Genomic DNA, 57,028 nt, shown 5'->3' with positions numbered 1-57,028 from the left:
TTCGGCCGGCAATCTTGCCGCCGCTCTTCGGCTTCCAGTCATATTCCGTGGTTTCCGGCTTCGCCTCTTTCTTGGCGAGCTCGGCAACCAAAAGCTCGAAACGGCGGTCGCTCTCTTCCGCCATGAAACTTCCCGAGGCAATGAGCTTGGCAAGCCGCGCGGCTGTCATCCCATTCCAGTCCTGGGCAAGCGCCATCCACCTGCGTCGCCCGATGCCGGGTGCGGCTCCGACCGACCTGACGATCTCGGCGGGAATGGCTTTTGCGACGGATATCAGCTTCGATAGCTCCGTCTTATCCGTCGACAGCGCTTTCATGATGACCGGACGCTCAAAACCCTTGAGCTCGAGATTGAGGGCAAAGACTGCGCGCTCGATATAAGAAAGGTTCCGACGCGCCGAATTCTCAATGCCCTGCGCGATGACGACATCGGTATCGTCGAGCTTGCGGACGATCGCCTGCACCTTGAGCCCAAGCAGCTTGACCGCCTGCAGCCGGCGATGGCCGTAGGCGATCTGGTAGCGGTCCTCATCATTGGGATGGCGGCGAACGAGGATCGGCACTTCCTGGCCGCTCTCGGCAATCGACTGCACCAGCTCGTCTTCCATATCGAGCGGCTGGTCGGCAAGGCGGTCGCGGACGAAGGAGGAATCGATCAGATCAGGATCGAGTTCGACGATGCGTTCACCGGAGAGCAAGGCCTCCTGCATCGCCCTGCTCTCTTCCTCCATGCGGCCAAGGGTCAGCGCCATCGTCCGAACCGGCCCGGCCGATCCGCGCGAAGATGGCTCCTCGTAGTTGGCCGCGGCCAACTCCTGCGCCGTATCGTCGAAAAGACCTTTCAGACGATCGCGTCTGCTCATGCTCGACCCCAGGCTTTGTGAATACCGGCGAGAACCTCGCTGTTGGCGGCATTGACCGATTCCAACGCCCGGTCATAGGTCGAGCGGCGCACCTGCCCCTTCTCGATCTCGTAGAGCGTCTGCTTGGTCAGACCGACATCGGCGATCGCCGTCGATTTGAGAATGGTCGCCGTCAACACGTCATCACTGAAGAGGCTGCGCAGCAGCGCAACGATCTGCGACTGCGGCGCATCGAAAGGTTCGTGACGAGTGACGACATATTTGATGAAATCGTGCTGCAGGTCGCCGCCGGCCTTGCGCACGACGGAAAGCAGATCCGAAGTCATCAGCAGGAACTGCGACATGGAAGCGACATCAACCATCTGCGGATGGATGGTGATGAGCAGCGATGTCGCGGCGCAGACGGCGCCAAGCGTCAGATAGCCAAGCTGCGGCGGGCAGTCGATCACCACGATGTCGTAATCCGCCTCGACCTCGGCAATGGCGATGCCAACGCGACGGAAGAACAGCTCGCCAGGTCGCTGCCGGTCGTTCAGTGCCCGTGGCGTCTCATGCTCGAACTCCATCAGTTCGAGATTGCCCGGCACCAGATCCAAACCGTCAAAATAGGTCTTGCGAACGATCTCCTTCAGCGGCTTGCGGCCCGCATCGTAACGGATTGCGCCATAGAGCGTGTCGCCCTCGGAAAGATCGAATTCGGGCTGAACGCCGAGCATGGAAGAGAGCGAAGCCTGCGGATCGAGATCGATCGCAAGCACCCGGTAACCCGCCAGCGCCAGATACTGCGCCAGATAGAGCGTCGTCGTTGTTTTGGCCGAGCCGCCCTTGAAATTGGTGACGGCGACCGTCTGCAGCTTTTCGCCAGGGCGACGCCACGGCTGATAGGAAAGCGCGTCTTTCGGCTTGAGCTTCGCCATATACTGGCGCAATTCGTTAATCTGGCCGAGCGTGTAGGAACGCCGGCCATTCTGGGCAAGATCCGGCTGCGGTCCCTTGCCATCCAGTGAAAGCTGGCGAAGATAGCCGTCCGAGACTCCGATCATCTGGGCGGCCTCGCCGGAGGAGAATGTTCGTAGCGTCTTTTGCGAGAGCGGCGGAAACAGCTTGTCGCGGAGGAGCTTCAGTTGCCGCGAAAGCTGGTTCGCATGCCGCTCGATCCGTACATCTGTCGTCGATACGCTAATGTTGTCCAAAACACCCAATCCTTTTCGATGCGCTTTTCTGTCAACATAGCGTCAAAAAGCGTATCGAAAGTGACACGATTCGGGATTTGCAGCAACAACAGGGCTCCGGTGCCACCCACAGGCCCGGTTGGCCGCGGCCAACTCCCTGTTCTGCCCTTGCGGCGAGCTGGCTTTTTCGGCAAGACCGCCAGGACTCAACGGGGGAGTATCCGCTTGAAGCATATCCATATCATCGGCATCGGCACGGGCAACCCGGAGCACCTGACCATACAGGCGATCAACGCGATGAACGCGGCCGACGTGGTCTTCCTGCCGGTCAAGGGCACCGGCAAGGAAGAGCTCGCCGAAATCCGGCGGGATATCTGCGAACGCTATACCACACGGCCGGCCGGCAGGATTTCAGAGTTCGCGGTGCCGCAAAGGCAGACGGCAGACAAGACCTATGTGCAGAGCGTCGACGCCTGGCATGGCGAGATTGCCCGCATCTATGGAGAACTGATCTCCGGTCTCCCGGATGATGGCAGCGGCGCCTTTCTGGTCTGGGGCGATCCCAGTCTCTACGACAGCACGATCCGCATCATCGAACGCGTCCGCCGGGAAGGCCGCCTGGATTTCGATTACAGCGTCATTCCCGGCATCACCAGCATCCAGGCGCTGGCGGCCAGCCACAGGATCCCGGTCAACCTCGTCGGCAAACCGATCGAGATCACGACAGGGCGCAGGCTGGCGCAGGGCGGACTTCTGGCCGACAGCACCGTCGTCATGCTTGACGGCGAACAGGCTTTTGCCAAGATCGATGATCCCGACGCCGAGATCTTCTGGGGCGCCTATCTCGGTACCAAGGACGAGATCGTCAGATCAGGGCGACTTGGCGACATCGCCACCGACATTCTGACGCTCAGGGCCGAGGCCAGGCAGCGGCACGGCTGGATCATGGACATCTATCTCCTGCGCAAGGGACGGGATTTCGACGAATAGCCAGTCCGAAACCTTCCAGCATGCTTTGCCGGCCCGGCTGCGATCATGTAAGAAGTGGCCAGAGGATCGAGGATGAGCATTAGGGCCGCAAAGGCGAGCGACAGGACGGGCGAGGCGGATCTTCACGGTCGCCCGGCGGCGAAGATGCGTAGGCGCGGCGCCTGCCCCGCCCTTGCCGCACCCATGCAGACCGGCGATGGTTTGCTGGTACGGCTGCGGCCGGTCGGCGGCGCGTTGACGCTGTCGCAGTTCGCAAACCTTGCCCGCTCCGCCGCAGCACATGGAAATGGCATTCTCGAAATCACCGCCCGCGGCAATCTGCAGATCCGCGGTCTTCGGGCTGAGACCGTCGGACAGGTCGCTGCCGATATCGATGCCGCCGGAATCACCGTGCCGGACGGGCCGGTGATCGAGACATCGCCGCTGCACGGCATCGACCCGGAAGAGATAAGCGATCCGGCCGCAATGGAAATGGCCTTGCGCAGCACGCTCCGCGATCAGCTTGCCTCACCGCAGCTCGCGCCGAAGCTCTCGCTCGTCGTCGACGGTGGCGGATCCTTCGGCTTGTCAGCACTGTCCGCCGATATTCGTGTCGTCGCGCAATCCCACACAGATTGGCTTGTCGCGATCAATGGCGACGGTGAAACTGCAATGCCGATCGCGATCGGTCCTCCGGAGGCGGCGATATCGACCGTCGGCGAAATTCTGAGCCTGTTGGCGATCCTCGGGCAGGGCAGGCGGGCGAGAGGTATCGATCCAGCGCTTCTGCGGGCGCGTTTTCCCGCGATGGATGGCATTCAGCTCAATCCGTCCCGCGCAGCAGGGATGCCGCTTGCCGGCTCACACCGGCTCGCCGACGGCAAAATCATACTCGGCGTCAGGCCGGAATTCGGGCAGATGAGAGCGTCAGATCTGATCGCTTTGCTTGACCTGGCCAAGGCCCGCGGCGCAACAGCCATCCGACTTGCGCCCGGTCGCGGTTTCTTCCTCATCGGGCTTTCCGCCGATACAGTGCCGGCTATGCAGGTGGCCGCCGGCGGACATGGCTTCAGCACCCAGCCCGGCGAGAATACCGAGTATATTGCCGCCTGTGCCGGCGCCGGCGCCTGCGGCTCCGCTTTCTACGAGACGCGAACTCTGGCGCGCCGCCTCATTGCCGCGACACCTGCCCTTTTCGACGGTTCGCTGACGCTGCATCTATCCGGCTGCGCCAAGGGCTGCGCTCATGCCCGGCCGGCGTTGACCCTGACGGGCTCGGCGGAAGGTTATGGCCTCATCCTCAATGGGCTTGCTGCGGATCAGCCGGACGAACGGATCGCTGGCGGTCGGATCGATTTCGCTATAGAGAGGCTCGCCCGGTCCATCGAAGACAACAAAGACGCTGGCGAATCGACCGCCGCCTGCCTTACACGGCTTGGCGCAACCGGCGTTTCGAAGGCGCTGCGACAGGAATAGGAATGCCAGACTACGATTATATCCGCAGCGGCGATGCGATCTACGAGCGTTCCTTTGCCATTATCCGTGCCGAGGCCGATCTTTCGCGCTTCACCGACGATCAAGCCGAAATCGCCGTGCGCATGATCCATGCCTGCGGGCTGGTCGAGGCGGCGGAGCATTTCCTTTTTTCCGCCGATTTCGTCAGCGCGGCGCGCGACGCGCTGAAGGGCGGGGCGCCGATCTTCTGCGACGCGGAAATGGTATCTCAGGGCGTCACCCGGGCGCGGCTGCCGGCGCTGAACGAGGTGATCTGCACGCTGCGCGATCCCGCGACACCGGAGCTTGCGCGCGAGACCGGCAATACGCGCTCGGCCGCCGCCATGCATCTCTGGCTCGATCGGCTCGGCGGCAGCGTTGTCGCGATCGGCAATGCACCGACCGCCCTCTTCCATCTGCTCGAACTCCTGCGCGACGGCGCCCCGAAACCCGCGGCGATCCTCGGCATGCCCGTGGGCTTCGTCGGCGCCGCCGAATCCAAGGATACGCTGGCGGATAATTCCTACGGCGTACCCTTTGCCATCGTCCGCGGCCGGCTCGGCGGCAGCGCCATGACGGCAGCCGCCATCAATGCATTGGCGAGGCCAGGCCTATGACCAGAAGCAGCCGTCTCATCGGCGTCGGCACGGGTCCCGGCGACCCGGAGCTCCTGACCCTCAAGGCCGTCCGCGCCATCGAAGGCGCTGATGTGATCGCCTATTTCGCCAAGCAGGGCAGGGGCGGCAACGGCAAAGCGATCGTCGAACCGCTGCTGAAATCCGGGGTGACGCTGCTGCCGCTCTTTTATCCGGTAACGACCGAAATCGATAAGAACGACGAACGCTATCAGAGGCTGATCACCCAATTCTACGACCAGTCTGCCAAAGCTGTTGCCGGGCATCTCGATGCCGGGCTGACTGTCGCCGTTCTCAGCGAAGGTGATCCGCTCTTCTACGGCTCCTATATGCACCTGCATGTCAGGCTTTCCAAACGCTACCCGACGGAAGTGATCCCAGGCATCAGCGCCATGTCGGGCTGCTGGTCGCTGGCGGGCATGCCGATCGTCCAGGGCGACGACGTGCTTACCGTACTGCCCGGTACGATGACCGAGATCGAGCTGACGCGCCGCCTTGCCGATACGCAAGCCGCCGTCATCATGAAGGTCGGCCGTAATCTGCCGAAGATCCGCCGGGCACTGGCGGCCGCCGGCCGGCTTGCGGACGCCGTCTATGTCGAGCGCGGCACCATGGCGAATGCGGCGATGGAAAAGCTTGCCGACAGGACCGACGGCGATGCACCGTATTTTTCGATCGTGCTGGTGCCGGGCTGGGAGGGCAGCCGATGAGCGGCAGGCTTTTCGTGATCGGCACCGGTCCCGGCAACCCCGAGCAGATGACGCCGGAAGCTTTGGCCGCTGTCGATGCGGCGACGGATTTCTTCGGCTACGGACCTTATCTCGACAGGCTGCAGCTCCGCCACGATCAGCTGCGGCATGCTTCGGACAATCGCGAGGAGCTCGACAGGGCAGGGGCAGCACTCGCCATGGCAGCCGACGGCGCCAAGGTCTGCGTCGTCTCCGGCGGCGACCCCGGCGTCTTCGCCATGGCCGCCGCGGTCTGCGAAGCGATCGAGAACGGGCCGGCCGCATGGCGCGCGGTCGATCTCATCATCCTGCCCGGCATCACGGCGATGCTGGCCGTGGCGGCAAGAGCAGGCGCTCCGCTTGGCCACGACTTCTGCGCCATATCGCTGTCTGACAATCTAAAGCCTTGGAATATAATAGAAACCCGGCTTGTATTGGCGGCAAAGGCAGGTTTTGTCATCGCGCTCTACAATCCGATCAGCCGGGCGCGGCCCTGGCAGCTCGGCGAAGCCTTCCAGCTGTTGCGCGACCATCTGCCTGCAGCAACGCCGGTTATTTTCGGGCGGGCGGCCGGGCGGCCCGACGAACGTATCGCCGTCCAGCAGCTGTCGCAGGCAGATGCGTCGATTGCCGATATGGCGACCTGCATCATCATCGGCTCCGCCGAGACACGCATCGTCACGCGGCCAGGCCGGCTGGACCTCGTCTATACGCCGCGTTTCATGGCGGGAGGGAATAGGTGATTGATCGCCGCCAGCGCCGCCTCGACAGTGTCGACCGCCTTGACGATCGAGGCCGGCGCGCGCGTCACCATCATCACCTCGATGCCGAGCAGGCGGGCTGCCTCGATCTTCGCATAGGTGGCGGCACCGCCGCTATTCTTGGCGACGATGACGTCGATGTCGTGCTGCCTCAGAAGATCGCATTCACCGTCCAGCGTGAACGGACCACGCTCGAGGATGTACTCGACATTATCAAGCACAAGCGGCGGTTCGACGGGATCGACGCTGCGAACGAGGTAGTGATGCTGCGGCGCGGCTTCCGCATGATGCGCGCCCTGCCGGCCCGTCGCCAGGAAGACATGGCGGGGGGAGGGGCCGAGCGCTTCGATGGCAGCCGGAATGCTCCGCACGTCCCGCCAGCGATCGCCGGCCATGCGATGCCATTCGGGACGGCGCAGAGCGATGGCGGCGATGGCGGTGGTCTCAGCCGCAAAAGCGGCATTGGCCGAAATGCGCTCGGCGAAGGCGTGCGTGGCGTCGATCAACAGGTCATATCCGCCGGCCTTCAGGAAATCGGCAAGTGCGGCAGCGCCGCCGAAACCGCCGATGCGAACCGGAACCGGCTGCGTGGCCGGTTTTTCGGTGCGGCCGGCAAGCGACAACAAAACATCGCAATCATCCCGCGCCGCGAGCGCCTCGGCCAGCAGCCGCGCCTCGCTGGTGCCGCCGAGGATCAAGATGCGGGGTCTTCCCATGTCTGATGTCGCTCCTGCGTCGGGCCAGCGCTGGCTGACTATTATCGGCATCGGCGAAGATGGTCCAGAAGGGCTGGGCGAGGAGGCGAGGAGGCTGATCGCGACCGCACCTGCCGTCTTCGGCGGCGCGCGACATCATGCACTTGCTGCCTCGCTGATCACAGGCGAAAAGCTTTCCTGGCAGAGCCCGTTCGAGCGCTCGGTCGAAGCCGTCCTTGAAAGGCGCGGCACGCCGGTTGTCGTGCTCGCCTCCGGCGATCCGTTTCTCTACGGCGTCGGCGCAACGCTCTCCCGCCATGTGGCGGCGGAAGAGATGCGCACCATCCCCGCACCCTCGGCCTTCAGCCTTGCCGCGTCCCGCCTTGGCTGGCCGCTGCAGGACGTCGCGACGATTTCGCTGCATGGAAGGCCGATCGATCTGATCCGGCCGCATCTGCACCCCGGGTGGCGCATCATCGCGCTGACCTCGGACGAGAAGGGACCCGGCGAACTGGCTGCCCTGCTGGCTGCTGCTGGCTTCGGTCAGTCGCAGCTTACCGTGCTCGAGGCGCTTGGCGGCGCTCGGGAACGGCAAAGAAGTGCTGTGGCGACGGATTTCGACCTCCTTGACATCAATCCCTTGAATGTTTGCGCAGTCGATGTTGCGGCAGGGGAGGGAGCTCGCATTCTGCCTTTTGCCGCCGGGCTCGAGGATGAGCTGTTCGAACATGATGGGCAGATCACCAAGCGTGAAATCCGGGCGATGACGCTTTCGGCGCTTGGCCCCCGTCATGGCGAACTGCTCTGGGATATCGGCGCGGGCTCGGGATCGATCGGCATCGAATGGATGCTGGCCGATCCGTCGCTGAAGGCGATCGCCGTCGAGCAGTCGCCGGAGCGGGCCGCACGTGTCGCCCGCAACGCGTCCGCTTTCGGCGTGCCGCATCTCGCCGTCGTCGAAGGTGCAGCGCCTGATGCGCTGAAGGGCCTGCCGCAACCGGATGTGATCTTCCTCGGCGGTGGCGGCAGTGAGCAGGGTGTTATCGACACTGCGATTGCCGCGCTGAAGCGGGGAGGGCGGCTCGTTGCCAACGCCGTGACGCTGGAAATGGAGGCGGTGCTGCTCGCCGAACATGCCAAACGCGGCGGCTTCCTCACGCGGATCGAAATATCGCGCGCCCAGCCTATTGGCGGCATGAGCGGCTGGCGGCCGGCCATGCCGGTGACGCAGTGGCGCTGGACAAAAGGATGACGAGATGACGGTGCATTTCATCGGCGCGGGGCCAGGTGCTGCGGATCTGATCACGGTGCGTGGGCGCGATCTCATCGCCCGGTGCCCGGTCTGCCTTTATGCCGGCTCGATCGTCTCGCCCGAACTGCTGCAATATTGTCCGCCGGACGCACGCATCATCGATACGGCGCCGATGTCGCTCGATGAGATCGAGGCAGAATATCTTCGCGCTGCTGCGGCCGGCCAGGATGTCGCCCGCCTGCATTCCGGCGATCTCTCGGTCTGGAGTGCGGTGGCCGAACAGGTGCGCCGGCTTCAAAAGCACGGCATCGACTATACGATGACACCTGGTGTTCCGGCCTTTGCCGCCGCAGCCGCAGCCCTCGGGCGCGAGCTGACCATCCCGGCCGTGGCGCAAAGCCTGGTGCTGACCCGCGTTTCCGGCCGCGCGTCACCGATGCCCAACGACGAGACACTGGCGAAGTTCGGCACGACGGGCGCCACGCTAGCGATCCATCTGGCAATCCACGCACTGAAACAAGTGGTGGAGGAATTGACGCCGCTTTACGGCGTCGACTGCTCTGTCGCAATCGTCGTCAAGGCCTCCTGGCCGGACGAACGCATCCTGCGCGGCACGCTTGCCGATATCGAAGCAAAGGTTGCGGCCGAACCCATCGAACGCACGGCGATCATCTTCGTCGGCCCCTCGCTGGCAGTGGAGGATTTCCGCGAAAGCTCGCTCTACGATCCGGCCTATCAGCGCCGGTTCAGAGGCAGGGAATAGCTTCAGGCGACCGGGCGGATATCCGTCCTGGAAAAATCATTGCCTTTGAAAAGAAGGGGCTCGTGACGAGCGACAGCGAGCGCATAGGAAAAACAATCGCCGAAATTCAAGGCGGCGGGATGGCGGCCTTTGCCGTAACGTCGCCAGGCATGCCGTGCAGTCTCGGCGAGTCCGGCACCGACGGGAACAATCTCGGCATCGATTCTGTCGAGAAACAAATCAAGTTCATGGCCACCCGTCTCGCCATATCGCGTTTCAATAACCATGGAAGCCTCGAAGACCGCGGCGGCGGACACCAACCGCACCGGATCGCCGGCAATTCTATCGAGGAATTCCGCAGCCTCCGGCTCCCTGAACAGAACGGCAAGGATCGCGGAGGTATCGATCACCATCAGGTCGGCAATCCATTCTCGTCATAGCCGAGAATGTCGTCGGCGCTGCGATTGTCGAGGATCGGCAGCGCCTGGATCCGGTTCTGGATTGCCTCGACGTCGCGCAGCAGTTCCTCCTTGCGTGGACGACTGCTGACCCGCCGCAAACGCTCCTCAAGCGCGCGCCGGGTCGCCATTGTAATGTTTTCACCAGTCTTTTCCGCAAGCTCGCGGGCGAGCTTTTCGGTAACAGGATCTTTGATGTTGAGAGCCATGAGGATACCTAGATACCTAGTCGGTACATTCGTACCTAATCCGGCTCTCTCTTTCAATTCAAACCCGTGTGCTGAGATAATCCATGCTGGCGCGAAGCGCACCGGCCGGGTCCTTGACCGCATGAACTTCCGCTGCGAAGGGCTCGAAGGAGAACGGGCCGGCATAGCCCGCCTGCAGTAATGCCTTGATCTGCCCGGCATTATCGAGCCGGTCGTCGCCGTCCACGAGCACGCGATGGGAATCGCGCATATCGGCAACGGAAACGGAAGGATCGCTGACGCCGGAGATGTGCACGAGGCCGGCCAGCTCAGGGAAGGTCGCCGCTTCGCCGGCAAGGTGATGGTGGAAGGTGTCGTGGACAAGCCTGAAGGTCGATTCCGCGCCGAGCTCCCTGATTGCCTCGGCCGCCTCGGTCTTCGAGCGCAGCGAGCAGATCTCGAAACCGAGCGGCTCGACGAGACCGATAATGCCGGCTTTCTCGAGCATCGGCTTCAGCGCGGCCAGAGACTGGCGCAGATTGACCTGCCGTTCGCCATCGGCGCAGCCGGTGCCGTCGTTCTTCGGCACGAGCACGAGCGCCTTGGCGCCCGACGCGCTGGCATAATCGATCAGTTCCTGCGCTTCGGCCGCCCTTGTCGCGTTCCACTCGTTGAAGCGCTGCAGGGCATTGATCGAGATGATCGTTAGCCCATGGCGGGCGGCAGCCTCCTTGATCGCTTCGGGCTTGGTGCCGTCAAGGATGGCATTGCCGGAAAGGTCGTTGCGGATCTCGACGGCATCGATGCCGAGCGATCTGGCCAGTGCGAAAAAGTCGTCGATGGCGAGCGACGGTGCGGCCATGTGGTTGAGCGCAAAACGGATCGACGTCATGATTGATATCTCCTCCTGATCTCCGCGTCACGGCGGAGCAGTCCTCGTGAATGGGTCAGCGAATTTCTATCGGAATTAACGTCGCAATCCATCCGTCATTGCCGGCGCTCGCTTTCATTGCTGAGAGAATTTCCAACGAAATGATGGAATTCCATCATTGTTTAGATGTTCTCAGAAATATGAATATCGAAAGGCAGGAAGAGCTGCCCGGGAACCGCCGTTTCGCCGTTTTCGATGGCGCTGGTCATCAGCACCATCAGCTCCTTGCAGAGGGCGGGCAGGGGGGTCCCGATCGCCATGGCGACGATATCGTCGGCAAGACCGGCTTTGCTGTCGGGAGTCAACTCGTTGACCACGAGCACGATCTTGCCGCCGACGCCTTCTTCGCGGAACGCCGAGATCGCCCCCTCCATGCCACCGCCGCAGACATAGAGGCCGACGAGATCGGAATGTTTCTGCAGCAGCGTCAACGTCGCCTCATGGGTGATTTCGGCAGTCTCGAGATTGATCAGCGTGTCGACGACATCGAACTCCGGCGCATTCTCGCGAAAATAGGAGCGGAAGCCGATTTCCCGCAGCTCATGGCCGTGAAAGCGGTGGCTGCCGACGAAACAGGCGACCTTGCCGGGCTTCTTCGCCGTGCGCGCGATCGTCCAGGCGGCGGTGCGCCCGACCTTGCGGTTGTTGACGCCGACATAGGCGTCGCGCACGCCGGTGGCGAGATCGGAGAGCAGCGAAAACACCGGAATGCCGCGCTCCTTCAGCTCTTCGACCGCCGTCGTCACCGCCGGATAATCCGGGCCGACCAGAGCAACGGCCTGGTTGCGGGCGCCGAGCGTCTTGATCTTTTCGACGATCGCAGCCGGTGTCGCGGCTGACGGAAAGTCGATCTGCGTCTGGATGCGCGCCGTCGTCAGCGCCCGCGCTGCGGTTTCGATCTCACGCACGAAGCTCTGATAGAAAGGCTGCATCGGCTTCTGCAGCAGGAAGGCGAGCTTGTATTGCGGCAGATCCTCGAAGACGCGCTGCTTGATCAGGCCGACAGCGTGATAGCCGATCGACTGTGCCGCATCATAGACCCGCCGCGCCGTTTCCTCGCGCACGCGGTGGCGAGCGTTGAGAACGCGATCGACGGTGGCGACGCTGACGCCGGAGGCGCGGGCGAGATCGGATATGGTGGGACGGCGCATCGGCGTTCCTGATGGATTCAATCATGAATGCAAGCCATTCATGACGTATTTTGATAGATTATATCAAACCTGCATTGAGCGCTTTTCAAAGTCAACCTATTCTCCCAGGCAAGGGCACGGGAGGCGGATAATGGCGACCCAGACAAAGCAGCGTGACTACGACCTTCTCGGCGAAAGCGGCCGCACCGCCGTCGAGACGGGGCTCGCGGCAGCCGAATGGTATCACACCGATATTCCGCGCAAGGAGATGAAGGCGCTGATGCAGCGCTCCGATGCGCCGGCGATCCGCGACACGGTCATCTGGCTTGGCAGCATGGTGGTCCTCGCAGGGCTCGGCATTTATTTCTGGGGCTCGTGGATCGCGCTGCCCTTCTTCCTCGCCTATGGCGTGCTCTACGGCTCGGCCTCCGACAGCCGCTGGCACGAATGCGGTCACGGTACCGCCTTCAAGACGCGCTGGATGAACGATGTCGTCTACCAGATTGCCTGCTTCATGATCATGCGCAATCCGGTGACCTGGCGCTGGAGCCATGCGCGCCATCACACCGATACGGTGATCGTCGGTCGCGATCCAGAGATCGCCGTCATGCGGCCGCCCGATCTCTTCCGGCTGGTGCTTAATTTCTTCGGCATCCTCGACGCCTGGCATGCGGTCGTCGACATGCTGCGCAATGCCTTCGGCGGCGTCAGCGCGGCGGAAAAAACTTTCATCCCCGAGATGGAGCAGCCAAAGGCAATCCGCATCGCCCGCATCTGGCTGGCGATCTATCTGGCGACGATCGCCGCCGCGATCGCCATGGGTTCGATCCTGCCGCTGATACTGATCGGCCTGCCGCGCCTCTATGGCGCCTGGCACCATGTGCTGACCGGTCTGCTGCAGCATGGCGGCCTTGCAGACAATGTGACCGACCACAGGCTGAACAGCCGCACGGTCTATATGAATCCGATCAGCCGCTTCATCTACTGGAACATGAACTACCACGTCGAACATCACATGTTTCCGATGGTGCCTTACCACGCGCTGCCCCAGTTGCACGCGATGATCAAGCACGACCTGCCGGCGCCGAACCCATCGATCTGGTCCGGCTATCGCGAGATGATCCCGGCCTTCCTGCGCCAGCTGCGCAACGAGGATTATTTCCTGAAGCGCGAACTGCCGGCGACCGCGCGGCCCTATCGCGAGGAATTCCACAACGAGCTGGCCCCGGCGGCGCAATAAAGACAATCGAGGGAGGACAAGATGAGCGGAAATTGGATCCAGGTCTGCGACAAGGATGAGATCGACGAGGAGGATGTCATCCGCTTCGATCACGAAGGGCGCACCTTCGCGGTCTATCGCAGCCCGGACGACGAATTCTTCGCGACCGACGGGCTCTGCACACATGAACATATCCATCTCGCCGACGGGCTTGTCATGGATGAGATCATCGAATGTCCGAAGCATAACGGCCGCTTCAACTACAAGACGGGCGAAGCCAAGGGCGCGCCGGTCTGCGTCAATCTCAAGACCTATCCGGTCAAAATCGAAGACGGCGCCGTCTTCATCTCGCTCTGAGGGAGGCCGGCATGGTTCATTACGTCATCCTGGGCGCGGGCGAATGCGGTGCGCGCGCCGCCTTCGCCTTACGGGAAAAGGGCTTTGCCGGCGAGATAACGCTGGTTGGCGCCGAGCCGCTTCCGCCCTATGAACGGCCGCCGCTTTCGAAGGCCGGCTCCACCGATGCAAGCGATCCGAAATTTATCGCCGCGGCGGAAAAATACGTCGAAAACGGTATCCGGTTGCTGACCGGCGTAGAGGCAAGGGATTTCAATACCGCATCCAGGATCGTCACCCTTTCGGACGGTACGGCGCTTTCCTACGACAAGCTTCTGCTTGCGACGGGTGCGGCCCCGCGTTCTTTCCCCGGCGCGCCGGAGGGCAGCCGGCATATTCGTTCGCTGAGGACCCATCACGATGCGGCGGCGCTGCGGGATGCAATGAAGCCGGGACGGCATATCGCCATCATCGGCGGCGGGTTCATCGGATTGGAACTTGCGGCAACGGCGCGGCTGCTCGGTGCCGACGTCACCGTCATCGAGGGGCTGGAACGCGTGCTGAAGCGTGGCGTGCCGGAGGAGATCGCCGATCTGCTCACGGAGCGCCACCGCGCAGAAGGCGTCGATATCCGCTGCGGCGTGTCTATCGAGACGCTGACTGCGGAAAACGGCAAAGCCCTGATCAGATTGTCGACCGGCGAGGTGATCAAAGCCGATCTCGTCCTCGTCGGCATTGGTGCACGGCCGAATGTCGAGATCGCCGAAAGAGCGGGCCTCACCATCGACAATGGCATTGCCGTCGACACCCATCTCCGGACCTCCGCACCTGATGTTTTCGCGGCCGGCGATTGCTGCTCCTTTCCGCTGTCGATCTATGGCGGCCGGCGGGTGCGGCTCGAATCCTGGCGCAATGCCCAGGAGCAGGGCACATTGGCCGCGGCCAACATGCTCGGCCTCGACGAAGCCGTATCGGCCGTGCCGTGGTTCTGGTCGGATCAATACGACATGACGCTGCAGATATCAGGCCTTGCCGAAGGGGCTGCCACGCATCAGCGCCGCGAGCTCGGCGCAGGCGCTTTCATTCTCTTCCATCTCGACGCCAGCGGACGATTGATCGCTGCTAGCGGCATCGGACCAGGCAATGCGGTAGCGCGCGATATCAGGCTCGCCGAAATGCTGATCGCAGCACGCGCCTATCCGAACCCGGCAGCACTCGCAGCCAGCGACATCAAGCTGAAATCACTGTTGGCCGCCTGAGCCGCCCGATATTTTCAAAGGAATTGATGATGAAAAAACATAGACGCGCAACCGTCGCCGATCTGCTTTCGGAAAAGGGCAAGCGCCAGCTCACCATGCTGCGCGTCACCTCGCTGGAGGAGGCGGAAGCCGCCGAAAAGGCGGGGATCGACATGGTCTCCGTGCCGCCCTCGCTGCTCGGGCCGGTCTTTCGCGAGATCGCCCCCACGCCCTTTGCCATTCCGGGGCTCGAATATGGCGACCATGTTTCGGCCGAGGACTATCTGCGTGCCGCCTTCGCGGCATTGAAGGCGGGCGGCGATGCGGTCTATTGCGCCGCAAGCCTGCAGACGATCCGGCGCATGCGCGACGAGGGCATCCCGGTCTGTGGCCATCTCGGACTGATCCCTTCGAAGGCGACCTGGACCGGCGGCTTCCGCGCCGTCGGCAAGACGGCGGCGAGTGCGGCCGAGATCTGGCGGCAGACCAAGGCGCTGGAAGAGGCCGGCGCCTTCGCCGCCGAAATCGAAGTCGTGCCGGGGGATATCGCTGCCGCCATCAGCAGCAACACCTCGATGCTGATGATCTCCATGGGTGCCGGCAGCGGCTGCGACGCCCAATATCTCTTCGCTGACGACGTGCTCGGCGCCAATCGCGACCACTATCCCCGCCATGCCAAGATCTATCGTGACTTTGCCGCCGAACACGACCGGCTGCAGCGCGAGCGCATCGCCGCCTTCACCGAATTTGCCGAGGATGTCAGGACCGGCACCTATCCGGAAAAGCGCCATCTCGTCGGTATCGACGCCGCGGAACTGGAAATCTTCCTGCAGCGGCTAAAAAGCGAGACGGGCAATAGCTGAGGGCAAACGAGTTCTATTGCCTCGATGATGTGGGAAGCGCCGTAAAGGCGCTTCCTCTCCATTGGCTTCCGTCCCGGCCTGTGTCAGGAATTATCCGTTCGATTCATTCGGAACGGAGTATTCGGTCCCCTGTGACGATCGGCTTTGCGCATGCGGAATTGATTGCGGTGCTCGTCGCGGTGACGGGGGACGAGCCGCGCGTGATGACCATCCGCTCCGGCAATGCGCTGCCGTCGGGGCCTTTCGAAATGGGTCATCGCACCCTGCAATCTGGCCTGCGCGAATGGGTGCAGGAGCAGACGGAACATCCCGTCGGCTATCTCGAACAGCTCTATACCTTCGCCGACCGCGACCGGAACAACGACATCCCAGGCGGGCGGACGATCTCGATCAGCTATCTCGGCCTCGTCAACGAGCAGTCGGGCGCCGGCCGGCCGGGATGGCACGGTTGGTACGAATATTTCCCCTGGGAAGACCACCGGCAGGGCCGGCCAGCCGTGCTTGGCGAGATCATGGCGCGTCTGAGGAGCTGGGCCGATGCCGATCCGGGAAGACGCGACCATCGCCATCGCCGCGCGGATTTCACCTTCGGCCTCGACGGCGGCGGCTGGAACGAGGATCTGGCGCTGCAGCGCTATGAACTGCTTTACGAGGCGGGGCTCGTCTCGGAAGCCGGATGCGGGGCGGAGGCCAATCTCGGCCGCGCGATGTTTGCCGATCACCGCCGCATTCTCGCAACCGGAATCGCCCGGCTGCGCGCCAAGATCAAATACCGCCCCGTCGTCTTCGAGCTGATGCCGGAGAGCTTCACCCTGCTGAGGCTCCAGCGCACCATCGAGGCCTTGGCGGGGCTGACGCTGCACAAGCAGAACTTCCGCCGCCTCATCGAACAGCAGGAATTGGTCGAGGAAACCGGCGGCACCGAAAGCGAAACCGGCGGCCGGCCGGCCAAGCTTTTCCGCTTTCGCCACACCGTGCTCGAAGAACGGGCGCTGGCAGGAACGAAATTACCGCTCTCCCGCAATTGACATATGCTCACCGTGAGAATATCTCTTTGGCTATGATATGCTCAAAGAGAGCATAATTAGGAGCCGGTCATGAATTATCCTGTTTCCGCATCCTCGCTCTACGAGCGCGTCAGCCGTGTCATTCCCAAAGCGGAATGGATGATGTTCGAAAATGACGTCGACGCGATCCTCGAGCTCAAGCGCCGCCGCAACGCCGTCATTCTCGCGCACAACTATCAGACACCGGAGATCTTCCACGGCGTGGCCGATATTGTCGGCGACAGCCTGGCGCTCGCCCGCAAGGCGATCGAGGTCGATGCCGATGTCATCGTGCTTGCCGGCGTGCATTTCATGGCCGAGACCGCAAAGCTGCTGAACCCCGGGAAAACAGTATTGATCCCGGATCTCGGCGCCGGCTGTTCGCTGGCGGATTCGATCACGCCCGAGGATATCGCCCTGCTGCGCCAGGCCCATCCCGGCGTGCCCATCGTCACCTATGTCAATACCTCGGCCGCGGTGAAGGCTGCCTCCGACATCTGCTGCACCTCGGGCAATGCCAAGCAGGTGGTAGAATCGCTCGGCGTGCCGAAGGTGCTGATGATCCCGGACGAATATCTGGCGCGTAACGTCGCCCGCGAGACTGATGTCGAGATCATCGCCTGGCATGGCCATTGCGAGGTGCATGAACTCTTCACCGCCGAGGACGTGCGCCAGCTGCGCGAAAACCATCCCGGCGTAACCGTGCTCGCCCATCCCGAATGCCCGCCAGAGGTGGTGGCCGAAGCCGATTTCGCCGGCTCCACCGCTGTCATGTCGGATTATGTCGGCAGGCAGAAGCCGGCGCGCGTCGTGCTGCTCACCGAATGCTCGATGAGCGACAATGTCGCCGTGCACCATCCCGATGTCGAGTTCATTCGCCCCTGCAATCTCTGCCCGCATATGAAGCGGATCACGCTGGCCAACATCCGCGCCGCCCTCGAGGAAAACCGCCACGAAGTGACGGTCGATCCGGCAATTGCCGTGGCTGCGCGCCGCGCCGTCGAGAGGATGCTGGCGATATGACCGAGCTTCTCGACCATCTTGCCGGACGCACGGTGATCGTCGGCAGCGGCCTTGCCGGGCTGATGACCGCGCTGACCCTGGCGCCGGAACCCTGCGTCATCGTCACCCGCGCCGCACTCGGCGCGGAGACGTCGAGTGCCTGGGCACAAGGCGGCATCGCCGCCAGCGTCGGCGCCGACGATAGCGCGGCGCTGCATCTTGCCGATACGCTTGCCGCTGGCGACTGCCTCTGCGATCCGACGATCGCCGCCGGCATCATTGCCGAAGCACCAGTTGCAATCGCCGCGCTGGAGCAGGCCGGTGTCCGTTTCGACCGGAATGCTGCGGGCGAACTTTCGCTCGGGCTGGAGGCCGCTCACAGCCGCCGCCGTATCGTCCATGCCGAAGGCGACGGCTCGGGTGCGGCGATCATCGCCGCGCTGATTAAGGCGGTGATGAAAACGCCGGCTATATCAGTGCTCGAAGGCTTCGAGGCGCGGCGGATTCTGATGGATGGCGAGCAAGTCACCGGTCTGCTCTGCGCGACCGAAAATGGAGCCGCCATTCTGCCGACTTCAAGGGTGGTGCTCGCCACCGGCGGCATCGGCGGGCTTTACGACGCGACCACCAATCCGATGGGCAATTTCGGCCAGGGGATCGCGCTCGCAGCAAGGGCCGGTGCAGCGCTCGCCGATATGGAATTTGTCCAGTTCCATCCGACCGCGCTCGATTCACGCCGCAGGCCGCTGGCGCTCGTCAGCGAGGCGGTGCGCGGCGAGGGGGCCTTGCTCATCAACGAACGAGGCGAACGGTTCATGGCCCGCATACCAGGGGCCGAGCTTGCACCGCGCGACGTGGTGGCGCGGGCGATCAGCGCCGAAATCGCCCGTGGCGGACGAGTCTTTCTCGATGCCCGGGATGCTCTCGGCAGCCGCTTTGCCACGCGCTTTCCTGTCATCTCGAGCCTTTGTGGCGAGGCCGGCATCGATCCGGCGAAAGACCTCATTCCGGTGCGACCCGCCGTTCACTATCACATGGGCGGCGTGGCCACGGATGCAAATGGCCGCAGTTCGGTTCCCGGTCTCTGGGTCGCCGGAGAGGCGGCCTCGACCGGCCTGCACGGCGCAAACCGGCTTGCCAGCAATTCGCTGCTGGAAGCGGCTGTCATGGGCGTGCGGGCGGCGCGCGACATTTCAGGCATGCCGGCGAGTGGTACCGGCACCATCTCCGCCGGGAGACTGCCGGCGCCGGCCGATGCATCGCTCGTCCGGCCGATCGTTTCGCGCCATCTCGGCGTGCTGCGCAATGCCGGCGCCATTCAGGGGGCGATCGCCGCACTGCTGCCGCTTGCCGAAGGCAACGGCCCGGCCGCCGATCCGGCCATCGTCGCGCTGCTGATCGCCGTCTTTGCCAGCCTGCGCATCGAATCGCGCGGCGCCCATGCCCGCACCGATTTTCCGCTGAAGCTCGCCAACGCCAACCGGCGCCAGATGCACCTTTCCGACGTTCTGGAGATCGCCCGCGCGACCCCGCCCTATGCCCTTGCAAGGAGTGCCTGAGATGAGCCTCGTTGCCCTTCCGCGCCTGATCGTCGAGCCGCTGGTGCGGGCTGCGCTTCTCGAAGATCTCGGTCTTGCCGGCGATATCACCTCGGCATCGGTCATCCCCCGGGATCACCGCTCGACGGTGGTGATGGCTGCGCGTCAGCCGGGCGTGATCGCCGGCCTCGATGCCGCCGAACTCGCTTTCGCTCTCGTCGATCCCGAGATCGTCATGCGCCGCCATCTCCAGGATGGCGACGCGGTAAAGCCTGGCGACGTGATCGCCACCATCGAAGGCCCGTCGCGCGGCCTGCTGAGTGCCGAGCGCACCGCGCTGAATTTCCTCGGTCACCTCTCTGGCATCGCCACAGTGACGGCAGGGATCGCCTCCGCCATCAGGGGCACCAAGGCTTCCGTCGCCTGCACGCGCAAAACGACGCCGGGGCTCAGGGCGCTGGAGAAATATGCCGTGCGGGCCGGCGGCGGTATGAATCACCGCTTCGCGCTTTATGACGCCGTGCTGATCAAGGATAATCATGTCGCCATCGCCGGTGGCGTCGCTGAAGCGATCCGCCGGGCGCGGGCCGGCGTCGGCCATATGGTGAAGATCGAGGTCGAAGTGGACACCCTCGATCAGCTGCATGAGGCGATGGAGCCCGGCGTCGACGCCGTTCTACTCGACAATATGACGCCGGATCAGCTGCGCGAGGCCGTCGCTATCGTCGCCGGCCGAGCCATCACCGAGGCATCCGGCCGGGTCACGCCGATAACGGCTGCCGCAATCGCTGCTTCCGGTGTCGACCTCATTTCCGTCGGCTGGCTGACGCACAGCGCGCCGGTGCTGGATATCGGGCTCGATTTCGTCGAAGCCGAGACCGCGACGGAAACAAGCCCGAAACGGATTGCACAGGTGCTGTGATCTATTTCACGGCGGAAATAACCTGCCGCCACAACACGCAAACCGCATCCTCACGAAAGTGTTGGCAAAGCATTGCCTCTCCGTGTGGCGCGAGAATATGCAAATATTCGATGAAACTTCTTCTTTTTAAAGCAAAGCCGCTATGCGCCGGCCTCTTATGGCTCTAACATGGTTTGGACTGGCCGGTGCGCTTGTGCGCCTTGGCTTTCAGGGGTGAGAACCGAGATGCGACGGACATCCGGCAGATGCTGACGAACAGGCTGTGCCTGCTCGGAAGACCGCGATTGCTGGCGGCGGGGAGGGAACTCCCCTTGCCGGAGAAGTCTTATTTTCTCCTCGCCATGCTCGCCGCCGAACCCAATTTCGAACTCGACCGCGAAACCGTCAGGCGACAGCTCTGGCAATCGGAACTGCCGGAAAAACGGGCCGGCAGCCTGCGCCAACTGCTGGCGCGCATCGAACAGAGCGTTCCCGCCGGCCTTCCACAGCTGCTTGCCCCGACCCGAACCCATATCGGCCTTGCCGATGGCTGGGAGGTCGATGTTCATATCCTGAAACAGAAAGGGCCACTCGCACCCGAAGACGGCGGCCTGCTGAACGGCGAATTGCTCGAAGGCGTCAAATCGCCGACGCAGGGCGCCGAGGACTGGCTGACCTTTGAGCGCCAGCGTGTCGACGACTTGCGCTCCGCTCATCTCACCCGGCTGGTCGAGACATCGGAAGACAGATCTGATGAAGAGCAGGTCACGCTTGCCAGGCGCCTGCTGGAACTCGACCCTGCCAGCGAGACGGCCTACCGCGCCTTGATGCGCACCTATGTCAGGATGAACGATCCGGCAGCGGCGCGTCAGGCCTATCTGAAGTGCAAGAGCCAGCTGAAGGACGACTTCGACACCGAGCCGGAAGAAAGCACAACCGCTCTTGCCCGCGAACTTAACCTGGTGCCGGCAGCACAGGCAACGTCGGGACATTCTCAGTCGGCGCTTAACCTTTCCGTCAGTCCGCTTGGCCAGCCGCGTATCATCATCCTGCCGCCGGAAAGCATTTTCACCGATCCGCTGATGGAGCGCGTCGGCAGGGCGCTTCTCGAAGACGTCACCATCGGTCTCAGCCAGCAGCGCGGCTTCAAGGTGATCGCGGCGCATACCAGCCTGGAGATCCTCAGCCGTTCGATCGATCCGTCGCGTGCCGTGCCCGGTCCGCTCGACCTCAGCTTCGACTACGCGGTCTACGTCACCATCCAGGGCCGCGACGAGGATGTCTTTGCGACTTGCCGGCTGACGCGGACGACGACATCGGAGGTGATCTGGGCCATCGAACTTCCGCTGGTCATGCAGAAGATCAGCGAATCCTTCGCGCATCTGACGCGGCGGATCGTTTCCTCGCTCGCCGACACGATCGAGCGTCACGAACTGGCGATGCCGATCGGCGACGCGCCGCCGTCCGCCTACCGCCTCTACCTGGAAGGCAAGCGGCTGATCGCCCATACCGATCTGCAGCATCTGCGCCAGGCGCGCAAATGGTTCAAATCCTCGCTCAATCGTTATGAGCATTTCTCTGCCGCCCATGCCGGCATGTCGCGCGCGCTCGGCATGGAATGGCTGATCCGCGGCATGCGGGACAAGGAACTGCTCGACGAGGCGAACGGCGCTGCCCGGCAGGCGCAGCAGTCCGACCCGAACAGCGGCCGGGCCTATCGCGAGCTCGGCTTTGTGGCGCTTTATCGGCGCCGCTTCGACGAAAGCCTGGAATATTTTCAGCAAGCCCAGGATCTCAATCCCAACGATGCCGACATCCTCGCCGACTATGCCGACGCGCTTTCCCATGATGGCGATTTCGATCGAGCGCTGGAGCTCAGCCGCGCTGCCTTCAAACTCAATCCGCTGCCGCCGGACTATTATTACTGGAACCTCGGCGGCATCCACTTCATGCGCGAAGAGTATGAAATGGCGATCGAGGCGCTGGAACCGGTGAAGACGAAGCAGGCGACGGCCCGCCTGCTCGCTGCCTCGCATGCCATGGCAGGCGACACAGGCAAGGCCAGGAACTACGCTAGGGTGGTGCTGGAAAACTTCCCCGATTTCCGCAGTGAGGACATCCGTCATTTCGTCCCCGATCGCGATCCCGCCTATACGGAACCGCTGATACAGGGCCTGCATCTTGCCGGCCTTCCCTGATGCACCGCCTTTTAATGAAGCCTGTAACGCTTAAATGACGCAGGCAATGTTTCTTTCCGATGGTTAACGGCAGCAAGGCGCTGCCTGACCAATCGGAGATGAAATATGAAGACGAATGCTGAAACCACCACAGCTCAGACACAGTCGCTGCGCTTCTCTGCAGCCGCCAAGGCAGCCATGAAGCAGGACGAGCTCAGCGTTTCCACCAATGCGCTCGAGAGCCTGACGCATGCGCTGAGGTTCCGCTAAGGAACAGATCGGCATGTCCGCTTTCACCGACCTTGAAACGCTTGCCGGTGACCTTAAACGATCATCGGCCGGTGTCAGCGATTATCATGACCGCGCCGTCACGCCGGCTCAAACGCTTGCAGCCATCAGGCCGCATTTGCGCGAATTCGGCATTACGCGCGTCGGTCTGTTGACGGCACTCGACGTCTTGAATATCCCCGTCGCCTTTGCAACGAGGCCGAACAGCCATACGCTCTCGGTCTTTCAGGGCAAGGGTATCGACAACGATGCCGCCATGGCCTCGGCGGCGATGGAGGCGGTCGAGACGCGGATCGCCGAAATTGCCCCCGCCGACCTGACGCAGGCGACGGTCGAGAGCATGCGGGCGGAGCGTGCCGCCATGATCGATCTCGACAATGTCGCACGCTGCGCGCCCGACGAGATCGGCAGCAGTCCTATTCCGTGGTGCTCCGGGCTCGACATTCTTTCCGGCAGCAGCGTCTTCGTGCCCTGGTGGCTCGTCGGTCTCGATCATCGCGGCGAGAGGCCGCCGGGCTTCGAGCAGTCGAGCGATGGGCTTGCCTCCGGCAACACACCGTCCGAAGCGGTCCTGCATGGGCTTTGCGAGCTGGTGGAGCGCGACGCCTGGGCCTTGACCCAGCTGAAATCGCCCGAGCGCCTGAAGGAGAGCCGCATCGACCCCGCCTCCTTCGGCGATGCGGTCATCGACGTCATGACCGACCGGATCACCCGCGCCGGCATGAAACTGCTGCTGCTCGACATGACGACGGATATCGGCGTTCCCGCTTTTCTGGCCGTCATCATGCCAGGCAATCTTTCCGACCGTGTCGACGCGCGCTGGTCGCATGTCTGCGGTGGCTGCGGCTGCCACCCCGATCCCGTGCGCGCCGCGCTGCGCGCCATCACCGAAGCGGCGCAGAGCCGGCTGACCGCGATTGCCGGCAGCCGCGACGATTTCTCGCCGCGCATCTATCAGCGGCTCGACAGGAGTGCGGCAATGCAGCAGGTGGTCGAACTCTGCGAGGGCGACGGCCGGATGCGCTCGTTCCAGGCCCGCGATCGCCGCCCGGCGACGATCCAGGACACCATCGACCATATTGCCGACCGGCTGGCGGCGAGCGGCATCGAACAGATCGTCGTCGTGCCGTTCCCGCATCGGGCCCTGCCGGTCTTCGTCGTCAGGGTGATCGTGCCGGGACTGGAGGTCGATATTTCAGGCCAATACATCCAGCTCGGCCTGCGTGCGGTCAACACCATCAGAGGAGCCGAATCATGAAGGTGCTGTTCGTCGGCCCGAGCCTTGGCAGCGATCTTGCCGCAGCAAGAGCCATGTCTCCCTGCATCGATTTCCGGCCGCCGGCCGCCGCCGGCGACATCTTGAAGGCCGTTCAGGACGGCGCCACCGCGATCGGCCTCGTCGACGGCTATTTCGGCGACCTGCCTTCGGTCTGGCACAAGGAAATACTTTACGCACTCGAACACGATGTCGCCGTTGCCGGCGGGGCCAGCATGGGGGCGTTGCGAGCAGCCGAATGCGCCCCCTTCGGCATGGTCGGGCTCGGCTCGATCTTCGAAGATTATGAGTCCGGACGGCTGCTCGACGATGAGGCCGTCGCGCTGGTGCATGCGCCGCAGGAGCTCGGCTGGCTGCCGCTTTCCGTTCCCTGGGTCGATTTCGAGCCGACGATCGATGCGCTTTACGCCAGCGGCGAGATTTCGCCCGGCGAGCGCAAGAAACTGCTGCTTGCCGGCCGTTTCCTGCACTTTTCCGAGCGCACCTATGCGAAGGTGGCCGACGAGTGCCATTTCCGCAAGCCGCGCCGCGACCACATCCTCGCCGCCATTCGCAAGAACCGCGTCGAGCGCAAACGCAACGACGCGCGACTGGTGCTGGAATGGCTGCGCCGGGACAAATTCCTCCCCGTCAACCGTGACTGGCGCTTTGCCGCGACCTCACATTGGGAGCTCTTGCACGCCGAAGTCACGCGCAATGCGGTTCCTGTAACGCTTGAATAACGGTCGCGGCGGAATGATGCAGCAGTGATGGAATCGTAGGGTTCCACGACCAAAGAGGCGGGAACGATGTTTGATCAATACAACGAGGGTACCGGCAGCGAATACGCAAGGATCTTCCGGCTGCTGTCGGCAGCCAAGGAGGAGGCTGAAAAGCTTCAGCTGCGCAATCTGATGCACCTGACGAACATGGCGCTGCTGCAGGTCGTCATCGATTGGGACGGCATAGATCCCGACAGGGAGCTTGACGTCAATCTCGAGAAGCTGCTCGGCAGCAAAGCCAAGATCGCAATGAAGGATGCCAGCGAGAATCTAATCCTGATCGATCGCCATTGACCTCATGCGGTCCGTTCGGATCACGTGAAGGACAACCGGTCTATTCGGCCGCTTCAGTATCCAACTGTTCGGTGTTGGCAATCGCCTGGACGAGCTTCAGGATCTTTTTACGAAGCGCTTCGTTCTTGATCGAAAAGAACGCCGCATTGAGAAGGACGCCTTCGCGCGAAATAACGAATTCCTCGCTCGGAGCGGGGTTGTCGTTGGCATTATCAGGGGTCGACAGGTCGTCGAAAAACGTCCGGACATCGACCTTCAGCGCGCCGGCGATTTCGACCAGCATGCTGGCGGAAACGCGGTTGGAGCCCTTTTCGTATTTCTGGATCTGCTGGAACGTTACGCCCACACGATCGCCCAGTTCCGTTTGAGAAACTTTCCTCAACAGACGCTGGATGCGGATCGTCTTTCCGACGTGAACATCGACGGAATGCGGTTCTTCTTTCATCTCATTTCCCTTCTGAAGGCAGCGGACAAGGGGTTATTCGCCATATCCGTGTCAACAACTTTTAGCCGAGATAAATAAGGCTAGCAATTGGTTGCATGTAGATAGAGTTAAGCCCGAAAATCGGGCCATTTTTGTCTCGGAATGGTACAAAAAGCATGCCGGATTGGCACGTCCAGGAGACCGGTCGCTTGATTTTGTGACGTCAGAGCGACCAGAGGCGCTGTGCATTGGCGAAAAGCAACTTCGAGCGCTCTGTCTCGCTCACGCCGGAAAGCATGGCATGGGTCGCCGCAACCCAGGTAGAGAGGCCGCCACCGAGCGTGCAGACCGGCCAGTCGCTGCCCCAGACGACGCGGTCCCAGCCGAAACTTGCGATCACATGTTCGATATAGGGCTGCAGCGTTTGCGCCGTCCATGTCTTCGCATCGGTATAGGCGACGACGCCGGAGACCTTGCAGACGACGTTCGGCCGCCGGGCAATCTCCGATATGCCGGCCTTCCATAGCTGGAAGGCATCCGAGCGGATATCCGGCACTCCGCAATGGTCGAGCACGAATTGCACATCAGGCGCAAGATCGGCGAGGGCGGTCACACGGCTCGCCTGATGCGGCAAGGTGCAAAGGTCGAAAGTCAGGCCGCTGCCGCCGATGCGCCTGATGTTTTCGCGGAACAGGGTACCTTCGGAGACATCATCAGGCACGACATGCAGCACGCGGCGGAACCCCTTGACGAAGGGATCGGCCTTTTGCCGCTCGAGATAAGCGGCAAAGCCTTCCTCTTCCGGCCGGCAGGAGACGATGGCGCCTGCAATCAGACTGCCTTCCTTTTTGGCGATCCTGGCGACGTGATCGGTCTCGGCCTGCATCGCGGTGGGATCGACGTCGACCTCCATATGCAGCACCGTGGTGATGCCGCAGCGCCCGGCCTCTGTCGCATAGGTCTCGTAGAGGAAATCATGATCGAGATCAGGCGCGCCGGAGAGCCAGGGATAGGGCAGCGCCGACCGATCGATGATATGCAGATGGGTGTCGATGAACACGCTCTTCTCCTCCAAGAGTAGGCTTCCCGCAAAGCTATCCCTGGTGAATGGTTTGTTCAAATAGAAATTCTCGGGGTCAGCGTTTGCTGTGTGAGAGGTAAGCGGGGAACGGAGAGGCCGCGGCGTGTCCTCTTCTCCCCTCGAGGGGTCGAGGGAGGGTTGATGCCGATGGCTCAACCCAGACAAAGGTGCCCGTAGGGCGGATGATGGGGCTGAGAAGCCCACGTGAAAATCGTAGCTGCGCCCATATTCCTCGCTGCCCTTGCTCCAGAAGCCCCCCACCCTCCGTCATCCTCGGGCTTGACCTGGCTTGACCCGAGGATCCACACCGGTCTCTCTATCAGCAGTGGGCGTGGATCCCAGGCTCATCAAGGCCTGGGATGACGGAGGGTGGGGGTCTGTTTCAGCAAACCCGCCGTCGAAGCAGCCGTCACATTTCCTGTTCCAACGCGGTGCCGTGTACCCGTCAGCCAGAGTTGACGACATCGGCGCCGGCAAGCAGTGAAAGCTGGGCGGCCGCCTTCTGCACCAGCGTGATCGCCTGGGTGATATCGGGAGCAGAGGGCGCATTGACGAGCGCGATGAAGGGGCAGGTGAGGGCGGCGATGCAGCGGCGGTCCGGCCCGAGAACGGGAGCGGAAAGATTGTAGACGCCTGATGTCTGGGCGCTCGCCATCATCTCGTAGCCGCGCTCGCGGATCTGGTGGAGACGATCGTAGAATTCAGGGCCGAGTTCGATGTCCGAGCGACTGCGCACATGTTCCGAGATCATCATCTCCCGCTCCTCCTCGCTGCGGAAGGCAAGCAGCACATGCCCCGAACCGGTGTCGAAGAGGCTGATATGGGCGCCGATGCGGATCGAAAATCCCCAATAGTCCGGCGCCTCCTGCTGGGCGATGACGACAGCCGCGCCGCGATCGAAGACGGCGAGATGATTGGCCTGGCGTGTGCGCTGGGCAAGATCGCGCATCAGCGGCGTGGCGTAAGAGGCGAGCCGGCGCACCGGCGCGTGCAGCTGCGCAAGGCCGAAGAGTTTCAGCGTCAGCGAGTAGCGGTCGCCATCCAGGCGGGTGACGTAACCGCGGCGCACCAAACGATCGAGCATGCGGTAGAATTCGTTGGGGCTGCGGTCGAGCCGCTTGGCGATATCAGCCTGGGTGAGACCGCTGTCGACGCCGGCGAGCAGCTCCAGGATATCGAGGCCCTTGTCGAGGGCAGGAGCACGATAGCGGTCGGACTCGTCCGTCTCCATTCCTTCCTCCTGTGAATATCATTCTGCATATACGCAGAACCGCAGCCGGAAAAGGAAAACTTCGCACTTGACCCTTGGTCAATCGTCTGTTTGTCTATAAACAGACAAATCATCACTGAAGAGCAGGACGGCGTTAGGAGGAAGACCATGCAGCGCATGGGAATGGTCATCGGCCCTGGAACTGGCGAAGGTCGTCGAAGACAAGCATCCGCATGGTCGGTCGGCGGGATCCGGCGCTGGTCTGCCTTTGCAACGGTAGCAACTCCTCCATTTAAGACAGAGAGCCGCGCGCATCTTGCCAGAACCCGGTCGAAACGCGCAAAGAGGGCGAATGGCGGACGATGATGGACAAGGCGTTCCATCACGACCGAGCTTCGCCAAAACATGAACCGCACTCCATCGTCCAGCGTAGACAATTCCAGAAAAGGCCCGTGATATGACAAACAGACTTTCCGGCAAGACCGTTCTCATCACCGCCGCCGGCCAGGGCATCGGCCGGGCGACGGCGGCAGCCTTTGCCGCGATCGGCGCCAAGGTTCACGCGACTGATATCAACACCGAGGCGCTGGCGACGCTTGCCGCCGAAACTGGCGTTTTCACCCATCAGCTGAACGTGCTCGAAGAGGATGCGGTCAAAGCTCTGGTCGTCGAAATCGGCGCCGTCGACGTGCTGTTCAACTGCGCCGGTTTCGTCCATGCCGGCTCGATCCTCGAGATGAAGGATTCCGATCTCGAATTCGCCTTCGACCTCAACGTCAAAGCGATGATCCGCACTATCCGTGCCGTGCTGCCCGGCATGATCGAGCGCAAGGACGGGGCGATCATCAACATGGCCTCCGTCGCCTCCAGCATCAAGGGCGTGCCGAACCGTTTCGCCTACGGCGTCACCAAGGCGGCGGTGATCGGGCTCACCAAAGCCGTCGCCGCCGATTACGTCGGTCAGGGCATCCGCTGCAACGCCATCTGCCCCGGCACGGTGGAAAGCCCGTCGCTGCAGGACCGCATGCGGGCGCAGGGCGATTACGACGCGGCGCGCGCCGCCTTCATCGCCCGCCAGCCGATGGGCCGGCTGGGCTCGCCGGAAGAGATCGCCGATCTCGCCGTCTATCTCGCCGGCGCGACCTACACGTCGGGCCAGGCGATCGCCATCGACGGCGGCTGGACGATCTGATCTCGGCTGACGCGGCCGGCAGTCCTGCCGGTCTTATATAATCAGCCCATACAATTATAATCGGGAGGAACAATCATGACCCGCATCACCGACCTTCGTGTCTTCGATCTCCGCTTTCCCACGTCGCAAAGCCTTGATGGATCCGATGCGATGAACCCCGACCCGGATTATTCGGCTGCCTACGTCATTCTCGATACGGATGCGCCGGGCCTTGCCGGCCACGGCCTGACCTTCACCATCGGCCGCGGCAACGACATTTGCTGCATGGCGATCGAAGCGATGCGCCATCTTATCGTCGGCGCCGACCTCACAGAAGTTCTCGCCCATCCCGGCGCCTTCTGGCGGCATCTGACCAGCGATAGCCAGCTGCGCTGGATCGGCCCGGAAAAGGGCGCCATTCATCTGGCGACCGGCGCGGTCGTCAATGCCGTCTGGGACCTGCTTGCCAAACAGGCCGGCAAACCGGTCTGGCGGCTCGTCGCCGAAATGTCGCCGGAAGAGATCGCCGATATCGTCGATTACCGTTATCTCACCGATGTGCTGACGCGCGACGAGGCGGTCGAGATCCTGAAGCGTGCCGAGGCGGGCAAGGCGGAACGCATCGCCGTCCTCGAAAAAGAGGGCTACGCCTGCTACACGACCTCGGCCGGCTGGCTCGGCTACGGCGACGAAAAGCTGCGCCGCCTTTGCCAGGAGGCGATCGATGCCGGCTTCAACCATATCAAGATGAAGGTCGGCCGCGACCTGGAAGACGATGTCCGCCGCCTCAGGATCGCCCGCGAGGTGATCGGCCCCGACCGCTACCTGATGATCGACGCCAACCAGGTTTGGGACGTCGGCCAGGCGATCGACTGGGTCAAGGCGCTCTCCTTCGCCAAGCCCTTCTTCATCGAGGAACCCACAAGCCCCGACGATGTCGCCGGCCACCGCAAGATCCGTCAGGCGATCGGCCCGGTGAAGGTCGCGACCGGCGAGATGTGCCAGAACCGCATCATGTTCAAGCAGTACATCGCCGAGGGCGCGATCGACATCGTGCAGATCGACTCCTGCCGCATGGGCGGGCTGAACGAGGTTCTCTCCGTGCTCTTGATCGCCGCCAAGTTCGACCTGCCGGTCTGGCCGCATGCCGGCGGCGTCGGGCTCTGCGAATATGTGCAGCATCTGTCGATGATCGACTACGTCGCGGTGTCGGGCACCAAAGAAGGCCGCGTCATCGAATATGTCGATCATCTGCACGAACACTTCCTCGACCCCTGCCTGATCGAGAACGCCGCCTACATGCCGCCCACCCTGCCGGGCTTCTCCATCGAGATGAAACCGGCCTCGATCAGCAACTATACGTTTCGAGGCTAAAGCATGTCGCGCAAAAATGTGCGCGGTTTTGCGATAACGACATGCGTAAAAACAAAGACTTAAAGCGCAAAGGGCGAATCTGAAAGATCGCGACGCGCTTTAGGGCATCGACATTCGCGCGCCTGGAGCACCGAGCATCAGCTTGCGGCCCACGCACTCGGCGCCCCGTCACCGCCACGAGATCAGCGACCTCGCAGACGTCCCGAGCGAGGCGCAGCGATTGATCGGGCGTTAACTGCCGCCGATACCGCGAGCACATTCATCCCGGCAGACCCGCGAGCCTCAATCCCTCGCGGAGCCGCAACACATCATGCTCGTTGTAGAGATACGAGACATCAACAAGCCAGTTCACGTAGTCGGCGGGACCTGCCGTCGCCGCTCCGCACCACCTTCTCCTAATAACATCAACGAACATTTTTCCGCATTTCTCAGCATCATCGATCCGACCGAGATGACCGTAGGACGCTGCGCGCCATGCCATGTCTCGCGGCTCTCTCTCGGGCGTGTCAAAAGTCCGCTGTTCCAGAAGGGTCGCGGCCTCACTGTATCGTTCTGCAAGGAACAGAAGACGGGATTTGTAGTAGTTATACCAACTGGGATGTAGCGGGTTCAGCCGGTACGCGACCTCGGCGCCGGCCAAGCCTTTGAGCGGTCGCCCCAGCGCTCCTTGCATCCACGCCCACAGGATCAGAATAGTGGCATCATTGGGATTCATCGACTTTGCGAGGTCGAGTTGATGCTCCGCCCTTTTGAAGTCTCGCCAGGTCAAACAAATGTAACCCAGAGTGCATTGTACCCGAGGATCGCTTGGGTCCAAGGCGAATGCCGTTTCGGCCGATCGAAGCGCCTTGATCCGGTTATCGTCACGTTCCCTTGGGATACCAAGGCCTCCTTTCGAGGCGCGGTTAAGGTAGATATAGGCGAGACCTGTATGGGCGCGTGCAAAAGTAGGGTCCGCCTTGGCAGCGCTTTCAAACAGCGCCTCGGCGCGCTCCTGTGCTCCCGGCCGGAAGTCGTCGGAGAGGCGGTTGCCCTGCAGGAAGAGATCGTAGGCTCGCACGTCTTCCGGACGGCGTCTTCGAGAGGTGAGTTCGTTGTCGTCTATGACGCGTTGCGCGACCATGGCTACGATGCTGCGCGCTATCTCTTCCTGGGTGGAGAAGATATCCTCCATGGAGGCGTCGTAACGCTCTGCCCAACGATGAGTGCCGCCTTTTGTTTCGACAAGCTGCACCGCGATCCGGATCCGATTGTCTGCTCGTCTGACGCTTCCCTCGACCACGTAATCCGCGCCGAGAATGTGACCGATCTCACGCAAGTCACCCGTCCGGCCGCCTAACGCGAACGACGAGGTTCTTGCGATCACCATGAGTTCGGTGAACCTGGCAAGCTCGATGATGATGTCTTCGGTGATTCCATCGCTGAAATACGTCTGCTCAGGGTCACCGCCCATGTTTTCAAATGGAAGGACTGCGATGGTTGGTCCAGTGGATCTTGAGACGTCGGAAACGGCAAACTTCGATCCGCTCAGCGGAAGATGGTACGCCTTGATTGGGCGCGTGATGTTCTTGAGGCGCTGCTCTCCCGCGTACTCGATCGTGGCGTCGATTTTCCCCGCGAGATGTTCGTACGCTGCGCCGGAGATTAGAACATCACCCGGCGGGCACAACTGCTCCAGTCGCGCCGCCACATTAACTCCGTCCCCTAAGATGTCGTCACCGTCTACCACGACGTCGCCGAGATTGATTCCTACGCGAAAGACGATCTTGCTCGTGGGATCGACGAGATGCTGATGGCTCGCCACGGACTTCTGCATTGCGATCGCACAAGAAACAGCCTCGACCACCGAGATGAACTCCGCGACCAGACCATCGCCCATTAGTTTGACGACACGTCCAGCATGAGCGGCGATAACCGGACGTAACGACGACGTCATCAAGCTGCCGAGAGCCGCAAGCGTTCCGTTCTCGTCCGCCTCGACTAAGCGAGAATAGCCGACGACGTCCGCGATTAGAATAGCTGCGAGCCTTCTCTGCAACGACCCCTCCAGTCTTCGCCCATCTTTTTGGACTCGCGAATTCGACATGACCATAACACATATGGCTAATCTGGGATGGAAAGGAACTCCCTCATCAGGAGAGCACGATGCGAGGATTGAAAATGTTTCAGCGCCCTCTTTCCTAAACTAAAGCATGTCTCGCTAAAGTGTGCAGCTGTTTGCGACAAAGACATTCCGAAAAAAAGATCTCTGGAGACTACTGTCAGCGGAATGCTCCAAGCTGACCGACGAGAGACTCCAAGAAAACGTCACCATAATTGACGTATCTGCCCTCAGTCGCATGTTTGTTTCCTGATTTCCATAGTCTTTCCCGCTCGGGACAGGCTTCCAATCTAACGGGACTGCTCCAATTCACTTGGAGGCGGCGAAGCTTGCTTTTTAGAGCGCCGAGGAATAGTTTTGAATTGTGAATGCGGAGGGGGCCCAGCACCAGCAGGCCAGCAAATTTTATTGAACTTAGACAATAGAATGTTTGCGATCGAGCCATGCCCAAGTTTCACCACGTCAAGAGACTGTGCGCTTATCTGCTGATCGTCGCAGCAATGCTGCTGTCGATCGGCACGGTACATGCCGCCATCACCGAGGAGAGCGGACGCCGCGTCGCCCTCGTCATCGGCAACTCGGTCTATAAGACGCTGCCCTCGCTTCCCAATCCTGCCAATGATGTCGAAGAGGTCGCGACCACGTTGCGCGCGGCCGGTTTCGACGTGACGATCGGCGTCAATGTCGACCGCATCGGGCTCGAAGATACGGTGCGCCGCTTCCTGCGTTCGACCAGCAATGCCGAGGCCGGCCTGATCTACTATTCGGGCCACGGCATCCAGGTGGGCGGCCAGAATTTCATCGTGCCGGTCGATGCGACACTGGAGACGCCCTATGACGTCGAGACGCAGACCATGCCGCTCGACCTCATCCTGAACCATCTCAAGCAGAATTCGCGGGTACAGCTGATCTTCCTCGACGCCTGCCGCAACAATCCCTTCAATGCCCAGAAATTCTGGATGGCGGAAAAACTGGAACCGGTCGGCGCCACACGCGGACTTGCGCGCATCGACAGCGATCTCGGCAGCCTGATCGCCTTTTCGACCGAACCCGGTCAGGTCGCGCTCGATGGCACCGGGGCGCTCAGCCCCTATTCCGAATCCTTCATCAAGCGGGCGAGCGAACCCAACAAGGAAATCCGCCAGGTCCTGACCGATGTGCGCCGTGATGTGATCGCCATGACCAACGGCAAGCAGGTTCCCTGGGAAAACTCCTCCCTGATGGACAGCTTCTATTTCATTCCGGCGCCGCCGCCGCCAAGCGTCGAACCGATGCAGCAGGTGAGCGTGCCGGAGGGTGCGGCCACGACCAAATTGCCGATCGCCCCGCCGCATGACGAGACCGGCTCGGCGCTGCTCGTCACCCTCAACCAGCTTCCCAAGACCGGCAAGCTCAGCTTCGACGGCAAGCCGGTCGAGCAGGGCGCGAAGATGCCTGCCGCGGCACTGACGGCGCTGACCTATGATTCATCAGGTGTTGCCGCCGGAACCGTCGGCCTGATCGGCTATACCGTCAGCGACCCTTACGGCCAGGCGACGCAGGGTGTCGTCGCGATCACCGTCTCGGCGGATGCCGGCGCCAAGCTCGCCCAGCTCGAACAGGAAAAGCAGGTGCGGCTCGCCGATGCCGACGCCTATCTGAAGACCCTGCCGCGCGACGTGGACACGACGATCGGCGTCGGCCCTGTTGAAGCCAGCCTGCCGGTCGTGCCGGCATCGGCCGCGGAGATGACCTTCAAGGTCGCGGCCCTGCCCGACAAGGGCACGCTGCGCGCCGGAGACCGGGTGATCGGGCTCGGTCACGTGCTCGAAGCAGCCGATATTCCCGCTCTTTCCTATGAGCCGCAGATCGGCACCGAAAACCAGCCTTTCGCCCTGACGCTGCAGGCCGCCAACGACGACTTGCCGCCGGCGACCGTCACTTTCAAGCCGACGCTCGACGCCTGCGACACATCAGCCGCAGCACCACTCGACCTGCAGGGCGTGACAGCAGGCAAGCTGCCGAACGAGATCGACCCCGATGATGCACTGCCCGCCTGCATGGAAGCAGTGAAGGCCTATCCCGAGGTGTCGCGCTTCGTCTATCAGCTCGGCCGTGCCCAGCTTGCCAACCGCGACGCCAAGACGGCTTTTGCGACGATCAACAAGGCGATGGATGCCGGGCATGTCCGGGCAATCTATGAACTGTCGAGCCTTTACGAGTTCGGTGCCTCCGTCCCGCGCGACGCAGCCAAGGCAAGCCAGATCGCCAAGGGTGGTGCGGCCAAGGGCGATCCCTTCGCCCTGCATAGCTACGGCAAGGCCCTCTACTACGGCCGCGGCACCAAGGCCGATCAGCAGCTGGGGTTGCGCCTGATGCTGCAGGCCGCCGATCTCGGGCATACCTATGCGATGAACGAGCTCGGCTATATCTTCCTGAACGGCGTCAACGTTCCGGCCGATCCGGAGCGGGCTATCCGATTCTACGAGGCCGGCGTCCAGCGCAACGACATCTATTCGCTGAACAATCTCGCGCTCGTCTACCGTTTCGGAAAAGGCGCTCCGGAGGATCTCCCGAAAGCGCTCGACCTTTTCACGCGGGCGGCGGAGGGCGGTCAGCCCTATGCGCCGACAAACCTCGGGCGCATGTATCGCGACGGTATCGGCGTTGCCGCGGACAAGGCGGAAGCGGTGAAGTGGCTGGAGATGGGCGCGGAACGCGGCGATTATTGGGGTGCTCTCGACCGCGCGATGCTCGCGAAGGAAGAGGGTGCGGACGCTGACAGCCTTGCGATCGCGTCCCGTTATTTCGCGCTGGCGACCGCCATCAACATGCCGGGCAGCGGCGATCCGAAGAACCAGGCGCTGGCGGAACTCAAGAGGATGCCTGGCGCCGCGAAGAAAAAAGCGGAGACAGCCTTTGCCGCCGAGCTGACCGCTCAGGAAAAAAAGGCAATTCCGAAGACCAAGTCGCTCGATGACAGGCTCGTCAAGCTCGCCAAGGCGACCTGGGTAAAACGAAATCCGAGGTACGATCTCTTCTGAAACGGCGGTCCGGGGGCGCCCTACATGAACAGCAAGCTAATCATCCGTGTCCTATTGTGCTCGACATTCATCGCAGGCTCAGGCGCAATCCTGCAGAGCTGCATCTTCGATCCTGGCGCCAGGACGCTGTTCGCCAGCGAAGAGCCGGCGGCCAGGAGCGCCACGCCGACCAGGAGAACCGCGTCCACCGTCAGAAGAGTGCCCACAACGAGCAATCAACCGGCTTTCGCTCGCTCCGAGAACAGTTCCAGTGGGAATTCCGGCGGCGGCGGCATGGGTGGCGGCTCTGGCTCTAGCGGTTCTTCTGGTTCGAGCAGTTCATCCAGCTCCAGCAGTTCATCGAGTTCCAGCGGGGGCTGGTCCGATCGCCGCCTGAAGACCGATATTCGTCGGCTCGGCACCTCGGCCGAGGGCATACCAGTCTATGCCTTCCGCTACATCTGGGGCGGCCCGCTGTTCGTCGGCACGATGGCGCAGGATCTATTGGCGATCAGGCCTGGGGCAGTTATCGAAACCGCATCGGGTTACTACATGGTCGATTACGACAAGCTCGATATTGCGATGATCTCGCTGCCGGAGGATGCGTCTTCGCTGACCGCTGAAGCAGCGATGGCGCTTGCGACTCGGGCGGCACGGAAACGCTCTCGGGGCTCCGTTCAGCCGGCAATGTAATCGAGAAGGCCGAGCGCGTGCCGATACCGCAGGACAGGGATACCGAGACCGGCAGCCCTCTTGTGAGCCAGGCGGCGACCCTTGCCGGAGTTCTTATCGGCATTTCGCTCTCGACCTATCTCCAGCTTGAGCCCGGCAAGGCAATGGCGCTTGCCGTGTTCTGCCTTCTCCTGGCGTGGATCGCCGTCGACGGCACATTCGCTGCTCGTTCGACCTGGGTATCGCGAAAGAGACGAGACGAGGCTCCCGCCATTTTCTGGCGTCGCATCGGAACGAAGCTTGTGGGCCTCGCCGCGCTGCTTGGCGTGGTCGTCATCGCCTGTTCGGTCTTTCCGTTTTTCACGCAGTCGTCGGCGGTCCGATGGATCGTCGAGGCTGGCCACACCACTATTCCCCTTTCCATCGCACTTGCCGGCGCAACCATGCTCTACGTCGCGGTCACCGATCTGGTCGCGGAGGAGCCCGACGATTATCTCAATCAGGTCGGGCGCGCGGTGTTGATGCAGGATTTTCGCGAGGAGGACGTGCTGTTCGCATTGCGCCTGCTTGCGATCAAGTGCTTCTTTCTCGTCCTGATGTTCTCGGGCGGCATGGCAGCTCTTTCCAATCTTGCCGAGAAGCCGGCCTGGGCGTTTCCGCCGCTCTCGGCGGCCTGGTTCGAAGGCCTCTTGCAGCTCGCCTTTCTTGTCGACGTCGTGCTTGCCGCCGGCGGCTATGTCGCGACTTTCAAGCTTTTCGGATGGCATGTCAGGGCAACGGAGACGACGGCACTCGGCTGGCTCGTCTGCCTCATCTGTTATGAGCCGTTCTTCCCTGCCATCTCGCATGCCTTCGTGCCCTATGGCGAGGGGCCGGGCTGGGAGACCGTGATCCAGGAAGGCTCGGCCGTCTTTATCTTCTGGAGCGTCGCGACGCTGTTCTGCACCGTCATCTATGTCTGGGCGACCGTCGCTTTCGGGCCGCGATTTTCAAATCTCACGCATCGCGGCATCATCACATCGGGCCCCTATCGCTTCATGAAGCATCCGGCCTATGTCTCGAAGAACATCGCCTGGTGGCTGGTTGCGATCCCAGGTTTCCTCGCCAGCGGCCTTGCGGAAGGGCTTGCCCGGGCCGGCATGCTGGCGATCGTCAGTCTTATCTACCTGCTGCGCGCGCGAGCGGAAGAACGCATGCTGAGCCGGGATCCTGCCTATCGGGACTATGCCGAGCGCGTCGCGGCGCACGGGCTTCTGGCGATGGCGAAGCGGCGGCTGGCGCTTACAGCGCCGCGTGTCTGAAAAGACGCGCAGAGGACTTAAACCAGAGGGAGATCGGCGGGAACGCATCCCCAATCTCCGTCGTCCTCGGCCTTGAGCCGAGGACCCATGCCGCAGCTGCTGGTGGGTGCGGTATGGATGCTCGGCTCAAGGCCGAGCATGACGGAGGACGGAGTGGCGGACCAATCACGGCGCGGACACCCGCGTAAGGAACGAGGTCCGCACCCATCAAATAGTAACGTGAGGGCCCAGTTCCACCACGCGGTGGGCCGGCAGGCGGAGGTAATCCGAGGGGTTGGCGTTGGCAAACGCGATGTAAAGCCGATCCTGCACAGCGCATGCCGGACTTGGCGTCCGATACAGCATGCGGCGGCCACTGTAATACTTTGAATTATGCAGCAGACCGGCGTGACGCTTCCGCCGTTCAGCCGTCGAGCCCCTTGAAGCGCACCGGCTGATAGCCGCGCATCAACAGGCTGCCGAGCGAATAGGTATTGCGGCAGACGCGACCCTTGCAAGCATTCGGCGAGGCCTCCATCACCTCCACCTTCTTGTCGGCCGTGAAGCGCATGAACAGCAGCACATGCGAGCCCGGCTTGTTCAACGCGTCGCCCGGCCGCATCGACCAGGGGTCGGAGAGGCGCTTGGTGATCCCGGGGATGGCCCGCGTCGTCACGTGCATCTTCAGGCCCCAGGCGTCGCTGACGAAACCGGAGCAGTCGACGCCGAGAATGTTGGATTGCGGCGCGCTCTTGGTGCAGACGTTGCCGGCGGTCTGGCCCTTTTCCACGCCGCCGATGAAATTTTCGAGCGGTGTCTTGCAGCCCCAGCAGTAGGGAACACCCTTGACCGTCTGTCCGCGCTTGCCGATCAGGTAGATCGGGCGGCGCAGCCGGTTCATGTTGACGCAGCCCGGGCCGGGATCCCTGCCATAGGCGGTTGGTGTCACCCGCCAGTTCAGCGTCTCGAAGCCGATTGCCCGCTCGATGACGTCGCTGCGCGATTTCGGCACGATCGCCACCTTCGGCGTCTTGCCGGGCTTGCCGGCATTCGGCTGCTTGGTGGGCCGAGCGACGGCAAGCTTGCGGCCGGGCTCCCGGCCGTCGAGCCGCAGCACCTGCGCCCGGCTTTCCTGCGAGCGCAGATAAAGCACATCGCCGCGCGGACCGATCGCCACGAAGCGCCTGGAGAATACCGTGCCCGGTTCGATCGGCAGGTCGTAGACCCGGTCCATCGCGCCGTTCGGCGTGAAGCGCACCACCAGCATGCCGGTGCGCTCGGGCCGGTCGGCGGGCACGAGCTCGACCAGCGCATAGGGCCTGCCTGTCGTGTCGATGTCGAGAAGTTCGACGGTGCCGATCCGCCCTTCCGAGGCGAGCTGCAGCGAAAGGAAATTCTCCTCCGAGCTGCTGCGCCGCAGCAAGATCTCCGCCTTGTCGTTTGCGGCAGCCGAGACCTCGGCAACGATATCGCCGAGCCCTCGGCTCGGCACATATTGAATGATCGGCGGGCGGGCCTCGGGCCGGCTGGTGCTGCGACCGATCTCGTCGATGATGCTGTTCAGCGGCCCCGGCGATACCGAGCCCATGGAGGCGAAGACCGAGCGGGTGTAGTCGTCGGCATCACCGCCGCCGTCGACGGCGCGCAGCGTCTGCGACCGGCCGTCGGCATCGGTGGAGCGCTCGAGCGGCACGACGCCGTCCGACCAGAGGTAAAGTTCGTTGTGGACGACGGCGAGATCCTCCGGCGTCGCATTTTCCGGCAGCGGCAGGATCTCAGGCTCGGCCTGCGAGCGTTCGGCATCGACGGCGAGCACGCGGCCGTTGTTCTGGTCGAGGATGTAAATGGTGCCGTCGTCGCCGACGGTGATCGCCGCCGGCCCGGATGCCTCCGCTTCCTCGTTGGAAGAGATGATGCCGACCGAACGCGCGCCGTCGCCGCCGCGAAGCTCGATGATCGTCGTATCTTTGGCGAAAACCGGCGAGGCGACCGCAAGTGCCGCGGCAAACAAAATATGCGACCCAAAACTACGCATTGCCTCGACCCCCAAGGACCGTCACGTCTTTCAAAAATGGTAGGCTAGATATGGCTCGTCAGCAAGTCGTTGCTTTCCAAACGATTTGGAGATCTGCGCCGGCGATAGTACAAGAACATCGTCTCGAAGATTTGTCGGCAGGAAATGCTTATGCTGGAATGGAACGGTGACGAACTGGCGCTCGACATAAGCTTGCTGGAGCAGGTTCGCGCGGCGAGAATAGGTTTCTCAGACCGCGTCTGCGCCGCCTCGGCCAGCAAGGACGACAAGCATCTGGCGCAACTGCGCTCGGAGCCGACCTATCTGATGGCCGAGTTCCTCTATTCGATGAAGGTCTTCGGCATCAGCACCGCCGAAGATATCGAACGCTTCGCCGATCTGCACAATGATTACGTGGTTTCGCTCACCCGCGATCCGGCCAAGCTGCAGCGTCTGGGGCTTTCACAGGATCGTGCGCTCGCCTCGATGTTCACCGCCGACACCAAGCCGCGACTGATCCAGAACTGGGCAGAAAAAGCCGGCGCGATCGACCAGTCCAACCTCGCCCGTTTTCTCGTCGCGGTGATGTCGAGCGAGACCTGCCGCAAGACGTTGATCGATTTCGAGACGGCGGGCTTCATGCAGCGCAAGCGCTCGCCCTACGGCACCATGGTCGTCTGGTCGACCGGAATGATCGAGGAGATTTTCGGCGAGATGCTGCGCGATCTGCGCCTTGGCCTGCAGCAATTGAAGATCCTCTGATCTCCAGCCGATTTCAACCCTCCCAATCGATTGGCACTGAGCGCCGTTGCCTTCCTTCCGGCCTCTCCCTATTGTCGCTCTGCTTGCGCTATTGCGGCGCGCATCAGGTTGATAACGGATGTGACGACGATGACGAAATCCTGGCTCATAACCTTGTCGATCAGCCTTCTGCTGGCGCTGCAGATACCGGAGCTCGCGCATTCCGGCCCGGCCGAAGACGCGCTTGCGGCGCGAAACCCCTCGCTTGCGGCGCTGCGCCAACATGACGAAAAGGCCTTTGCTGCGGCGACTGCGATCATCGCCGAACACGAACGCGCCAAGGGGCTGACGCCCGGCGAGGCGAAGCTGCCCGACGCGACCTCGCCCGGCCGCGACATGGGCTCAGGCCCCGGCAAGGAATTCACGGTCGACAATCCGGATATTCTCTGGCTCTACAATTCCTCGCCCGAAGGAATGAGCGATCTGATCTCGATTTTGAAATCAGCCGGGCAGAAACCCAAGAACTAACCATCTCCTCGCAGTTGAACGGACTATAACGGGCCCCGGATATTCCAGAGCGTGAGTCTTGCTCACGTCTTTGCCTTGGCGGATTCTTCCAGGCTCCAAATAATTTGTAACCCTCCCTCAAGCAAGACAGGCGAAGCCATCCCAATTTCGCCAGTCAGTGCTATTCTCATCTTCAACACAGTGTGAGATGTTCGAAGAGGAGGTTTTTCAATGCCGAACCGCAAAGCCATCCTGGCAGCAGCCACCTTTCTTTCGTTCTTTTCGGTGGTTCCCGCCGTCGAGGCGCAGAACGAACGCACATTAACCGAAGCGCCGGCGCAGACCGGGCCCGTCAGCATCACCTTCGATCGCGCTGAAGCCAAATACGCCATCGGCGAAGCTGTCGGCCTCTTCATCCAGTCGACCGAGAACGCCTATGTCACGGTGCTGAACGTCTCGCCGAACGGCGCGGTCGTGAAACTTTTCCCGAACAAGTACCAGACCGACGCCCTTGTCGGCGCCGGCAAGCGCGTGCAGGTGCCGGATCCGGCAAGCGGCGCCAAGCTGCAGGTTTCCGGCCCGGTCGGCCAGGAGCAGATCAAAGTCTTCTATTCCTCCAAGCCGCTCAACATCTTCGCCGATCTCGGCAGCAGCGGCGGCGGCATGTTCCGCTCGATCGACGGCGGCATGGATGCCGTTTCCCGCAGCCTTGAAGAAGCCCGCAGCCTCGGCACCAAGATCAGCAGCAAGACGCTGATGCTGACGACGGTCGATAGTCCAGCTGCCATCCCGCCCGTCGCAGCCGCCCCCGCAGCGAAACCGGTCGAGCAGGCTGCAAAACCGCCCGTTGCGCCGAAACCTGCGGCCGCTCCGAAGCCGAAACCGGTAACGAAACAGGAAGTCGCCAAGAAGCCGGAAACGGTGGTGGAAAAACCGAAGCCGGCTGCCCCGAAAAAGGTCGCGCCGAAGCCTGTCGAACAGGCCACCCAGCAGCCGCCGAAGAAATACAAGATCGTCACCAATCTGGCGCCCGGCCAGGAGCTTGCCGCCGACGAACTGGAGCTGATCGGTCCGGCCGACACCACCTCATCCACCCGGCCGACCCAATATAAACAGCCGACGCAACACAAGCAGCCGAGCCAGTCTTCGCAGACGAAGATGCCGAAACTGCCGATGCCGCAGATCAAGATGCCGCAATTCAAGCTTCCCGGCGGTTTCAGTATCAAGATGCCGCAGCTAAACCTCGGCCGTTCGGCAGAACCTGATCAAGCCGGCGAGGAGATCGAGGTAGCGAACGCCGATACGCCTGTTTGCACCACCCTTCTCGACAAGCTGAATACCGCCGTTGCCGCCAAGGATATCAGCGCTGCCGCGGCTGAGGCCGATGCGATTGCCGTCAGCGCCGATTGCGGCCAGTTCCAGGTGAATGCCCAGCGCCGCGTCGCGGCCCTCAGGCTTTCCGCTGCCCAGGAGATGATGGCCGCCAACCAGCCGGTCGCCGATTACGAGCCGCTGCTTGTCGCCGCCGACAGCCCGCAGGTGCTCTGGCAGGCCTCCGCCACGCTCGGCGAGATCTATTTCTCCGCACGCCGCTTCGCCGATGCCGCCGCCGATTACCAGCAGGCGATCGAGATCATCAAGAACGAGACCCGCACGCCGAAGGCGCCGCCCGCCGAGACGATCTCCGATCTCATCCAGCGCGCCGCCCAGGCCCGCATCCTTGCCGCCAACCCGACGAGCGACAATCCTCAAGGCAGCTTCGTGCCGGCCGAGAAGGATCACCGCAGCGGCGTGCTCGGCGGCATCTATTCCGAGAATGTGCGCGGCATCGTGCCGGTCTCCATTCCGGTTCCGATCACCTTCGATTTCAACAAGTCGAGCTTCACCTCGATCGGCACCGAAGCCGCCCAGGAATTGCTGGAGGCGCTGAAGGAGCAGAAGCCCGGCCGCATCATCCTCGTCGGTCACACCGATCGCCGCGGCGGTGACGACTATAATCAGAAGCTGTCCGAGCGCCGTGCTCAGGCCGTTGCCGATTTCCTGAAGAGCCACGGACTCGACGCCACAATCGACGCCGAAGGCCGCGGAGCTTCCGAGCCGGTGGACGTCACGGCAACCGCAAACCTCACCGAAGACGATGTCGATGCGCTGAACCGCCGCGTCGAATGGCGCCGCGAATAGGCCGGGCGAGGGGGAAACTGGCCATGACCGCATTCGTTTCCATGGCCGCAGCACTTGCCCTCCTCGCCATGGCGGCCACCGACAGCCTGGCAAAGGTGATCGAGGCGCCCGAGCGTGGTGCGGTCAGGGCCGTGCTGATCGGCATCGACCTCTACCGCAACGTTCCGCCGCTGCACGGCGCCGTTGCCGATGCCGAGGATCTTTCGCTTTCACTGCGCTCGGTCGGCGTCGAGGACATGACGCTGCTGAAGAATGGTGCTGCCGATCGCGAGGGCATCTTCCATGCGATCGAGGCCGTGACGGAACGGGCAGGGCCTGGCGACCTGATCGTGCTCGGCATCGCCGGCCACGGCTCGAGCGAGCCCGAGCGCGTCAAGGGTTCCAAACCGAGCGGCCGCGACGAGGTCTATATCCTTGCAGGCTTCGACACCCGGCTGCCGGGATCGCGCGAGCGCATCTTCGGCGACGAATTCAAGACGCTGATCCGCAATCTCGAGGCCAAGGGCGCCGATGTCGTCTTCATCGCCGATACCTGCCATGCCGGCGGCATGACCCGCGACGTCGATCCGCGCGGCGCCGAGATCACCTGGCGTCAGGCGCCTTCCTATACGATCGAGGAGGACGACCTCGCGCCGATTTCGACCACGGCGGATGCGCTGTCCACCGGCTTCGATTTCAAGCGGCTGACCTTTCTCGCCGCCGTCGACGAGAACACCAAGTCGCCCGAGATCACCATTCCCGGCATTCCGCAGAAACGCGGTGCGCTGAGCTATGCCACCGCTCGCGCTTTCGAAGGGGCAGCCGACCGGAACGGCGACGGCGCCGTCAGCCGCCGCGAACTGTTCGAATATGTGCGCCAGGCGGTCTACCAGTTCACCAACCAGCGGCAGAACATCTTTACCGAAAGCCCGCCCGGAACCGATCTCGATCGCGCCGTCGTCTATAATTTCGAAGGGGCGGGGGCCCAGGCGGCGGCGGAGACATCAAACGCTCCGCTGCCCGCCGAGCCCGCGCCGATCAGCGTTGCCGCCCTCGGCTCCGAGCCGGTGCTGCAGGGGATCGATCCCGCCGTCACGCCGTTCAAGCTGACGGAGGGTGCTGATGCCGAACTTCTCTTCGATCCGGAAAAACACGAGGCGATTGCCGGCGGCGATGTCGTCGCCTCCGGCGTCGGCGCCGGCGACATGCCTTTCGTCATCGACCGGATGGCCGCGCTCGATGCGCTGAAGCGGCTGTCGGAGACAAACCCGCAGACCGTGCGCGTGACGCCTTCCGATACCGTCCATCGCGAAGGTGAACGCGTCGGCGTCACGGTGTCCGATATATCGGGCCGCAAGCTCGCACTCTTCGACGTCACCGGCGATGGAACCGTGCAGTTCCTCTATCCCGGCGAGAAGGAGGTCGATGCTGAGATGTCTCAGACCTTCGATCTCGATCTTTCCGTCGTCGCACCTTTCGGCACGGACCTGCTCGTCGCCGTCACCTCTGAAACCCCGATGCCCGAACTTATTGAATTCCTGAAGCAGAACGACAGGCGCCGCACCGCCGGCAATATCGCCAAGCGCCTCGGCGAATTCCTGCCCGAAGGTGCACGCGTCGGATTTACGGTCCTCTATACCTCCGCCGGAGCCAAGCTATGAGCACGTCGATCAGCAGGGTCCTCAATATTGCGTCCGTCGTGCTGCTTCTGGCTACTCCCGTGCTGGCGCAGCAGGATACCGATTTCGCCGGTGAGGATGGCGGGCGTGTCATCGGCGGCCAGGCCGCCAAGAAGGGCGAATGGCCCTGGCAGGTAAAGATCCTGGCACCCGACCCCGAACAGCGCGGCCGCTTTGGCGGCCATTGCGGCGGCTCGCTGATCTCACCGCGCTGGATATTGACGGCCGCCCATTGCGTCACCAGCGGCCGCTCCGGCAAGCAGGATCTCTTCGCCCGCGACCTGCTGATCGTCGAGGGCAAGTCGAAGATCGACAAGGTGATCGCGGTCGACGGGCCCGACAAGCCGGGCCTTGCCGTGGAAGAGGTGATCATTCACGAAGATTTCGACCGCAAGGTCTTCGCCAACGATATCGCCCTCATCAAGCTGAGCGAGCCCGCTAAATCGAAGCCGGCAATCCTTGCCTCGACCTCCGATGACGAGGTGGAGGCCGCCGGCCACCCGGCCGTCGTCACCGGCTGGGGCTACACCAAGGCCGATCACGGCTGGGACGACAAATACCTGCCGACCGAGCTGCAGGAAGTGGAACTGCCGATCGTCCCGCGCGAGGACTGCCGCGCCGCCTATCGCGACAGTTCGATGCGCATGAACCCGATCGACGAGCGCAATGTCTGCGCCGGTTATGCCGAAGGCGGCAAGGATGCCTGCCAGGGCGACAGCGGCGGGCCGCTGGTCGCCCAGCGTCCCGACAAGCGCTGGATCCAGCTCGGCGTCGTCAGCTGGGGCGCCGGCTGCGCCGAGGCCGAACATTACGGTGTCTATACCCGTGTTGCCGCCTTCCGCGACTGGATCGCCGCAAAGACCGACGGCGACGTGCCAAACGTTGAAGGACCTGCCGCCGGCGATCAGGTCGCGTCCACCACGACCAGTGGCGGGACGAAACAGAGGAAGTCCGGACAGGAAGAGGCGAATCTCGCCATCACCACCCCGCCCGCCGGCACGACCGAAACGCCTGCTGCCGACACGCCGGCTAACCAGCCCGCCGCCGACGAACCAGCCGTTCAGCCACCAGTCGTCCAGACGCCGGTGATCGAAAGCTCGCCGGGCGACCGCGCGCTGCTGATCGGCATCGACGACTACGAGATGCGCGAGGCGAAGCTGACCGGTTCCGCCACCGATGTGAAAGCCATGCAGGTCTTCCTCGCCAAGACGCTCGCCTACCGCCCGGAGCAGATCCACACGCTGACCAACCGCAAGGCGACCCGCGAGGCAATCCTTGCCGAGATCGACGACTGGCTGGTGCGCCAGTCGACGCCCGGAAGCCGCGTCTTTCTCTATTTCAGCGGCCAAGGCTCGGAAGAAATGGGCGCGGAGGCGACGACCAGCCCGACGCTGGTGGCAGTCGATGCCAAGCTGGTGCGCGAGGGCGGCAAGGTGACCGTCACCAACCAGATCCGCGAAACGGAGATCGCCGCCCGGCTGAACAGCCTCAAGGACCGCCGCGTCACGCTGCTGATCGATGCCTGCCATGTCGGGCCCGGCAGCCGCAGCGCGGTGGCCGCACCCTCCGGCACCGTGCGTTGCCTCGGCCCGGCGCTGGCAGCGCTCGAACCGCCGAACAAGTCTGGCAAGGAAGCGAAATTCTCCTTCGGCGGCGAAAACGCCATGGTCTGGTCGGCCGTCAATTCTGGGCAGTGGGCCCTTGTCGACCGCGAGGCCAAGCCGGCGCTCGGCGTCTTCACCCGCCACTTCATCGAAGGCGTGCAGGATGGCGTGGCGCGCGCCGCCGACAAGCCGAATGTCAGCAATGCCGCGCTTCTCGATTATGTCCGGCGCAAATCCGACGAATATTGCCGGACGCATGCGGGAGACTGCCGCTTCACCCCGGTGCCGCAATTTTATGGCCAGCCGGATGCGCTCGGCCGGGATGTCATCACCGGCGAGGAGGCAAAGACGCCCGTCGCCGCCGTCGAGAACACGCTGAAGAGCGACAACGAGGCGGGCGTCGCCGTCGACGTGCTGCCCGGCACCGCGGTCAGCATCGGCGACAAGGTGGCGATGCGTGTCTCCACCAAAAAGTCCGGTTATCTGATCCTGGTCGATATCGACGCCTCCGGCAAGCTGACGCAGCTTTACCCGAACAAGCGCTCGATGGGCCTGAAACCGACGGCCAAAAGCGGTGACAGCCGGCTTGATCCAGCCCGCCCGGTCGTCGTGCCCGATGCGCGCAATCCCTATACCGGCTTCGAATATGTGGTGGAGGGGCCGGCCGGTGTCGGCATGGTCGTCGCCATCCTCAGCGACAAGCCGATCGAAGTGCTCGACCTGCCCGATGTGCCGACGCCGCTCGTCGGCCAGCGCGCTGCCTTCAACTATGTCTACGATCTCGCCCGAAGCCTCCGGATCGTCGGCGACGACGAGAACGGCGCCCAAGGCAAATGGTCGTTCGATTCCAAATTCTATCGCATCCGCTGAACAGGAGCGAACCATGCCGAAATCCACTCTGCTGGCGGGTCTTGCCGCTTCCCTGATGACGCTTGCCCCAGCTCATGCCGGCGACAGCAGTGCGATGCTTGCCGCACAAGCAGGGCTTGCGGCCGAACTGATCGACCGTACGCTGGCAAAGGAGGGTGCTGCCAATATCATGGTGTCGCCGGCAAGCCTTGCCGCAGCACTCGGTCTCGCAAGCCTCGGCGCCTCCGACGAGGGCAAAGCCTCGATCGCCAAGGGCCTCGGCTTCGGCGGCGAGGTGAAGGGACCGGAGACGGTGCTTGACGCAATGACCCCGGGAAAGCCGGCAGCGGCCGATGCGCCTTTGACGACGGCGGTCGCGATCGTCTTCGACGACAAGCTGGTGCTCGTCCCCGATGCGCTCTCCATGCTCGCCGGCCACAGCATCAAGCCCTCGATCGAGGATCTCGACGGACCGAAATCGGTCGAGCACATCAATGGCTGGGTCAAACAGGCAACGCGAGGCGCCATTCCCGTCATCCTGGACGCACCGCCCGGCGGCGGCTTCGTCAGCCTCGGCGCGCTTTCCTTCAAGGCGCACTGGAAAACCTCCTTCGATAGGGAAAGCCCGGCAAGTCCCTTTCAGCGGCCGGACGGGTCGACGATTTCGGTGCCGATGATGCATCTTGCCGGCGATGGGCAGAAATTCCGCTTCGACGAGAAATTCACCGCCGTCGACCTTGCCTATGCCGGCGAGAGCTACAGCATGGTCGTGGTGGCGGCGCGTTCCGGCAAGGGTGTAGGCGGCGCGGACCTGAAGGCGCTCACTTCCTGGCTGCAAGGGGAAAAATTCGAAGCCGCCAAGGGCGAAATCTTCCTGCCCCGCTTTTCCCTGAACGACGGGCGTGATTTGATGCCGGTACTCAATGCGATGGGAGTGGCGCCCGAGAAGGCCAAGGATGCGGGTTTCCCGGGTTTCACCAAGGAAAACATCAGCCTGGCGCGCGTGCTTCAGAAGACGATGATCAAGGTTGACGAATACGGCACGGAGGCAGCGGCAGCCACGGCTGTTATCACGGAACGCAGCATCGATCCGAAGCTTGTTCGTGTCGTGGCCGATGCCCGTTTTGCCTTCGCGCTTCGCGATACAAAAACCGGCCTGCTGCTCGCCGCAGGCCTGATCGGCGATCCGCTTCTGGTGGGCGAATAGAGTTCGGTTTCATGAATGCAATGAATGCAGGGGGACAAGTGCATGAGAAGTGATCTGATCGCCCGCTACACGATCGGCGAGCCGGTCTATGAGAACGAGTTCATCGTCTATCCGGCCCAGGACAAGCGGATGGACCATGCGGTCTTCATCGTCGCGCCCGATATGGCGCTGAAACTGGACAAGGCGCGTTTCGAGCGGGTCTGGACCTCCATCAACGAAGCCAAATCGCTGACGGCGCGGCGCTTCGTCGAAATCGAGGACCTCATTCCGCCGTCGCCGGAAGACGACAATTTCTATATCGTCGAGAAGCGGCCGTCGAAAACGCTGCATCAGTATCTCGACGAAACCGAAATGGTGGCTTACGAACGCGCAGCCGAGATCGGCCGCCACATCCTCGAGGGCCTGGCGACCCTGCACGGCGCCGGTTACGCCCACAATGCGCTGACGGACCAGTGCATCTACGTCTCCGAGGATTATTCCGGCCTGTCGGTCCGGATCGGCAACCTGCACCTGATCTCGAAGATCGGCGAGCACATCATCCCGCCCTATGTGCCGGAATTCGGCGCGCCGGAAATCTATGCCAGCGGCACCTTCTCCGCCTCCGCCGCGCTCGACATCTACGCCATGGGCATGATCGCCTACAAGCTTTTCCTGCCGCGACAGACCTATGCCAGCGTCTTCGACAGCGTCATGGTCTGGGAAGACGAGCACCAGCGCGAGCAGAGCTGGAAGAACATCCATCTCGACCCTTCCAATATCTTTCCCCGCCTCGATGTGCTGATCCCCGGCTTTCCCGAAGGTCTTGCAAGCCTTGTGGAAAGGATGCTGAGCCGCGACCCCTCCGCGCGACCGCGCACGGGCGCCGATGCGCTGGGCGAATTTGCGCGCGTGACGACAGGCATCCAGCCGATGTCGTGGGATCCGCGCGGCGGCATGCCGCAGCAGCAGGACACCCCGAAGCCAAAAAAATGGACGCCTGTCAAAATCTCCATCATCGCAGCACTGCTGCTGATCTGCATCGGCGTCGGCGTCTTCACCATCCCGAAGCTGCTGGCCCCGGATCCGAAGCTCGTCGCCGACGTCGGAACCTGGAAGAAGGAGGCCGAAAGCCGCAAGCAGAAGGCGATTGCCGCCAAGGCGCCGGAGCGCCCGGCCAGTGACCAGGCGAAACTCTCCTATGACACCGGCGCCGCGGCGCTGACATCGGCCGATGCCCTGCTCAAAGACGAAGATTACGAAAAGGCCCTTCCGGGCTTCCAGACGGCCGCCATCAATCTCGGCAATGCGTTGATCGGCATCTCGAAGGAGAATGCCGAAAAGGCGAAGGCTGCCGCTTCGGCCGCCGGCGGCGACAAGGCGCCAGGTTTTGCCGAGGCCGACGCCAAGATGAAGACTGCAGCCGACGCCGCCACCGCAAAGCAGATGCATGCTGCGGTCGGCGCCTACGACGAGTCGAAAACGACGTTTGACGATCTCGCCAAGGCGCTCACCGCACTGACGTCGGCCGAAAAGGACGCGGCGGCCAAACGCGAAACCGTCAATCGCATCGGCGCCGGCGATAGTCCTGACGTCGTCAAGGCAAGCGGGCTGATGACCGAGGCCAAGGCCAAGGCCGAGCAATGGCAGATGCCGGCCGCGACGTCAGGTTATGGCGACGCCGCCAAACTGTTCGACGCCGTCATCGCCGATGTCATGGCGGCGAAGGACGAGGCGACGGCGCTGAAGCAGAAGGTCACCGATCTCAGCGCCTCGATCGCAACCCGCGCAGGTGCTGCCGATCCGACGCTTGCGGCTCTGGCGCCGAAGATCGGCGAGGCCGACGGCCGCTACACCGCGGAGGCCTATAAGCTCGCGATCATCGCCTACCAGCCGATCCTCGCCGATCTTGAGGCGCTGTCGGCACGCGGCTTCTGCCCGGTTTCGCAGACGCTTGCCTTCGAGACCGTGCCGGCGGGCAGTTATTCGCTGGAGAATGTCCGGCTGATGACCTCCTCGATGCAGGAACTCGGCGGCATGCTCGGCGTCGCCAATGGCGCCGTGAAGATCGACAAGTCCTTCTGCATGCAGACGAAGGCCGTCACCCGTGCCGAGATGGCGGAATATTACACCGCCAATTCCGATCCCGCCGCAGCCCAGGCCTATACCGACAATCCGCAGCAACCGGCCGACGACGTGCCGCTTGCCGTCGCCCAGAACTATACCGCTTGGCTGTCGAAACAGCTGAACGCGCCCGTCCACCTGCCGTCGGCGACGGAATGGATGGCAAGTGCGGCGAAGATCACGCCGGAAAAACTGCCCGATAACGGCGATATCATCCTGCAATGGAGCGCCACACCCTGCGAGGCCGGCGGCAATGTCGCCTTCATGGCGCAGGAAGGCTCGACCTTCGTCGTCTGCTCGGATGCCTCGGCCGGCGGCATCTTCCGCGTCACCGCCGAATTGCGGTGAGCGCGGTGAAACGTGGGACCGAATAGGGAGGGCGTGCGCCGCTGACACCGGGGCGGGGTAATCTGCTGCGAACCCGGAATGCGTCCATCAGTGCAACACTTCGACGGAGCGTAGGGCGCTCCGACCATAAGGTTCTTGAGCGCCCTTTCTTCTTCATCCGGCCGCTCGCGCTGAAGCGGTACATCTCGACATTTTTCAATTCCAAATTACAAATTACGCGCGTATATTGAACATGGGGACTGCAGTATCCGTGCCTTGAGGGGTCGAGGACAATGTGCTGGAACACATCATCAGCATTCACGCCGGTTGGGTTTGCTTTGCGAGGCCCGGCATCTCGCAAGATCGTATGGACGCTGGGCGACGCGGCGCGTCTCCTGATCAACGACTGGCCTTGCGATGACGGCGAGGAATATGTGGCTGCCGTCAAAGCCTGCGTCGACGCATTGAGCGGGAAGATTCCCCCGGAACAATTCCGGGAAGCGCTTCTGCGTGCGGCCGATGAGGCGGGTATCGCAGCTCTATCACTCGTCCGGCAGGGAGTGGGAGAGCGACGACCGGACCTGCCTCCAATGATGCGAACATAGGTCTTATTTCAAGGCGGCCACCTGCCTATCGACGTCAGGTTTGCGCCAAGAAGCGGTCATTGGGAAGCCATTGCGCTCGTACTCAGGCTTTGGTCGCCTCCGCTCTGGTCGTTGGCTTCAGCAGGATGATGAGAAGCAAGCCGGCGACTATGAGTGCCGCGCCTTCGAGATGATAGCGTTGCAACTGTTCGCCGAGGAACAGGTAGGCGAGCACGGCGATAAAGATCGTCTGGATGTAAAGCAGCACGCCCGCCCGCGCCGCCCCCAGGGCCTCGATGCTGCGATTGAAGAGATAATACATAACCGCGCCGCCCGGGATCGCGACATAGCCGAGCGCGATAAGGCCGCTGGCATTCAGCGTCGAGCGCTCGTCGGAGACAAGCTCAAACAGGTAGAAGGGCAGCGCCGTCAGCACCGCTGCACCGAGGAGCAGCACTAGGAGCGCAAGGCGATTCACATCGAATTTCGCCCGGCGGAGCAGGACGGTATAGAGGCTGAAACAGAACGCGCCAGCGACGATCCACAACTCCCCGGGATTGAGATCGAGACGCAAGAGCGCAGCCGGGCTGCCCTTGACGATGATGACCACGATGCCAAGAAAGGCGAGGATCGATCCGATCACCTGCCAGCGTCCCATCGGCTCAGCCAGAATGAAGCGGGCAAGAATCATGGTGATGATCGGGATCAGGGCGATGATGATGCCGGCGGTAGTGGCATCGGCATGTTCGAGGCCGACAAAAATCAGGCCCTGGCAGATCGCAAGCCCCACACCGCCGATGGCGAGCAACTCGAGGCCACGAGCCCGCACAAGGGCGACCATGGCGCCGAAATGCTGGTACACGATCGGCAACAGGATCGCCCAGGCGATCAGCACGCGCCAGAAGCAAAGCGCCCAGGGCGGCATCTCCGAAGAGACCCATTTCGCGGCGATATAGACGCCGGCCGACAGCAGCCAGCAGAAAACCCCCACGGAATAGGCGGCTGCAAGCGAACCGCCCGCCGCCTGTTCCGTCCCGACCGTGTCGCGATGGACCGCCAAGACATGTATCGCCATGGCCCAGTTATGCCACAGTTCCCGTGTGCTGCACAGATGAAGGCGGCGGTATCCCCGGTTGCGAAGCGTCATTTGCGGTCATTGCGGCAATTGCCGAATAGGTTATCCTCCGCGCGTATCCAGGGGTGCGGCTTATGACTGATACCTCCCGACTGCTTCAACTCGCAGTGGAAGACAGCATCGCCTGGTGCAGTAGGATTTGTTCTGCACATGGATCCAACGAAACTCGGTCTTCGGAGGCCTGGGCGAATTTGGCTATTTCGCCACCGCTTTATCCGAACATAATAACCCGCGAAAAGGCGTTCAGAACGAAGTTGTTGAACTCACTCACAAAGTTCGTGAAGCCAATCACTCTCGAAAGTGGGGGATCAAGGACAGCTTCGGAGACCTGACTCTCACCGAGCAGGGTTTCGAACGAATACTCGCTGGGCATTGGTACGGTGGGACGGTTTCGAACGGCGAGTCTGTCGGCTGGAAGACCGTAACTTCCCCAGCCGAATTGCATTTATGGGAAAGAGCTTGGGGTTCTCCTGACGACACCATTTTTCCTAGCACCTTACTTGAAGATCAGAGGATAACCTTTTGGTTCAAGGGTGAGCTTAGCGCAATCGAATCTGGCTTTATCAGCTTTGACACCGGATTTTCGCTCGGATTATCAAACTGGTTCTCCCTCAAAAGCCAATCATTCGCGCAGATGGCAGTGTTGCAAGTTGCAGGACCGGCTTCTCAAGGGCTACCTATCGTATGCTGGTCTAGGGACGATATTTCCGGTGAAGATATGGGGCTGGCAAAACTTGGCCCTCTTCAAGTCTGGATATCTTAGTAATCAGTGAGCGATCCCTTGATCGCTTTGGGCCAAGAGCAGTCAGGGGATCGCGTCCGCTCTTGGCGCTGAAAGCTGTCCGTTCGTCAGTCGTCGAAAACATGTTGAGCAGCGCAAATAAGTGATGATCAGGAGTATGGAAATGAGGGAAATTGCATGGGGAAACGACGACGACGGGATGCTTCTTGGGGCCAGAGCCCACGACGCAAGATTGATTTCGTTGGAGTTTGTGAACCGTCGCCATCTACTTTTAACTTTAAGGAGAGTTGATGGAACGGAAGTAAAACTCTCGTATGAGGGAGTTCAAGAAATTTCCCTGGGGCAAATTTGGAACGATTCGATCGTCATCGATATTTTCATCTGGAGCGTTGAAAATGTGCCGGCTTCGCAGTCAGTAGATGTCGGATGGAACGCGTTGTTTCAGGGGCGGGCAGGCCTCCAATATCTTGAGGAGGATATAAGAAAAATAATCGATCGAGATAGGTCACAGTTTTTGTCCATCATAGGCTTCGTCAATGGCACATCAACGGCGGTGGTTTGCAAGATCCTGCGCATCTCAGAAGCTTGAGGGCAATGCCATATTGTTTCACCAGCGCCCGGACAAGACGCTTGTCATTGAACTCAGGCGTCGCAACCAAAATCAACAACGTCACGCATCGAGCGTACCTAGTTTGGCAGTCGAGATCAGCTCCTTGAAGTGAGTAACAATTCTACCTTCGCGGCTAGCGTTCTCGGCTTCCCAACCGAACTTCCACGCGTCGTGACGCGCAAGCCAATCTCCCAGAGCAGCGCTATCACCAGTCGGCATCCTATGGGCCGCAAGGTATGGGTTCTCGTGAGCCTTCAGTCCGAGCACCCGCGCCCTTGAGCCTGCTTCCTGTAAATCGATCAGCTCTTCAATTGTCATACGCGATCCCCCACCATGTCGTCGACGGTAGCATCGCGGTCCGTGCATGCAAGCGAATGCTAAATTATGGGTTAATTTGGGACAGTTGCGATTGGAGAGCGCCTTCGATGGCTATCCCGCAGCCCGAGCGTGCCTGCTTTGGCCCCCACAGCCCTCATATGTCCTCTTTCAGGATTTCATCCAAGACGTGCCTTCACAGTGTCCTGTTTGATCAAAGCTCCGCGATCAGCGGCGCGCCACCGGCTTCACCGCAGCCCGCCGCTGCAGCGCGAAACGCGCGGCGGAGCAGTTGACGTCGGGAACGAGATCGTAGGTCTGTTGGTAGAGGCTCTGCGCCAGCGTGTTGTTCCCGCGTGTTTCCGAGGCGAGGGCTGCGAGCGCCGTGCGCTTGTAGGCCTCGACGATCGGTTCGGCGGCCTTTGCCAGCGCGGCGTCATCAGACGGCTCGGCTGCCAGCGAAAGGGCGGCATAGGTTGCGTCGCCATCCCTGCCGACACGGCCGCCGACGGCTCCGTTGAAGCTGGCTTCAGAGACCTGGCGCATGCGCCGGGCGTTCTTGATGCATGTCGGAATGCGGGCGGCTTCCGCGTTGATGCGCTCGGCCGTCGGGCCACCGTCGGCGCTGCCGCTGTCGGAGAGGATCACGTAGCCGATGATGCCGACGATGGCGAGATAGGCGACACCCATGCCGGCCAGAAAGGCCGGCTGCTTGAGGAGCGATTTTTTCGGCTTGCCGTCGCTCGTCTTGGAGGCCTCCTTCTTCGGCGCTTCCTTGGCGGCGGCCTTGACGACGAACTGAAATTCGACGTCCTTGCCGAGACGGAAGCTGTCGCCGGCTTTCAGCGAGGCGGTCTGCAACAGCGCTTCACCGCGCAGCATGATCGGGTTCAGCCCCATGCGGCGAATGATGAAGCCGCCGTCGCTCTGCCGCTCGATGCGCGCATGGATCGGCGCCAGAAATGGATCGTCGACGACGATATCGGCATTAGCAGCCCGGCCGATCGACATTTCCGGCCGGTCGAGCACGTGGCTGCGGCTCTGGCCGCCGGGACCGGTCTGCAGAAGGCTAGGCTTGTTTCCGCGAAAGAAGGAAAAGACCATGATCAGAACATCCCACTCGACATCATCTCGACAATTGCAGGCGCCAGCACCAGAAGCAGGATCGATACGACGATCATCATCGCCGGCATGACGATCTTGGCCTTCAGCTTTTCGCTGGCCCTGTCGGCCTTTTCCCAGCGGCGGAAGCGCAGGTCGCGCGCGTGTTCGCGCAACAGCTCGACGCGGTTGCTGCCCTCGACTTCGCCCTGGATCACCGCACGGATGACGCGGATGACCTCCTCGGCTGTCATGCGGCGCTCCAGCCGCTGCAGCGCCTCGATCATGCCGGTGCCGAGCGCCACGTCCTTCAGCGTCTGTTCGATCTCCTCGCTCATGACGGTGCCGGGCGCTGCCTCGGCATAAAGCCTCAGGCTTTCCGGCAGCGTCGCCTGCGCCTGCTGCGTCATAACGACGAGATCGAGGAAATAGGGAAATTCGCGCGAAATGCGTTCCTTGCGATCCTGCGCCTTGTCGTCGGCGACGACCCAGAAATAGACGGCGGGGATCAGGCCGAGGATCAGCCCGGCCACGAGCCCGCCGATCACGCTGCCGCTGGCGATGCCGAACAGCAGGCCGAGCAAGACGAAACCGAAGAGGCTGAGAACCACGAGAAGCGCAATATACTCCCGCCCCGTGACGCCGCCGAAGGGCCGGCCGGCATAGATCAGCTTCTGCTCGAGCTGCGCGCCGTAATCGGCCAGAAGCGGCTCGAAATGCGTCAGCACGAATTCGACCGGCGTGCGCATGCCGATGCTGTCGACAATGTTCGGGGGCGGACCGTCGCCGCCTGCGGACCGGCGCACCACCTGAATGCTGCCGAGCATATCGCCGATCCACCAGACGAACAGCGCAGCGGTGATGCCGGCGAAGACGACGGCGATCGGGGCGAGAGGTATCTGAGACATCATACCGACACCTTCATCATCGAGCGCATCCAGAAGAAACCGGTCGCATAGAGTATGGCGCCGACGATCGCGATGACGATGCCGATGGCGTTGCCGAACACCTTGTCGATCAGCTCGGGCTGGCCGAAGAAGATCATCAGGATCATGAACAGCGCGCCGCCATTGACGACCCGGAAGTTCATGCGTGCCTGCGACGACGAGGTGGTGATCTTTTGATCGAGCTTCCAGATTTCCTTGAAGGATTTCGACATTTCCGTCAGCGGCTCGGAAATGTCGCCGCCCTGCCGGGCAAAGAGACCGAGGGCTGCATCGACCATCTTGAAGTGCAGGCTCGGCACGTTGCGGCCGTGGCGGTCCAGCGCCTCGACCAGGCCGATGCCAAGCTTCTGTTCGCGGGCGATGCGCTCGAACTCGCGCGAGGCCGGCATCTGGCCGCTATCGGCCACCGCATTGACGGCGATGGCAAGCGGCTTGCCGGTGCGCACCGCCGAGACGATCTGGTCGACGGCATAGGGAAGCTGCGATTCGATCTGCAGCCAGCGGCGCTGCAGAAAATAACGGATCACGCCCTTGGGCAGGAAGAAGGCGACCGGGATGGCAATGACCAAGCCGAAGATCGGCCCGAAGATCAGCGAGATCACCACGAAGACGACGATCGCCGTGATGCCGTAGGCGAGGATCATCGTATAGGGCGGAACGGCATCGCGCCCGAAGACCTGCGCCGCCTCACTGGCGAGCGCAATGTCACGTTCGGTGGCGCGCAGCAGCGGCGCCGGCCAGCGCACCGGCGCGCCCCAGACGAGCAGTCCCGCTGTTACAGCGCCGAGGGCGACCGTAAAAATCTGCAGAATGCTGATATCCATGGCTTCCCCCTCAGAGCAATTCCAGGAAAAGTGCGAAGCGGTTTTCCGTCCGGAATTGCGTAAAAACAAAAACTTAGAGCGGTTCTGCGCTTCCGCGAAAACCTGAACCGCTCTAGACGAACATATCCAGTTTTTCGATCTCGCCGTCCTCTCCAAACTCGACGAGTTCGGCGACGAAGCTCGGCAGGTAGCCGGTGAAGGCATGCACGGCCTGGCCGCCGGCGCGGCCGACGAGATTGAAGATCGGCTCGACGATGATGAGGCCGGTATCCGGATCGATGCCGATCACTTCGGAAATCTCGGTCACCGCG

General features: G+C 62.3%; 53 protein-coding genes (2 of these 53 only partly in view). 35 read left to right on the top strand and 18 right to left on the bottom strand.

The genetic code is table 11. From position 1 onward, the window contains the following. Together repB and repA are read right to left on the bottom strand one after the other, a co-directional pair. A protein-coding gene (repB, locus tag B5P46_RS14795; RefSeq protein WP_129419312.1) for a plasmid partitioning protein RepB crosses the window boundary here: on the bottom strand, positions 1-862 show its 5' portion. The gene continues 134 nt to the left of window position 1, outside the view; only the first 862 of its 996 coding nucleotides appear in the window; its start codon is at positions 860-862; its stop codon lies beyond the left edge, outside the window. Further along, complete coding sequence (gene repA / locus B5P46_RS14790; RefSeq protein ID WP_072641956.1) at positions 859-2,055, bottom strand: plasmid partitioning protein RepA; 1,197 nt, start codon at positions 2,053-2,055, stop codon at positions 859-861. Before repA ends, repB begins: the two co-directional genes overlap by 4 nt. Before the next feature lie 204 nt (positions 2,056-2,259). Here repA and cobF point away from each other — a divergent pair, with 204 nt between their 5' ends. The 5 genes from cobF (at position 2,260) to B5P46_RS14765 (ending at position 6,603) form a co-directional block, all read left to right on the top strand. After that, positions 2,260-3,024, top strand: a complete 765-nt coding sequence (cobF, locus tag B5P46_RS14785) for a precorrin-6A synthase (deacetylating) (RefSeq protein WP_129419311.1) — start codon at positions 2,260-2,262, stop codon at positions 3,022-3,024. Positions 3,025-3,096: 72 nt separating this feature from the next. Next, on the top strand, positions 3,097-4,479 hold the full coding sequence (cobG, locus tag B5P46_RS14780) for a precorrin-3B synthase (RefSeq protein ID WP_129419310.1): 1,383 nt from the start codon (positions 3,097-3,099) through the stop codon (positions 4,477-4,479). A gap of 2 nt (positions 4,480-4,481) precedes the next feature. After that, the gene (locus B5P46_RS14775) at positions 4,482-5,114 is read left to right on the top strand and encodes a precorrin-8X methylmutase (RefSeq protein WP_129419309.1); all 633 of its coding nucleotides are present in this window, start codon (positions 4,482-4,484) and stop codon (positions 5,112-5,114) included. Further along, positions 5,111-5,842 carry a precorrin-2 C(20)-methyltransferase gene (locus B5P46_RS14770; RefSeq protein ID WP_129419308.1) on the top strand — a complete coding sequence of 244 codons (732 nt, stop codon included), beginning with the start codon at positions 5,111-5,113 and terminating at the stop codon, positions 5,840-5,842. The genes B5P46_RS14775 and B5P46_RS14770 overlap by 4 nt, the downstream gene beginning before the upstream one ends. Then, positions 5,839-6,603 carry a precorrin-3B C(17)-methyltransferase gene (locus B5P46_RS14765; RefSeq protein WP_129419307.1) on the top strand — a complete coding sequence of 255 codons (765 nt, stop codon included), beginning with the start codon at positions 5,839-5,841 and terminating at the stop codon, positions 6,601-6,603. Before B5P46_RS14770 ends, B5P46_RS14765 begins: the two co-directional genes overlap by 4 nt. On the opposite strand, the gene B5P46_RS14760 is transcribed toward B5P46_RS14765, so the two are convergent. Further along, positions 6,567-7,337 carry a cobalt-precorrin-6A reductase gene (locus B5P46_RS14760; protein WP_129419306.1) on the bottom strand — a complete coding sequence of 257 codons (771 nt, stop codon included), beginning with the start codon at positions 7,335-7,337 and terminating at the stop codon, positions 6,567-6,569. The two genes, B5P46_RS14765 and B5P46_RS14760, sit on opposite strands and share 37 nt — an antisense overlap. On the opposite strand from B5P46_RS14760, the gene cbiE reads away from it, so the two are divergent. Together cbiE and cobM are read left to right on the top strand one after the other, a co-directional pair. Next, complete coding sequence (cbiE, locus tag B5P46_RS14755) at positions 7,336-8,568, top strand: precorrin-6y C5,15-methyltransferase (decarboxylating) subunit CbiE (RefSeq protein ID WP_129419305.1); 1,233 nt, start codon at positions 7,336-7,338, stop codon at positions 8,566-8,568. The two genes, B5P46_RS14760 and cbiE, sit on opposite strands and share 2 nt — an antisense overlap. A 4-nt stretch (positions 8,569-8,572) precedes the next feature. Then, positions 8,573-9,331: a precorrin-4 C(11)-methyltransferase gene (gene cobM, locus B5P46_RS14750; RefSeq protein WP_129419304.1), complete on the top strand. Its 759-nt coding sequence runs from the start codon at positions 8,573-8,575 to the stop codon at positions 9,329-9,331. Positions 9,332-9,333: 2 nt separating this feature from the next. Here the strand turns inward: cobM and B5P46_RS14745 are convergent, their stop codons facing one another. From B5P46_RS14745 to B5P46_RS14730, 4 genes are all read right to left on the bottom strand, one after another. After that, a complete protein-coding gene (locus B5P46_RS14745) occupies positions 9,334-9,723 on the bottom strand; it encodes a type II toxin-antitoxin system VapC family toxin (protein ID WP_129419303.1) in 390 nt (129 codons plus the stop codon). Beyond that, positions 9,723-9,977 carry a type II toxin-antitoxin system VapB family antitoxin gene (locus B5P46_RS14740; RefSeq protein ID WP_129419302.1) on the bottom strand — a complete coding sequence of 85 codons (255 nt, stop codon included), beginning with the start codon at positions 9,975-9,977 and terminating at the stop codon, positions 9,723-9,725. Before B5P46_RS14740 ends, B5P46_RS14745 begins: the two co-directional genes overlap by 1 nt. A gap of 58 nt (positions 9,978-10,035) precedes the next feature. After that, on the bottom strand, positions 10,036-10,848 hold the full coding sequence (locus B5P46_RS14735) for a TIM barrel protein (protein ID WP_129419301.1): 813 nt from the start codon (positions 10,846-10,848) through the stop codon (positions 10,036-10,038). A gap of 161 nt (positions 10,849-11,009) precedes the next feature. Further along, positions 11,010-12,038 carry a LacI family DNA-binding transcriptional regulator gene (locus B5P46_RS14730; protein ID WP_129419300.1) on the bottom strand — a complete coding sequence of 343 codons (1,029 nt, stop codon included), beginning with the start codon at positions 12,036-12,038 and terminating at the stop codon, positions 11,010-11,012. A gap of 130 nt (positions 12,039-12,168) precedes the next feature. Between B5P46_RS14730 and B5P46_RS14725 the strand changes: the two genes are divergently transcribed. The 13 genes from B5P46_RS14725 to B5P46_RS14670 all read left to right on the top strand — a co-directional run bounded on the left by B5P46_RS14725 (position 12,169) and on the right by B5P46_RS14670 (position 24,956). Then, positions 12,169-13,257: a fatty acid desaturase family protein gene (locus B5P46_RS14725; RefSeq protein ID WP_129419299.1), complete on the top strand. Its 1,089-nt coding sequence runs from the start codon at positions 12,169-12,171 to the stop codon at positions 13,255-13,257. A 21-nt stretch (positions 13,258-13,278) separates the two neighbouring features. Further along, a complete protein-coding gene (locus B5P46_RS14720; RefSeq protein WP_129419298.1) occupies positions 13,279-13,593 on the top strand; it encodes a MocE family 2Fe-2S type ferredoxin in 315 nt (104 codons plus the stop codon). A gap of 11 nt (positions 13,594-13,604) precedes the next feature. Beyond that, positions 13,605-14,831 carry an NAD(P)/FAD-dependent oxidoreductase gene (locus tag B5P46_RS14715; protein WP_129419297.1) on the top strand — a complete coding sequence of 409 codons (1,227 nt, stop codon included), beginning with the start codon at positions 13,605-13,607 and terminating at the stop codon, positions 14,829-14,831. Between the two features lie 26 nt (positions 14,832-14,857). Beyond that, positions 14,858-15,673 carry a 3-methyl-2-oxobutanoate hydroxymethyltransferase gene (locus tag B5P46_RS14710; RefSeq protein ID WP_206735354.1) on the top strand — a complete coding sequence of 272 codons (816 nt, stop codon included), beginning with the start codon at positions 14,858-14,860 and terminating at the stop codon, positions 15,671-15,673. Positions 15,674-15,702: 29 nt separating this feature from the next. After that, positions 15,703-16,701 (top strand): NUDIX hydrolase, encoded by a 999-nt coding sequence (locus B5P46_RS14705; RefSeq protein ID WP_206735353.1) that lies wholly within the window; start codon positions 15,703-15,705, stop codon positions 16,699-16,701. A gap of 69 nt (positions 16,702-16,770) precedes the next feature. Further along, positions 16,771-17,742: a quinolinate synthase NadA gene (nadA, locus tag B5P46_RS14700; RefSeq protein ID WP_129419295.1), complete on the top strand. Its 972-nt coding sequence runs from the start codon at positions 16,771-16,773 to the stop codon at positions 17,740-17,742. Beyond that, a complete protein-coding gene (locus B5P46_RS14695; protein WP_129419294.1) occupies positions 17,739-19,280 on the top strand; it encodes an L-aspartate oxidase in 1,542 nt (513 codons plus the stop codon). The genes nadA and B5P46_RS14695 overlap by 4 nt, the downstream gene beginning before the upstream one ends. Beyond that, on the top strand, positions 19,258-20,181 hold the full coding sequence (gene nadC / locus B5P46_RS14690; protein ID WP_206735352.1) for a carboxylating nicotinate-nucleotide diphosphorylase: 924 nt from the start codon (positions 19,258-19,260) through the stop codon (positions 20,179-20,181). The genes B5P46_RS14695 and nadC overlap by 23 nt, the downstream gene beginning before the upstream one ends. A 185-nt stretch (positions 20,182-20,366) precedes the next feature. Further along, complete coding sequence (locus tag B5P46_RS14685) at positions 20,367-22,358, top strand: BTAD domain-containing putative transcriptional regulator (RefSeq protein ID WP_206735351.1); 1,992 nt, start codon at positions 20,367-20,369, stop codon at positions 22,356-22,358. A gap of 105 nt (positions 22,359-22,463) precedes the next feature. Beyond that, a complete protein-coding gene (locus B5P46_RS34430) occupies positions 22,464-22,607 on the top strand; it encodes a hypothetical protein (protein WP_164986492.1) in 144 nt (47 codons plus the stop codon). Positions 22,608-22,620: 13 nt separating this feature from the next. Further along, a complete protein-coding gene (locus B5P46_RS14680) occupies positions 22,621-23,883 on the top strand; it encodes a YcaO-like family protein (protein WP_129419291.1) in 1,263 nt (420 codons plus the stop codon). Beyond that, positions 23,880-24,623, top strand: a complete 744-nt coding sequence (locus tag B5P46_RS14675) for a TfuA-like protein (protein ID WP_129419290.1) — start codon at positions 23,880-23,882, stop codon at positions 24,621-24,623. The genes B5P46_RS14680 and B5P46_RS14675 overlap by 4 nt, the downstream gene beginning before the upstream one ends. Positions 24,624-24,689: 66 nt before the next feature. After that, on the top strand, positions 24,690-24,956 hold the full coding sequence (locus B5P46_RS14670; RefSeq protein ID WP_129419289.1) for a hypothetical protein: 267 nt from the start codon (positions 24,690-24,692) through the stop codon (positions 24,954-24,956). Positions 24,957-24,996: 40 nt separating this feature from the next. On the opposite strand, the gene B5P46_RS14665 is transcribed toward B5P46_RS14670, so the two are convergent. From B5P46_RS14665 to B5P46_RS14655, 3 genes are all read right to left on the bottom strand, one after another. Further along, the gene (locus B5P46_RS14665) at positions 24,997-25,401 is read right to left on the bottom strand and encodes a helix-turn-helix domain-containing protein (protein ID WP_012763606.1); all 405 of its coding nucleotides are present in this window, start codon (positions 25,399-25,401) and stop codon (positions 24,997-24,999) included. Positions 25,402-25,603: 202 nt separating this feature from the next. Then, the gene (locus B5P46_RS14660) at positions 25,604-26,440 is read right to left on the bottom strand and encodes an amidohydrolase family protein (protein ID WP_129419288.1); all 837 of its coding nucleotides are present in this window, start codon (positions 26,438-26,440) and stop codon (positions 25,604-25,606) included. 466 nt (positions 26,441-26,906) lie between these two features. After that, the gene (locus B5P46_RS14655; RefSeq protein ID WP_129419287.1) at positions 26,907-27,692 is read right to left on the bottom strand and encodes an IclR family transcriptional regulator; all 786 of its coding nucleotides are present in this window, start codon (positions 27,690-27,692) and stop codon (positions 26,907-26,909) included. A gap of 436 nt (positions 27,693-28,128) precedes the next feature. Between B5P46_RS14655 and B5P46_RS14645 the strand changes: the two genes are divergently transcribed. Beyond that, positions 28,129-28,863 carry an SDR family oxidoreductase gene (locus tag B5P46_RS14645; protein ID WP_129419285.1) on the top strand — a complete coding sequence of 245 codons (735 nt, stop codon included), beginning with the start codon at positions 28,129-28,131 and terminating at the stop codon, positions 28,861-28,863. A gap of 75 nt (positions 28,864-28,938) precedes the next feature. After that, entirely contained in the window at positions 28,939-30,216 is a 1,278-nt protein-coding gene (locus B5P46_RS14640; protein ID WP_129419284.1) for an L-fuconate dehydratase, read from the top strand. 259 nt (positions 30,217-30,475) lie between these two features. On the opposite strand, the gene B5P46_RS14635 is transcribed toward B5P46_RS14640, so the two are convergent. After that, positions 30,476-32,254 carry an adenylate/guanylate cyclase domain-containing protein gene (locus tag B5P46_RS14635; RefSeq protein ID WP_348639850.1) on the bottom strand — a complete coding sequence of 593 codons (1,779 nt, stop codon included), beginning with the start codon at positions 32,252-32,254 and terminating at the stop codon, positions 30,476-30,478. Positions 32,255-32,760: 506 nt separating this feature from the next. Here B5P46_RS14635 and B5P46_RS14630 point away from each other — a divergent pair. The 3 genes from B5P46_RS14630 to B5P46_RS14610 are packed head-to-tail and all read left to right on the top strand — an operon-like array spanning position 32,761 to position 37,292. Further along, complete coding sequence (locus B5P46_RS14630; protein WP_129419282.1) at positions 32,761-35,340, top strand: caspase family protein; 2,580 nt, start codon at positions 32,761-32,763, stop codon at positions 35,338-35,340. A 24-nt stretch (positions 35,341-35,364) separates the two neighbouring features. After that, entirely contained in the window at positions 35,365-36,012 is a 648-nt protein-coding gene (locus tag B5P46_RS34915; protein ID WP_245456171.1) for a tail fiber domain-containing protein, read from the top strand. A 17-nt stretch (positions 36,013-36,029) separates the two neighbouring features. Next, positions 36,030-37,292 carry a methyltransferase family protein gene (locus B5P46_RS14610; RefSeq protein ID WP_129419279.1) on the top strand — a complete coding sequence of 421 codons (1,263 nt, stop codon included), beginning with the start codon at positions 36,030-36,032 and terminating at the stop codon, positions 37,290-37,292. 403 nt (positions 37,293-37,695) lie between these two features. On the opposite strand, the gene B5P46_RS14605 is transcribed toward B5P46_RS14610, so the two are convergent. Next, the gene (locus B5P46_RS14605; RefSeq protein ID WP_129419278.1) at positions 37,696-39,306 is read right to left on the bottom strand and encodes a hypothetical protein; all 1,611 of its coding nucleotides are present in this window, start codon (positions 39,304-39,306) and stop codon (positions 37,696-37,698) included. A 150-nt stretch (positions 39,307-39,456) separates the two neighbouring features. Here B5P46_RS14605 and B5P46_RS14600 point away from each other — a divergent pair, with 150 nt between their 5' ends. The 8 genes from B5P46_RS14600 (at position 39,457) to B5P46_RS14565 (ending at position 51,064) form a co-directional block, all read left to right on the top strand. Beyond that, positions 39,457-40,047, top strand: coding sequence for a hypothetical protein (locus B5P46_RS14600; protein ID WP_129419277.1), 591 nt, complete (start codon positions 39,457-39,459; stop codon positions 40,045-40,047). Positions 40,048-40,176: 129 nt separating this feature from the next. Beyond that, entirely contained in the window at positions 40,177-40,554 is a 378-nt protein-coding gene (locus tag B5P46_RS14595; RefSeq protein WP_129419276.1) for a hypothetical protein, read from the top strand. A 210-nt stretch (positions 40,555-40,764) separates the two neighbouring features. After that, positions 40,765-42,714, top strand: a complete 1,950-nt coding sequence (locus B5P46_RS14590) for a DUF4384 domain-containing protein (protein ID WP_129419275.1) — start codon at positions 40,765-40,767, stop codon at positions 42,712-42,714. 23 nt (positions 42,715-42,737) lie between these two features. Then, positions 42,738-44,354 carry a caspase family protein gene (locus B5P46_RS14585; RefSeq protein ID WP_129419274.1) on the top strand — a complete coding sequence of 539 codons (1,617 nt, stop codon included), beginning with the start codon at positions 42,738-42,740 and terminating at the stop codon, positions 44,352-44,354. Further along, complete coding sequence (locus B5P46_RS14580) at positions 44,351-46,846, top strand: trypsin-like serine protease (RefSeq protein ID WP_129419273.1); 2,496 nt, start codon at positions 44,351-44,353, stop codon at positions 46,844-46,846. Before B5P46_RS14585 ends, B5P46_RS14580 begins: the two co-directional genes overlap by 4 nt. Positions 46,847-46,859: 13 nt before the next feature. Further along, a complete protein-coding gene (locus B5P46_RS14575) occupies positions 46,860-48,032 on the top strand; it encodes a serpin family protein (RefSeq protein ID WP_129419272.1) in 1,173 nt (390 codons plus the stop codon). A gap of 42 nt (positions 48,033-48,074) precedes the next feature. Continuing rightward, positions 48,075-50,480, top strand: a complete 2,406-nt coding sequence (locus tag B5P46_RS14570) for a protein kinase domain-containing protein (protein ID WP_129419271.1) — start codon at positions 48,075-48,077, stop codon at positions 50,478-50,480. Positions 50,481-50,752: 272 nt separating this feature from the next. Beyond that, positions 50,753-51,064 carry a DUF982 domain-containing protein gene (locus tag B5P46_RS14565; RefSeq protein WP_129419270.1) on the top strand — a complete coding sequence of 104 codons (312 nt, stop codon included), beginning with the start codon at positions 50,753-50,755 and terminating at the stop codon, positions 51,062-51,064. Positions 51,065-51,146: 82 nt separating this feature from the next. On the opposite strand, the gene B5P46_RS14560 is transcribed toward B5P46_RS14565, so the two are convergent. Then, the gene (locus tag B5P46_RS14560; protein WP_129419269.1) at positions 51,147-52,118 is read right to left on the bottom strand and encodes a DMT family transporter; all 972 of its coding nucleotides are present in this window, start codon (positions 52,116-52,118) and stop codon (positions 51,147-51,149) included. Positions 52,119-52,317: 199 nt separating this feature from the next. On the opposite strand from B5P46_RS14560, the gene B5P46_RS14555 reads away from it, so the two are divergent. Both B5P46_RS14555 and B5P46_RS14550 read left to right on the top strand, forming a co-directional pair. After that, positions 52,318-52,941, top strand: coding sequence for a hypothetical protein (locus B5P46_RS14555; protein ID WP_245456169.1), 624 nt, complete (start codon positions 52,318-52,320; stop codon positions 52,939-52,941). Between the two features lie 142 nt (positions 52,942-53,083). Next, positions 53,084-53,509 carry a hypothetical protein gene (locus B5P46_RS14550; protein WP_129419268.1) on the top strand — a complete coding sequence of 142 codons (426 nt, stop codon included), beginning with the start codon at positions 53,084-53,086 and terminating at the stop codon, positions 53,507-53,509. Positions 53,510-53,590: 81 nt separating this feature from the next. Here the strand turns inward: B5P46_RS14550 and B5P46_RS14545 are convergent, their stop codons facing one another. From B5P46_RS14545 to B5P46_RS14525, 5 genes are all read right to left on the bottom strand, one after another. Further along, on the bottom strand, positions 53,591-53,848 hold the full coding sequence (locus B5P46_RS14545; protein WP_129419267.1) for a CrpP-related protein: 258 nt from the start codon (positions 53,846-53,848) through the stop codon (positions 53,591-53,593). A 225-nt stretch (positions 53,849-54,073) separates the two neighbouring features. Then, positions 54,074-54,949 carry an FHA domain-containing protein gene (locus B5P46_RS14540; RefSeq protein ID WP_129419266.1) on the bottom strand — a complete coding sequence of 292 codons (876 nt, stop codon included), beginning with the start codon at positions 54,947-54,949 and terminating at the stop codon, positions 54,074-54,076. 2 nt (positions 54,950-54,951) lie between these two features. Continuing rightward, a complete protein-coding gene (locus tag B5P46_RS14535) occupies positions 54,952-55,857 on the bottom strand; it encodes a type II secretion system F family protein (protein ID WP_129419265.1) in 906 nt (301 codons plus the stop codon). After that, positions 55,854-56,717, bottom strand: a complete 864-nt coding sequence (locus tag B5P46_RS14530; RefSeq protein ID WP_129419264.1) for a type II secretion system F family protein — start codon at positions 56,715-56,717, stop codon at positions 55,854-55,856. Before B5P46_RS14530 ends, B5P46_RS14535 begins: the two co-directional genes overlap by 4 nt. A gap of 112 nt (positions 56,718-56,829) precedes the next feature. Further along, positions 56,830-57,028: the 3' end of an ATPase, T2SS/T4P/T4SS family gene (locus B5P46_RS14525; RefSeq protein WP_129419263.1), read on the bottom strand. The gene runs 1,700 nt beyond the window's last position; the window shows 199 of its 1,899 coding nt (coding positions 1,701-1,899); its start codon lies beyond the right edge, outside the window — the gene reads right to left on this strand; the stop codon is at positions 56,830-56,832.

Source organism: Rhizobium leguminosarum, assembly GCF_004123835.1.
Lineage (GTDB): Bacteria > Pseudomonadota > Alphaproteobacteria > Rhizobiales > Rhizobiaceae > Rhizobium > Rhizobium leguminosarum_M.
Note: the sequence above shows the minus strand (reverse complement) of the source record. Positions and strands in the feature narration are given on the sequence as shown.

What these genes read in the sequence shown, in the direction of transcription:
- cobG (WP_129419310.1), top strand. Translation starts at nt 3,097, where the DNA reads ATGAGCATTAGGGCCGCAAAGGCGAGCGACAGGACGGGCGAGGCGGAT.
- B5P46_RS14775 (WP_129419309.1), top strand. Translation starts at nt 4,482, where the DNA reads ATGCCAGACTACGATTATATCCGCAGCGGCGATGCGATCTACGAGCGT.
- B5P46_RS14770 (WP_129419308.1), top strand. Translation starts at nt 5,111, where the DNA reads ATGACCAGAAGCAGCCGTCTCATCGGCGTCGGCACGGGTCCCGGCGAC.
- B5P46_RS14765 (WP_129419307.1), top strand. Translation starts at nt 5,839, where the DNA reads ATGAGCGGCAGGCTTTTCGTGATCGGCACCGGTCCCGGCAACCCCGAG.
- cbiE (WP_129419305.1), top strand. Translation starts at nt 7,336, where the DNA reads ATGTCTGATGTCGCTCCTGCGTCGGGCCAGCGCTGGCTGACTATTATC.
- B5P46_RS14760 (WP_129419306.1), bottom strand. Translation starts at nt 7,337, where the DNA reads ATGGGAAGACCCCGCATCTTGATCCTCGGCGGCACCAGCGAGGCGCGG.
- cobM (WP_129419304.1), top strand. Translation starts at nt 8,573, where the DNA reads ATGACGGTGCATTTCATCGGCGCGGGGCCAGGTGCTGCGGATCTGATC.
- B5P46_RS14745 (WP_129419303.1), bottom strand. Translation starts at nt 9,723, where the DNA reads ATGGTGATCGATACCTCCGCGATCCTTGCCGTTCTGTTCAGGGAGCCG.
- B5P46_RS14740 (WP_129419302.1), bottom strand. Translation starts at nt 9,977, where the DNA reads ATGGCTCTCAACATCAAAGATCCTGTTACCGAAAAGCTCGCCCGCGAG.
- B5P46_RS14735 (WP_129419301.1), bottom strand. Translation starts at nt 10,848, where the DNA reads ATGACGTCGATCCGTTTTGCGCTCAACCACATGGCCGCACCGTCGCTC.
- B5P46_RS14730 (WP_129419300.1), bottom strand. Translation starts at nt 12,038, where the DNA reads ATGCGCCGTCCCACCATATCCGATCTCGCCCGCGCCTCCGGCGTCAGC.
- B5P46_RS14725 (WP_129419299.1), top strand. Translation starts at nt 12,169, where the DNA reads ATGGCGACCCAGACAAAGCAGCGTGACTACGACCTTCTCGGCGAAAGC.
- B5P46_RS14720 (WP_129419298.1), top strand. Translation starts at nt 13,279, where the DNA reads ATGAGCGGAAATTGGATCCAGGTCTGCGACAAGGATGAGATCGACGAG.
- B5P46_RS14715 (WP_129419297.1), top strand. Translation starts at nt 13,605, where the DNA reads ATGGTTCATTACGTCATCCTGGGCGCGGGCGAATGCGGTGCGCGCGCC.
- B5P46_RS14710 (WP_206735354.1), top strand. Translation starts at nt 14,858, where the DNA reads ATGATGAAAAAACATAGACGCGCAACCGTCGCCGATCTGCTTTCGGAA.
- nadA (WP_129419295.1), top strand. Translation starts at nt 16,771, where the DNA reads ATGAATTATCCTGTTTCCGCATCCTCGCTCTACGAGCGCGTCAGCCGT.
- B5P46_RS14695 (WP_129419294.1), top strand. Translation starts at nt 17,739, where the DNA reads ATGACCGAGCTTCTCGACCATCTTGCCGGACGCACGGTGATCGTCGGC.
- nadC (WP_206735352.1), top strand. Translation starts at nt 19,258, where the DNA reads ATGCCCTTGCAAGGAGTGCCTGAGATGAGCCTCGTTGCCCTTCCGCGC.
- B5P46_RS34430 (WP_164986492.1), top strand. Translation starts at nt 22,464, where the DNA reads ATGAAGACGAATGCTGAAACCACCACAGCTCAGACACAGTCGCTGCGC.
- B5P46_RS14680 (WP_129419291.1), top strand. Translation starts at nt 22,621, where the DNA reads ATGTCCGCTTTCACCGACCTTGAAACGCTTGCCGGTGACCTTAAACGA.
- B5P46_RS14675 (WP_129419290.1), top strand. Translation starts at nt 23,880, where the DNA reads ATGAAGGTGCTGTTCGTCGGCCCGAGCCTTGGCAGCGATCTTGCCGCA.
- B5P46_RS14670 (WP_129419289.1), top strand. Translation starts at nt 24,690, where the DNA reads ATGTTTGATCAATACAACGAGGGTACCGGCAGCGAATACGCAAGGATC.
- B5P46_RS14665 (WP_012763606.1), bottom strand. Translation starts at nt 25,401, where the DNA reads ATGAAAGAAGAACCGCATTCCGTCGATGTTCACGTCGGAAAGACGATC.
- B5P46_RS14655 (WP_129419287.1), bottom strand. Translation starts at nt 27,692, where the DNA reads ATGGAGACGGACGAGTCCGACCGCTATCGTGCTCCTGCCCTCGACAAG.
- B5P46_RS14645 (WP_129419285.1), top strand. Translation starts at nt 28,129, where the DNA reads ATGACAAACAGACTTTCCGGCAAGACCGTTCTCATCACCGCCGCCGGC.
- B5P46_RS14640 (WP_129419284.1), top strand. Translation starts at nt 28,939, where the DNA reads ATGACCCGCATCACCGACCTTCGTGTCTTCGATCTCCGCTTTCCCACG.
- B5P46_RS14630 (WP_129419282.1), top strand. Translation starts at nt 32,761, where the DNA reads ATGCCCAAGTTTCACCACGTCAAGAGACTGTGCGCTTATCTGCTGATC.
- B5P46_RS34915 (WP_245456171.1), top strand. Translation starts at nt 35,365, where the DNA reads ATGAACAGCAAGCTAATCATCCGTGTCCTATTGTGCTCGACATTCATC.
- B5P46_RS14605 (WP_129419278.1), bottom strand. Translation starts at nt 39,306, where the DNA reads ATGCGTAGTTTTGGGTCGCATATTTTGTTTGCCGCGGCACTTGCGGTC.
- B5P46_RS14600 (WP_129419277.1), top strand. Translation starts at nt 39,457, where the DNA reads ATGCTGGAATGGAACGGTGACGAACTGGCGCTCGACATAAGCTTGCTG.
- B5P46_RS14595 (WP_129419276.1), top strand. Translation starts at nt 40,177, where the DNA reads ATGACGAAATCCTGGCTCATAACCTTGTCGATCAGCCTTCTGCTGGCG.
- B5P46_RS14590 (WP_129419275.1), top strand. Translation starts at nt 40,765, where the DNA reads ATGCCGAACCGCAAAGCCATCCTGGCAGCAGCCACCTTTCTTTCGTTC.
- B5P46_RS14585 (WP_129419274.1), top strand. Translation starts at nt 42,738, where the DNA reads ATGACCGCATTCGTTTCCATGGCCGCAGCACTTGCCCTCCTCGCCATG.
- B5P46_RS14580 (WP_129419273.1), top strand. Translation starts at nt 44,351, where the DNA reads ATGAGCACGTCGATCAGCAGGGTCCTCAATATTGCGTCCGTCGTGCTG.
- B5P46_RS14575 (WP_129419272.1), top strand. Translation starts at nt 46,860, where the DNA reads ATGCCGAAATCCACTCTGCTGGCGGGTCTTGCCGCTTCCCTGATGACG.
- B5P46_RS14570 (WP_129419271.1), top strand. Translation starts at nt 48,075, where the DNA reads ATGAGAAGTGATCTGATCGCCCGCTACACGATCGGCGAGCCGGTCTAT.
- B5P46_RS14565 (WP_129419270.1), top strand. Translation starts at nt 50,753, where the DNA reads ATGTGCTGGAACACATCATCAGCATTCACGCCGGTTGGGTTTGCTTTG.
- B5P46_RS14560 (WP_129419269.1), bottom strand. Translation starts at nt 52,118, where the DNA reads ATGGCGATACATGTCTTGGCGGTCCATCGCGACACGGTCGGGACGGAA.
- B5P46_RS14550 (WP_129419268.1), top strand. Translation starts at nt 53,084, where the DNA reads ATGAGGGAAATTGCATGGGGAAACGACGACGACGGGATGCTTCTTGGG.
- B5P46_RS14545 (WP_129419267.1), bottom strand. Translation starts at nt 53,848, where the DNA reads ATGACAATTGAAGAGCTGATCGATTTACAGGAAGCAGGCTCAAGGGCG.
- B5P46_RS14540 (WP_129419266.1), bottom strand. Translation starts at nt 54,949, where the DNA reads ATGGTCTTTTCCTTCTTTCGCGGAAACAAGCCTAGCCTTCTGCAGACC.
- B5P46_RS14535 (WP_129419265.1), bottom strand. Translation starts at nt 55,857, where the DNA reads ATGATGTCTCAGATACCTCTCGCCCCGATCGCCGTCGTCTTCGCCGGC.
- B5P46_RS14530 (WP_129419264.1), bottom strand. Translation starts at nt 56,717, where the DNA reads ATGGATATCAGCATTCTGCAGATTTTTACGGTCGCCCTCGGCGCTGTA.